Source organism: Bradyrhizobium manausense (assembly GCF_018129685.1).
GTDB lineage: Bacteria > Pseudomonadota > Alphaproteobacteria > Rhizobiales > Xanthobacteraceae > Bradyrhizobium > Bradyrhizobium manausense_D.
Genome location: NZ_JAFCLG010000005.1, coordinates 1 through 55,175, shown reverse-complemented (window position 1 = coordinate 55,175; position 55,175 = coordinate 1). Strand labels below are relative to the sequence as shown.

At 64.9% G+C, this 55,175-nt stretch carries 53 protein-coding genes, 2 tRNA genes and 1 pseudogene (1 of these 56 running past the window's edge); 31 read left to right on the top strand and 25 right to left on the bottom strand.

Annotated elements, in window-relative coordinates:
• Nucleotides 1–336: the 3' portion of a thermonuclease family protein gene (locus JQ621_RS14890; protein WP_212235471.1), read on the top strand. 255 nt of this gene lie to the left of the window's left edge; 336 of the gene's 591 nt are visible here — the last part of the coding sequence; the start codon falls outside the window, past its left edge; the stop codon is at nt 334–336.
• Between the two features lie 56 nt (nt 337–392).
• Here the strand turns inward: JQ621_RS14890 and JQ621_RS14885 are convergent, their stop codons facing one another.
• Nucleotides 393–908, bottom strand: a complete 516-nt coding sequence (locus JQ621_RS14885; RefSeq protein ID WP_212235470.1) for a L,D-transpeptidase — start codon at nt 906–908, stop codon at nt 393–395.
• 377 nt (nt 909–1,285) lie between these two features.
• Nucleotides 1,286–3,232 (bottom strand): acetate--CoA ligase, encoded by a 1,947-nt coding sequence (gene acs, locus JQ621_RS14880; protein WP_212235469.1) that lies wholly within the window; start codon nt 3,230–3,232, stop codon nt 1,286–1,288.
• Between the two features lie 398 nt (nt 3,233–3,630).
• Here acs and JQ621_RS14875 point away from each other — a divergent pair, with 398 nt between their 5' ends.
• Nucleotides 3,631–4,800, top strand: coding sequence for a DNA topoisomerase IB (locus JQ621_RS14875; RefSeq protein ID WP_212235468.1), 1,170 nt, complete (start codon nt 3,631–3,633; stop codon nt 4,798–4,800).
• A 106-nt stretch (nt 4,801–4,906) separates the two neighbouring features.
• Here the strand turns inward: JQ621_RS14875 and JQ621_RS14870 are convergent, their stop codons facing one another.
• The 3 genes from JQ621_RS14870 to tsaD are packed head-to-tail and all read right to left on the bottom strand — an operon-like array spanning nt 4,907 to nt 7,379.
• Nucleotides 4,907–5,320: an EVE domain-containing protein gene (locus tag JQ621_RS14870; RefSeq protein WP_212235467.1), complete on the bottom strand. Its 414-nt coding sequence runs from the start codon at nt 5,318–5,320 to the stop codon at nt 4,907–4,909.
• A 2-nt stretch (nt 5,321–5,322) separates the two neighbouring features.
• Nucleotides 5,323–6,303 (bottom strand): NAD(P)H-dependent glycerol-3-phosphate dehydrogenase, encoded by a 981-nt coding sequence (locus tag JQ621_RS14865; protein ID WP_212235466.1) that lies wholly within the window; start codon nt 6,301–6,303, stop codon nt 5,323–5,325.
• 2 nt (nt 6,304–6,305) lie between these two features.
• Complete coding sequence (gene tsaD / locus JQ621_RS14860) at nt 6,306–7,379, bottom strand: tRNA (adenosine(37)-N6)-threonylcarbamoyltransferase complex transferase subunit TsaD (protein ID WP_212235465.1); 1,074 nt, start codon at nt 7,377–7,379, stop codon at nt 6,306–6,308.
• 162 nt (nt 7,380–7,541) lie between these two features.
• Between tsaD and JQ621_RS14855 the strand changes: the two genes are divergently transcribed.
• Complete coding sequence (locus tag JQ621_RS14855; RefSeq protein ID WP_212235464.1) at nt 7,542–8,288, top strand: uroporphyrinogen-III synthase; 747 nt, start codon at nt 7,542–7,544, stop codon at nt 8,286–8,288.
• A gap of 1,019 nt (nt 8,289–9,307) precedes the next feature.
• Here JQ621_RS14855 and JQ621_RS36015 read toward each other — a convergent pair.
• Nucleotides 9,308–9,613 (bottom strand): annotated as a pseudogene (locus tag JQ621_RS36015) (hypothetical protein); the annotation flags it as partial.
• A gap of 38 nt (nt 9,614–9,651) precedes the next feature.
• Here JQ621_RS36015 and JQ621_RS14845 point away from each other — a divergent pair.
• The 3 genes from JQ621_RS14845 (at nt 9,652) to JQ621_RS14835 (ending at nt 12,114) form a co-directional block, all read left to right on the top strand.
• Nucleotides 9,652–11,412, top strand: coding sequence for a heme biosynthesis protein HemY (locus JQ621_RS14845; protein ID WP_212235462.1), 1,761 nt, complete (start codon nt 9,652–9,654; stop codon nt 11,410–11,412).
• A 99-nt stretch (nt 11,413–11,511) separates the two neighbouring features.
• Nucleotides 11,512–11,587: transfer RNA gene (locus tag JQ621_RS14840), tRNA-Thr, on the top strand.
• A gap of 149 nt (nt 11,588–11,736) precedes the next feature.
• Complete coding sequence (locus JQ621_RS14835; RefSeq protein ID WP_212235461.1) at nt 11,737–12,114, top strand: hypothetical protein; 378 nt, start codon at nt 11,737–11,739, stop codon at nt 12,112–12,114.
• 72 nt (nt 12,115–12,186) lie between these two features.
• Here the strand turns inward: JQ621_RS14835 and JQ621_RS14830 are convergent, their stop codons facing one another.
• Nucleotides 12,187–13,251 (bottom strand): polysaccharide deacetylase family protein, encoded by a 1,065-nt coding sequence (locus JQ621_RS14830; protein ID WP_212235460.1) that lies wholly within the window; start codon nt 13,249–13,251, stop codon nt 12,187–12,189.
• A 253-nt stretch (nt 13,252–13,504) separates the two neighbouring features.
• Here JQ621_RS14830 and JQ621_RS14825 point away from each other — a divergent pair, with 253 nt between their 5' ends.
• Both JQ621_RS14825 and JQ621_RS14820 read left to right on the top strand, forming a co-directional pair.
• Complete coding sequence (locus JQ621_RS14825) at nt 13,505–13,798, top strand: hypothetical protein (protein ID WP_212235459.1); 294 nt, start codon at nt 13,505–13,507, stop codon at nt 13,796–13,798.
• A gap of 196 nt (nt 13,799–13,994) precedes the next feature.
• Nucleotides 13,995–14,213, top strand: coding sequence for a hypothetical protein (locus tag JQ621_RS14820; RefSeq protein ID WP_212235458.1), 219 nt, complete (start codon nt 13,995–13,997; stop codon nt 14,211–14,213).
• A gap of 15 nt (nt 14,214–14,228) precedes the next feature.
• Here the strand turns inward: JQ621_RS14820 and JQ621_RS14815 are convergent, their stop codons facing one another.
• Nucleotides 14,229–15,917 carry an MFS transporter gene (locus tag JQ621_RS14815; protein WP_212235457.1) on the bottom strand — a complete coding sequence of 563 codons (1,689 nt, stop codon included), beginning with the start codon at nt 15,915–15,917 and terminating at the stop codon, nt 14,229–14,231.
• A gap of 154 nt (nt 15,918–16,071) precedes the next feature.
• Between JQ621_RS14815 and JQ621_RS14810 the strand changes: the two genes are divergently transcribed.
• The 7 genes from JQ621_RS14810 (at nt 16,072) to JQ621_RS14780 (ending at nt 24,025) form a co-directional block, all read left to right on the top strand.
• Nucleotides 16,072–17,442: a hydrolase gene (locus JQ621_RS14810; RefSeq protein ID WP_212235456.1), complete on the top strand. Its 1,371-nt coding sequence runs from the start codon at nt 16,072–16,074 to the stop codon at nt 17,440–17,442.
• 51 nt (nt 17,443–17,493) lie between these two features.
• The gene (locus JQ621_RS14805; protein ID WP_212235455.1) at nt 17,494–18,861 is read left to right on the top strand and encodes a cytochrome P450; all 1,368 of its coding nucleotides are present in this window, start codon (nt 17,494–17,496) and stop codon (nt 18,859–18,861) included.
• A 50-nt stretch (nt 18,862–18,911) separates the two neighbouring features.
• Complete coding sequence (locus JQ621_RS14800; RefSeq protein ID WP_212235454.1) at nt 18,912–20,321, top strand: adenylate/guanylate cyclase domain-containing protein; 1,410 nt, start codon at nt 18,912–18,914, stop codon at nt 20,319–20,321.
• 323 nt (nt 20,322–20,644) lie between these two features.
• A complete protein-coding gene (locus JQ621_RS14795; RefSeq protein ID WP_212235453.1) occupies nt 20,645–21,133 on the top strand; it encodes a tellurite resistance TerB family protein in 489 nt (162 codons plus the stop codon).
• A gap of 230 nt (nt 21,134–21,363) precedes the next feature.
• Nucleotides 21,364–22,143, top strand: a complete 780-nt coding sequence (locus tag JQ621_RS14790) for an SDR family NAD(P)-dependent oxidoreductase (protein WP_212235452.1) — start codon at nt 21,364–21,366, stop codon at nt 22,141–22,143.
• Nucleotides 22,144–22,282: 139 nt separating this feature from the next.
• Nucleotides 22,283–23,077, top strand: coding sequence for a glutamine amidotransferase (locus JQ621_RS14785; RefSeq protein WP_212235451.1), 795 nt, complete (start codon nt 22,283–22,285; stop codon nt 23,075–23,077).
• Between the two features lie 135 nt (nt 23,078–23,212).
• Complete coding sequence (locus JQ621_RS14780; RefSeq protein ID WP_212235450.1) at nt 23,213–24,025, top strand: enoyl-CoA hydratase; 813 nt, start codon at nt 23,213–23,215, stop codon at nt 24,023–24,025.
• 116 nt (nt 24,026–24,141) lie between these two features.
• Here the strand turns inward: JQ621_RS14780 and JQ621_RS14775 are convergent.
• Nucleotides 24,142–24,217: transfer RNA gene (locus tag JQ621_RS14775), tRNA-Ala, on the bottom strand.
• A gap of 184 nt (nt 24,218–24,401) precedes the next feature.
• Here JQ621_RS14775 and JQ621_RS14770 point away from each other — a divergent pair.
• From JQ621_RS14770 to folD, 3 genes are all read left to right on the top strand, one after another.
• Complete coding sequence (locus JQ621_RS14770) at nt 24,402–24,692, top strand: YggT family protein (RefSeq protein ID WP_194465407.1); 291 nt, start codon at nt 24,402–24,404, stop codon at nt 24,690–24,692.
• 6 nt (nt 24,693–24,698) lie between these two features.
• Complete coding sequence (locus tag JQ621_RS14765; RefSeq protein WP_212235449.1) at nt 24,699–25,022, top strand: DUF167 domain-containing protein; 324 nt, start codon at nt 24,699–24,701, stop codon at nt 25,020–25,022.
• Nucleotides 25,023–25,133: 111 nt separating this feature from the next.
• A complete protein-coding gene (folD, locus tag JQ621_RS14760; protein ID WP_212235448.1) occupies nt 25,134–26,018 on the top strand; it encodes a bifunctional methylenetetrahydrofolate dehydrogenase/methenyltetrahydrofolate cyclohydrolase FolD in 885 nt (294 codons plus the stop codon).
• 56 nt (nt 26,019–26,074) lie between these two features.
• On the opposite strand, the gene ppa is transcribed toward folD, so the two are convergent.
• A complete protein-coding gene (gene ppa / locus JQ621_RS14755) occupies nt 26,075–26,611 on the bottom strand; it encodes an inorganic diphosphatase (protein ID WP_212235447.1) in 537 nt (178 codons plus the stop codon).
• Between the two features lie 195 nt (nt 26,612–26,806).
• Complete coding sequence (locus JQ621_RS14750) at nt 26,807–27,316, bottom strand: GNAT family N-acetyltransferase (protein ID WP_212235446.1); 510 nt, start codon at nt 27,314–27,316, stop codon at nt 26,807–26,809.
• A gap of 266 nt (nt 27,317–27,582) precedes the next feature.
• Between JQ621_RS14750 and JQ621_RS14745 the strand changes: the two genes are divergently transcribed.
• Genes JQ621_RS14745 through JQ621_RS14730 form a run of 4 tightly spaced genes read left to right on the top strand, consistent with a single transcriptional unit; the run spans nt 27,583 to nt 30,672 of the window.
• Nucleotides 27,583–28,473 (top strand): dienelactone hydrolase family protein, encoded by an 891-nt coding sequence (locus JQ621_RS14745; protein WP_212235445.1) that lies wholly within the window; start codon nt 27,583–27,585, stop codon nt 28,471–28,473.
• Nucleotides 28,470–28,937, top strand: coding sequence for a DUF2269 family protein (locus tag JQ621_RS14740; RefSeq protein WP_212235444.1), 468 nt, complete (start codon nt 28,470–28,472; stop codon nt 28,935–28,937). The genes JQ621_RS14745 and JQ621_RS14740 overlap by 4 nt, the downstream gene beginning before the upstream one ends.
• An 8-nt stretch (nt 28,938–28,945) precedes the next feature.
• Complete coding sequence (locus JQ621_RS14735) at nt 28,946–30,265, top strand: SDR family oxidoreductase (protein WP_212235443.1); 1,320 nt, start codon at nt 28,946–28,948, stop codon at nt 30,263–30,265.
• Nucleotides 30,265–30,672 (top strand): thiol-disulfide oxidoreductase DCC family protein, encoded by a 408-nt coding sequence (locus tag JQ621_RS14730; RefSeq protein WP_212235442.1) that lies wholly within the window; start codon nt 30,265–30,267, stop codon nt 30,670–30,672. Before JQ621_RS14735 ends, JQ621_RS14730 begins: the two co-directional genes overlap by 1 nt.
• A gap of 173 nt (nt 30,673–30,845) precedes the next feature.
• Here the strand turns inward: JQ621_RS14730 and JQ621_RS14725 are convergent, their stop codons facing one another.
• The 3 genes from JQ621_RS14725 to JQ621_RS14715 form a co-directional block, all read right to left on the bottom strand.
• Entirely contained in the window at nt 30,846–32,087 is a 1,242-nt protein-coding gene (locus JQ621_RS14725) for a flavin monoamine oxidase family protein (RefSeq protein ID WP_212235441.1), read from the bottom strand.
• A gap of 175 nt (nt 32,088–32,262) precedes the next feature.
• A complete protein-coding gene (gene typA / locus JQ621_RS14720) occupies nt 32,263–34,089 on the bottom strand; it encodes a translational GTPase TypA (protein WP_212235440.1) in 1,827 nt (608 codons plus the stop codon).
• A 273-nt stretch (nt 34,090–34,362) separates the two neighbouring features.
• Nucleotides 34,363–35,139, bottom strand: a complete 777-nt coding sequence (locus JQ621_RS14715) for a Crp/Fnr family transcriptional regulator (protein ID WP_212235439.1) — start codon at nt 35,137–35,139, stop codon at nt 34,363–34,365.
• 188 nt (nt 35,140–35,327) lie between these two features.
• On the opposite strand from JQ621_RS14715, the gene JQ621_RS14710 reads away from it, so the two are divergent.
• Nucleotides 35,328–35,711 carry a response regulator gene (locus tag JQ621_RS14710; RefSeq protein WP_212235438.1) on the top strand — a complete coding sequence of 128 codons (384 nt, stop codon included), beginning with the start codon at nt 35,328–35,330 and terminating at the stop codon, nt 35,709–35,711.
• 13 nt (nt 35,712–35,724) lie between these two features.
• Here the strand turns inward: JQ621_RS14710 and JQ621_RS14705 are convergent, their stop codons facing one another.
• On the bottom strand, nt 35,725–37,272 hold the full coding sequence (locus JQ621_RS14705) for an alkaline phosphatase D family protein (RefSeq protein ID WP_212235437.1): 1,548 nt from the start codon (nt 37,270–37,272) through the stop codon (nt 35,725–35,727).
• 212 nt (nt 37,273–37,484) lie between these two features.
• Nucleotides 37,485–38,930, bottom strand: a complete 1,446-nt coding sequence (locus JQ621_RS14700; protein ID WP_212235436.1) for a TAXI family TRAP transporter solute-binding subunit — start codon at nt 38,928–38,930, stop codon at nt 37,485–37,487.
• 151 nt (nt 38,931–39,081) lie between these two features.
• Between JQ621_RS14700 and JQ621_RS14695 the strand changes: the two genes are divergently transcribed.
• Together JQ621_RS14695 and JQ621_RS14690 are read left to right on the top strand one after the other, a co-directional pair.
• Entirely contained in the window at nt 39,082–39,384 is a 303-nt protein-coding gene (locus tag JQ621_RS14695; RefSeq protein ID WP_212235435.1) for a 4a-hydroxytetrahydrobiopterin dehydratase, read from the top strand.
• Nucleotides 39,385–39,473: 89 nt separating this feature from the next.
• Nucleotides 39,474–39,866, top strand: coding sequence for a YkvA family protein (locus JQ621_RS14690; protein ID WP_212235434.1), 393 nt, complete (start codon nt 39,474–39,476; stop codon nt 39,864–39,866).
• Nucleotides 39,867–40,043: 177 nt separating this feature from the next.
• On the opposite strand, the gene JQ621_RS14685 is transcribed toward JQ621_RS14690, so the two are convergent.
• Nucleotides 40,044–41,018, bottom strand: coding sequence for an NADPH:quinone oxidoreductase family protein (locus tag JQ621_RS14685; protein ID WP_212235433.1), 975 nt, complete (start codon nt 41,016–41,018; stop codon nt 40,044–40,046).
• Nucleotides 41,019–41,241: 223 nt separating this feature from the next.
• On the opposite strand from JQ621_RS14685, the gene JQ621_RS14680 reads away from it, so the two are divergent.
• The 6 genes from JQ621_RS14680 to argG all read left to right on the top strand — a co-directional run bounded on the left by JQ621_RS14680 (nt 41,242) and on the right by argG (nt 47,067).
• Complete coding sequence (locus JQ621_RS14680) at nt 41,242–42,081, top strand: SDR family oxidoreductase (RefSeq protein ID WP_212235432.1); 840 nt, start codon at nt 41,242–41,244, stop codon at nt 42,079–42,081.
• Between the two features lie 114 nt (nt 42,082–42,195).
• Nucleotides 42,196–42,849: an invasion associated locus B family protein gene (locus JQ621_RS14675; RefSeq protein ID WP_212235431.1), complete on the top strand. Its 654-nt coding sequence runs from the start codon at nt 42,196–42,198 to the stop codon at nt 42,847–42,849.
• Nucleotides 42,850–43,045: 196 nt separating this feature from the next.
• Nucleotides 43,046–44,248, top strand: a complete 1,203-nt coding sequence (rlmN, locus tag JQ621_RS14670; protein ID WP_212235738.1) for a dual-specificity RNA methyltransferase RlmN — start codon at nt 43,046–43,048, stop codon at nt 44,246–44,248.
• 39 nt (nt 44,249–44,287) lie between these two features.
• On the top strand, nt 44,288–44,782 hold the full coding sequence (locus JQ621_RS14665) for a hypothetical protein (protein ID WP_212235737.1): 495 nt from the start codon (nt 44,288–44,290) through the stop codon (nt 44,780–44,782).
• Nucleotides 44,783–44,861: 79 nt separating this feature from the next.
• Nucleotides 44,862–45,638, top strand: coding sequence for a phosphatase PAP2 family protein (locus tag JQ621_RS14660; RefSeq protein ID WP_212235430.1), 777 nt, complete (start codon nt 44,862–44,864; stop codon nt 45,636–45,638).
• A 91-nt stretch (nt 45,639–45,729) separates the two neighbouring features.
• Nucleotides 45,730–47,067, top strand: coding sequence for an argininosuccinate synthase (gene argG, locus JQ621_RS14655; RefSeq protein ID WP_212235429.1), 1,338 nt, complete (start codon nt 45,730–45,732; stop codon nt 47,065–47,067).
• Between the two features lie 204 nt (nt 47,068–47,271).
• Here argG and JQ621_RS14650 read toward each other — a convergent pair whose 3' ends face one another.
• The 8 genes from JQ621_RS14650 to sdhC form a co-directional block, all read right to left on the bottom strand.
• Nucleotides 47,272–49,401, bottom strand: coding sequence for an OmpA family protein (locus tag JQ621_RS14650; protein WP_212235428.1), 2,130 nt, complete (start codon nt 49,399–49,401; stop codon nt 47,272–47,274).
• Between the two features lie 170 nt (nt 49,402–49,571).
• The gene (locus JQ621_RS14645) at nt 49,572–49,814 is read right to left on the bottom strand and encodes a hypothetical protein (protein WP_212235427.1); all 243 of its coding nucleotides are present in this window, start codon (nt 49,812–49,814) and stop codon (nt 49,572–49,574) included.
• Nucleotides 49,815–49,938: 124 nt separating this feature from the next.
• The gene (locus tag JQ621_RS14640) at nt 49,939–50,325 is read right to left on the bottom strand and encodes a VOC family protein (RefSeq protein WP_212235426.1); all 387 of its coding nucleotides are present in this window, start codon (nt 50,323–50,325) and stop codon (nt 49,939–49,941) included.
• 21 nt (nt 50,326–50,346) lie between these two features.
• The gene (locus JQ621_RS14635) at nt 50,347–51,204 is read right to left on the bottom strand and encodes an FkbM family methyltransferase (protein ID WP_212235425.1); all 858 of its coding nucleotides are present in this window, start codon (nt 51,202–51,204) and stop codon (nt 50,347–50,349) included.
• Nucleotides 51,205–51,293: 89 nt separating this feature from the next.
• Nucleotides 51,294–52,076: a succinate dehydrogenase iron-sulfur subunit gene (locus tag JQ621_RS14630; RefSeq protein ID WP_212235424.1), complete on the bottom strand. Its 783-nt coding sequence runs from the start codon at nt 52,074–52,076 to the stop codon at nt 51,294–51,296.
• Nucleotides 52,077–52,183: 107 nt separating this feature from the next.
• Nucleotides 52,184–54,019 (bottom strand): succinate dehydrogenase flavoprotein subunit, encoded by a 1,836-nt coding sequence (gene sdhA / locus JQ621_RS14625; RefSeq protein ID WP_212235423.1) that lies wholly within the window; start codon nt 54,017–54,019, stop codon nt 52,184–52,186.
• A gap of 3 nt (nt 54,020–54,022) precedes the next feature.
• On the bottom strand, nt 54,023–54,427 hold the full coding sequence (gene sdhD, locus JQ621_RS14620) for a succinate dehydrogenase, hydrophobic membrane anchor protein (RefSeq protein WP_212235422.1): 405 nt from the start codon (nt 54,425–54,427) through the stop codon (nt 54,023–54,025).
• Complete coding sequence (sdhC, locus tag JQ621_RS14615; RefSeq protein ID WP_212235421.1) at nt 54,424–54,825, bottom strand: succinate dehydrogenase, cytochrome b556 subunit; 402 nt, start codon at nt 54,823–54,825, stop codon at nt 54,424–54,426. The genes sdhD and sdhC overlap by 4 nt, the downstream gene beginning before the upstream one ends.
• Between the last annotated feature and the right edge of the window lie 350 nt (nt 54,826–55,175).

The following is a 55,175-nucleotide window of genomic DNA, read 5'->3' as shown; positions in this document are numbered from 1 at the left end:
GGCGACACGTTTCTGGCCCGCGTGCATCAGCGCGACGGACGCGATCTCGTCGCGCGGGTTCGCCTGCGCGGCATTGATGCACCCGAAATGAAGGCGTCCTGCCGGGACGAGCTGGACAAGGCGGAAGCCGCCACCGAGGCGCTGCGCAATCTGCTCAGCCAGGGCGGCGTCACGATCTACAATCTCGGCACGGAGAAATATGGTCGCGTTCTCGCCGACGTCGCAACGAAGCGAACCATCAACGTATCCGCCGCGATGCTCGCGGGCGGGTACGCGCGCAGCTACAATGGCGGTCATCGCGACGGCTGGTGCACACGCGGCTGGCGGTTCTGGTAACAAAAAAGCCGCGTCTGACGACACGGCTTTTTCAGACTTTGTCCTGACCGCGATGATCAGCGCGTCACGACCACCTTGGTGCCGACCGAGACGCGGCTGTAGAGATCGGTGATGTCGTCGTTGAGCATGCGGATGCAGCCATAGGAGACGAAGCCGCCGACCGACCCCGGCACGTTGGTGCCGTGGATGGCGTATTCGCCGCCGGCCAGCGTCATCGCCGCAACGCCCATCGGATTGCGCGGCGAGCCGCCGGGGATCACGTCGGGCAGCTGCGGCTTGTCGCGCTTCACCTCGGCGGGCGGCGACCATGCCGGGTTGCGATATTTGCCGTCGATGCGCGTAGTGCCGGCCCATTGCTTGCCTGATTTGCCGACGCCGACCGGATAGCGCACGGCGTGGCCGTCATCGAGGATCAGGTAAAGCCGGCGCTCGTTGGTTTTGACCACGATGGTGCCCGGCGAATAGTCGGCCAGGTGCGCGCCGACCATTTCCGGCCGCGCCTCGGCTGCCGTCGACATCAAGGCCCCTGCAGCGATGGTGGCGGCCAGCGCCAGTGCAATCTTCATGGACATCGATTTCCCCTTAACCCCGAACGTATCAGTCCAAATTCACGCAAAACCGGCAATGGGCTGCCTCGCCAAGTCCTTGTTAGGGGACATTCTTAACCGCGCTTGTTAACCGGACAGTTTCCACGCGCGGCCGTCAGTGGCGAGCCAGCAGGGGCAAGAAAGGAAATGTTCGAAATAAAGTAAATGACTTGAAAACAACACTCGGCGGGAAAGATACCCCTGCGGAGGCGCCCGCCCTGACAAGTGCGTGAGGGACCAGCCTCCGTCATTCCGCGGCGCGCGGAGCGCGAACCCGGAATCCATCTTGCCGCGCGTTCGGTGGTTCGATGGATTCCGGGTTCGATGCTGACGCATCGCCCCGGAATGACAAAAGTGGTGCCTTACGCCGACTTCTTGTTCTGCCGGTTCTTCACGAGGTCATCGACCACCGCGGGATCGGCCAGCGTCGAGGTGTCGCCCAGGCTGCCCGGCTCATCCTCGGCGATCTTGCGCAGGATGCGGCGCATGATCTTGCCGGAGCGGGTCTTGGGCAGGCCCGGCGAGAACTGGATCTGGTCGGGCGCGGCGATCGGGCCGATCTCCTTGCGGACCCAGGTGACGAGTTCCTTGCGCAACTCGTCGCTCGGCTCGATGCCGGCCATCAGGGTGACATAGGCGTAGATGCCCTGGCCCTTGATGTCATGCGGGTAACCGACCACGGCCGCTTCCGAGACCTTCTCGTGTGCCACCAGCGCGCTCTCGACTTCCGCCGTGCCCATGCGGTGACCTGAGACGTTGATGACGTCGTCGACGCGGCCGGTGATCCAGTAATAACCGTCGGCGTCGCGGCGGCAGCCGTCGCCTGTAAAATACTTGCCCTTGTAGGTCGAGAAATAAGTCTGCTCGAAGCGGGCATGGTCGCCATAGACCGTGCGCATCTGGCCCGGCCACGAGCGCGTCAGACAGAGATTGCCTGATGTCTCACCCTCGAGCACATTGCCGTCGGCATCGACGATCTCGGGCGCCACGCCGAAGAACGGCAGCGTCGCCGAGCCCGGCTTGAGTTTTGTCGCGCCCGGCAGCGGTGTGATCAGAATGCCGCCGGTCTCGGTCTGCCACCAGGTGTCGACGATCGGGCAGCGGTCGTCGCCGACGACGCGGTGATACCACTCCCAGGCTTCCGGATTGATGGGTTCGCCGACCGAGCCGAGCAGGCGCAGGCTTGCGCGCGAGGTCTTCTTCACGGGCTCGTCGCCCGACTGCATCAACGCGCGGATCGCGGTCGGTGCGGTGTAGAAGATGTTGACCTTGTGCTTGTCGATGACGTTCCAGAAGCGCGAATTATCCGGATAATTCGGCACGCCCTCGAACATCAGCGTGGTCGCGCCGTTAGCCAGCGGCCCGTAGAGAATGTAGCTGTGGCCGGTGACCCAGCCGACGTCGGCGGTGCACCAGTAGATGTCGCCCTCGTGATAGTCGAAGACGTATTGATGCGTCATCGAGGCGAACACGAGATAGCCGCCCGAGGTGTGCAGCACGCCCTTCGGCTGGCCTGTCGAGCCCGACGTGTAGAGGATGAACAGCGGGTCCTCGGCGTGCATGTGCTCGACCGGACACTCCGTCGTCACCATCGCCGCCGCTTCGTGATACCAGAGGTCGCGCGTCGGGTTCATGTCGATCTTGCCGCCCGTGCGCTTGACCACGACGACCCAGTCGACGCCATCGGCCTTGGCGAGCGCCGCGTCGACATTGGCCTTCAGCGGCACCTTCTTGCCGCCGCGCAGGCCTTCGTCCGCGGTGATGATGATCTTGGACTGGCAGTCGTTGATGCGCTGGGCGAGTGAATCGGGCGAGAAGCCCGCGAACACCACGGAATGGATCGCGCCGATCCGCGCGCATGCCAGCATCGCATAGGCCGCTTCCGGAATCATCGGCAGATAGATGGTGACGCGATCGCCCTTCTTGACGTTGCGGGTGCGCAGGATGTTGGCCATCCGGCAGACCTCGTCGTGCAGCTCCTTGTAGGTGATGTGCCTGGACTGCGAGGGATCGTCGCCTTCCCAGATGATCGCGGTCTGGTTGCCGCGCTTGTGCAGATGCCGGTCGATGCAGTTATGGGCGACGTTGAGGACGCCGTCCTCGAACCATTTGATCGAGATGTTGCCCGGCGCGAAGGAGACGTTCTCGATCTTGGTCGGTGCATGCATCCAGTCGATGCGCTTGGCCTGCTCGGCCCAGAACGCGTTCGGGTCCGCGATCGAGCGGGCGTACATGTCCTTGTACTTGGCCTGGTCGACCCAGGCGCGCTTGGCCCATTCCGCGGGGACGTCGTAAATCTTCTCGGACATGCTTCCCTCCACATACGGCAAGCCGAGCACGGCGGACTGGCGAGCCACTTCATCGTTGATCGATTATGCGTCGGGCTAACCGGCCCCGACAAGGAGGACAAGCTGGACCTTCGGCGAGCGGCCGGCCATGCGGAAAATCAAACCCGCAGCGACTGGCTGTCGCGAGTCTGAAACAGCCCGGCTGACGGGTTCTTGCTCTTTACCCAATCTCCAGAAGTCGCTCGTGCAGGGCGCCCATGCGTCGCAGGAGGTATTTAGAAACCGCCTCTCAGTGATTCGGGACTCGCAATGCCGTTCGGAACACCCTAAGTGGCTAACCCGGGTCCGAAGAGACCCCTTGGAACAAACATCAGAACAGCGGCATTGAACGATAGCGGACAGGGTCAAGGCGTAAGACTATGATGGATCAGCAGAATCTCGGAGCGATGCGGCCTGCTTCGGCCGATCCTGCCGCCATTGCGCTGGCCAAGGCCCTTGGACAATGGCCGAAACCGGCCAGCTCCAGCCGTCCCAGTCCGAAAAAGGTGTTCGATTCTGCGTCCCCGGCTGCGGTCGAGGCGCTGGCCAAGGAGCTGGGCCTGCGGCTCGGCGACCAGAACGAGCTGACCATCCGCCGCATCAAGCGCGGTAAAGGCTATTCCTTCGTCCGCCCGAACGGCGCCCATATCCGTGATGCCCGGACTATTCGCCGGCTGCACGCCATGGCAGTGCCGCCGGCCTATCGCGAGGTGCGCTACTCGGCCGATCCGAGCACGCACCTTCAGGCGGTCGGCCGCGATGCCGCGGGCCGGTTGCAATATCGCTATCACGCCGACTGGGAGAAGGTCCGCGAGCACCGCAAGGCGCATCGCCTGGAAAAGCTCGTCGGTGCGCTGCCGAGGATCCGGCGCAAGGTCTCGGCGTTCCTGTCGGGCGACGAGCCGACGCGTGAATTCGCACTCTCGGCCGTGATCGAGCTGATCGCGCGCACCGCGATCCGTCCCGGCAATGAATCCTACGCCCGCCTCAACGGCACCCGGGGCGCGACCACGCTGCTGAAGTCCAACGTCACCCTCGAAGACGACAGCTTCGTGCTGACCTTCAAGGCCAAGGGCGGCAAGGCGGTGCGGAAAGAATGCGACGCCGCCAAGCTGGTGCGCGCCATCGGCATTCTCAATGGCGTCCCCGGCAAACGCATGTTCCAGTATCGCGATGCCTACGGCATCGTTCGCGCGGTCAGCACCACGCAGGTGAATGCGTTCCTGCGCGAGATCGCCGGCATCAAGATATCGCTCAAGGATTTTCGTACGCTGATGGCGTCGGCCGTCGTCGTGGAATCGCTGTCACGGATCACGCCGGCAACCAGCCAGCGCGGCCGCAAGAAGCAGGTGCTCGATGCGATCCGCGCCGCCGCCGACAAGCTCTCCAACACGCCGGCGATCTGCCGCAAGAGCTACGTCCACGACACCATCGTCACCGCTTTCGAGGACGGCATCCTCGAACGTTTTGCGGCGACGATGAAGGGCCAGCGTTCGCAGGCGCGCCGCGAGCAGCTTTTGCAGCAGGTCGTGGCAACCGCGGCGGTGTGACGAGTTTCGGTTCGTAGCCTGGATGGAGCGAAGCGAAATCCGGGATCGTGCGGCGTAAAGACTTTCCCGGATTGCGCTTCGCTCCATCCGGGCTACGGCGGCGGCGCTACATCCCGCCCATCTTGCAGACGAGCTTCCACTCTTCGGCCGTTACCGGCTGCACCGACAGTCGCGAATATTTCACCAGCGCCATGTCTGCGAGCCTCTTGTCCGCCTTGATCGCGGCCATCGTGACTGGTGTCTTCAACGGCTTGTCGGCCTTGATGTCGACGCAGACGAACTTTTCGGTCTTGTCCGTCGGATCCGGATAGGCCTCCTTGATGACTTCCGCGATGCCGACGATCTCCTTGCCCTCGTTGGAATGGTAGAAGAACGCCTTGTCGCCCTTCTTCATGTTCACGAGGTTCTGCCGCGCGGTGAAGTTGCGCACGCCGGTCCAGGCCTCGCCCTTGGCGCCCTTCGCAACCTGCTGGTCCCAGGACCACACCGATGGTTCGGATTTCACCAGCCAGTACGCCATGTTCATTCCTCTGCCTTGAAGGGACGGGTCAACAAACCCGAGATCGCGGCGTCGATCGTGCTCCGGCCGCTCAGGATCGAAGCGACGGCTTCTGATACGGGCATCTCGACGTTTTGCGAAGCGGCGAGCTCGATCAGCACCGGCGCGGTGGATTCGCCTTCGGCCAGCTTGCCGGCCGGCGGCAGCTCGCCGCGTCCGAGTGCCAGCCCAAGTGCGAAATTGCGCGACTGCGGGCTTGAACAGGTCAGGATCAGATCGCCGAGACCGGACAAGCCGGTGAGCGTCTCCCTGCGCGCACCGAGCGCGCGGCCCAAACGAGCCAGTTCGGCAAAGCCGCGGGTCGTGAGCGCGGCCTGCGCGGAAGCGCCGAGCTTTCGCCCGACCGCGATGCCGACCGCAATCGCCAGCACGTTCTTGGCGGCGCCGCCGATCTCGACGCCGCGGACGTCAGTGGTGTGATAGGGCCGGAACGTTGCCGAGCCCAGTGCCTGCACCAATGCGCTCGCCAGGGCCTCGTCCTTTGTCGCCAGTGTCACGGCCGTCGGCAAGCCGCGCGCGACGTCGTCGGCAAAGCTCGGGCCCGAGAGGATCCCAGGGATCGCATGGGGCGCGGCTTCCGCGATCACGTCGGTCATGAATTTGTGGGTACCGTGCTCGATGCCCTTGGCGCAGGCGATGATCGGCACGGGCCCGATGACATGCGAGGCCAGCATGTTGACGGCGCCGCGCAGATGCTGCGCAGGTGTCACGATCAGAAGCATGTCGGCGCGTGCGGCGAGCGCCAGATCGCTCGTCACGAAGATGTCCGGCGCGAGTTGCACGCCCGCCAGCCGCGGATTGTCACGGGTCGAGGAGATCCGCGCGGCATGATCGGCATTGCGGGCCCACAATGTCACGTTCCGTCCGGCGCGCGCGGCCACCGTCGCCAGCGCCGTGCCCCAGGCGCCGGCACCGATCACCGCGACGGAGTCGAATCGGGTCATCGCTAGTATCCCGCCCGCGTCTTGCCATAGCCATCAGGCGCGGTTGCGTTGGCGTCCAGCAGCCAGCGCGCGCGGGGCTGCGCCTCCATCGTGTCGGTCAGGCCGAGCGCGAGGCGTTCGGCACCAGCCCAGGCAATCATCGCGCCATTGTCGGTGCAGAGCGCTGGTGGCGGCATGATCAATTGCGTCCCGGCTTGCCGCGCGACGGCCTCCAGCGCGCCGCGTATCGCCTGATTGGCGGCGACACCGCCGGCCGCGACCAACGCGCTGGGCGCGCCGAACCGTTCGCGGAAAAGCCTCAGGCCAACGCTCAAGCGATCGGCTGTGGAGTCCAGCACCGCAGCCTGGAAGCTTGCGCAGAGATCGCTAATGTCCTGCGATGTGATCTCGGTGAGCCTGCTCGCCTCGGTGCGGACCGCGGTCTTCAACCCCGATAGCGAGAAATTGGCGTCGGGGCGTCCCTGCATCGGACGCGGGAAGGCGAAGCGCGTGGCATCGCCGTTCGCCGCCGCGCGTTCGACCTGCGGACCGCCGGGATAGGGCAAGCCCAGCATCTTCGCGACCTTGTCGAAGGCCTCGCCGATCGCGTCGTCGACGGTGGTGCCGAGCCGGACATATTGGCCGACGCCGGTCACCGCGACGATCTGGGTGTGGCCGCCGGATGCGAGGAACAGGCAATAGGGAAATGCGATGCCGTCGGTCAGGCGCGGCGTCAGCGCATGCGCCTCGAGATGGTTGACCGCGACCAGCGGCGTATCATGCACCATCGCGATCGCCTTTGCGGTGGTCAGCCCGACGATGACGCCGCCGATCAGCCCTGGCCCCGCGGCGGCCGCCACGCCGTTGAGCTGGGCGAAGCCGACGCCAGCCTCACTCATGGCACGGTCGATGATGCCGTCGAGCAGGTCGACATGCGCGCGGGCCGCGATCTCCGGCACGACGCCGCCGAAGCGGGCGTGCTCCTCGACCTGGGATCGCACGATGTTGGAGAGGATCTTGCCGCTGCCGTCGGGCGCGCGCTCGATCACGGCCGCCGCGGTCTCGTCGCAGGTGGTCTCGATGCCCAGTACCAGCATTGGCGAATTGTTGTCCAATTTGCGCCCTTCTCACCCCCTTGCGCTCATCCGCAAAGCAGAGTTCTGGTAACGCGGTAGCATTCCGGGGTTGGCTTTTGCAATCGCCACGCGACGTCATCCCTCGCCAATGCATCACCGCCGCGTGGTCCGGGAACACAAGCGATGTCCATTCTTGTCACACGGCCGCATCCCGACAATGAGGCGACGGCGGAACATCTGCGCGCGCGAGGTCATGTAGTGCTGCTCGCGCCGGTGCTCAAGTTTGAGCCGGTCCCCTTTCACGACGAGAGCGAGGCCGGCTATAGCGCCGTGATCGTCACGTCGGCGAATGCGATCCGCGCCGGCGCGCCGCAATTGCGCGATCTCGGCCTGCTCGAGCTGCCACTGTTCGCGGTCGGCGAGCACACGGCTTCCGTGGCGCGCGAGGTCGGCTTCGCGAATGTCATTGTTGCTGGTGGCGATGCGGCATCCCTGCGCGACACGGTGATGCAGGGCGCACGTGACAAGCTGCTGAAGAAAAAGAGCACGCTGCTTTATCTTGCAGGCGCGGATCTGTCGCGCGATCTCGGTGGCGAGCTCGGCGCCGAAGGGTACAGCGTGGTCACGCAGACCACCTATCGCATGGTCCCGGTCAAGGTTTTCCCGCGAAATGTTTGCGAGGGCTTTGCCGCTCATGGCATCGAGGCGGTGCTGCATTACTCCCGCCGCAGCGCGCGCGCCTTTCTGGATGCCGCCCGCGACGAGGGCCTCGAAATATCGGCCCTCGCGATCCCGCAATGCTGCCTGTCCGAGACGGTCGCCGGCGTGCTGCGCGATGCCGGTGCGTCGCAGGTCCTGGTGGCTGCGACCCCGGACGAAAATGCCCTATTCGACGCCTTGGAGCGTGCTTTGCGGACCCGTTTGGCGTAAGAGGACGGGCCGAATCCGACGCAATCGGGCTCGTCTCTGGTATGCAAGTGTAAGGAACCGTCACGATGGCCGACGACAAGCCTGAAGACGCAGGCAAGCCTGGAGAGGATGGACCGCCCCCCGGGCCCGGCCGCGCCAAGCGCACCCCGCCCACCATCGACCTCGAGGCGACCGAAGTCTCCACCCAGCCGCAGGATGTGCCGGCCGAGCCGGAGGCGCAGCCATCGGCCGAGCGGGCGAACACCGAGCAGGCAAATTCTACACATGCAGGTGTCGACGACGCCAAGGTCGAGACGGCTAAGCCGGAGCATAGCGAGGCGCAGCCGACCGCGGCGCCAGCCGCCATTTCTCCCTGGGTCATTGCGCCATTTTCCGGCGCCGTCGCAGCTGCAATCGTGATCGCGGTCGGCTGGGCGCTCGGCTGGCCCGCGGTGCAGGCGCCGCCGGCAGCACCGCAAGTGACCAGCGCGACAGTCGACGCGCTGAGTGGTCGTGTCGCCGCAGTCGAAGCCAAAGTCGACGCAAAGGCGGGCAAGCCCACGGCCGATCCGGCAACCACAGCACGGCTCGACGCGCTCGAAAAATCCGTCGGCACGTTGCGCAGCGACATCGCCAGTTTGCGTGCGCAGTCCGACAAGACGGCGAGTGCATTGAACGACGTGAAATCCTTGCCGCGCGATGCGGCGGCTTCGCCTGGCCTCGCCGCCCTCGATGAGCGCATCTCCCAGCTTGAGCGCGCCAGCACGTCCGCGCGCGCCGAGCTGGCGCAGCAGGGCGAAAAGATTGCCGCCGATGCGAAGGTGATGGACGACAAGCCGTTGCGCTATGTCGTCGCCGCGACCCTGCTCGATGTCGCCGTTCGTCATAACGATCCCTACGGGGCGCAGCTCGCCGCGGCGCGGTCGTTCGCCGCCAAGCCGGAGATGCTGAAGCCGCTCGATGGTTTTGCCTCCTCGGGGATTCCGACGCCTGTTACGCTGACCCGCGAGCTGCTCAACATCGTGCCGAAACTGTCGCCGCCGCCGGAGGCAACCAGCAGCAATGCCGGCATCGTCGAGCGTCTTCAGGCGGGCGCGTCGAAACTCGTCCGCATCGAGCGCACCGACGGTGTCGGCAACGACCGTGGCGCTATCGTCGCGCGGGTTACGGCCGCGGCGCTGCGCAACGACTTCGCCGAGGCGCGCCGCGAGCTGAAGACGCTGTCCGATGCCGATCGTGCGCCCGCGCAGGCCTGGCTGGACAAGGCCGATGCACGCGATGCCGCGCTCGATGCCTCCCGCAAATTCGCCGAGGACGCTCTGGCTGGTCTCGCCAAGCCTGCTCAATAAGATTCGCGCAACAATCCGCGCGTATAGGGATAGTCATGCTTCGCATCGTCCTCTTCCTCGTTCTGATTGCGCTTGCAGGTGCCGGCGCGGCCTGGGTTGCCGACCAGCCCGGCAATGTCGTGCTGACCTGGGGCGGTTTCCGGGCCTCACCGAGCATTCCTGTGTTCGTGCTCTGCCTCGGCATTTTTGCGGTCCTGATCGTGTTTGTCTGGAGCATCCTGACCATGATCTGGCGCATGCCGGGCCGGATACGCCGCCGCCGTCATGAGAAGCGCCGCGCACGCGGTCGCCACGCCATCACCCATGGCCTGCTCGCGATCGGCCATGGCGACACCGGGCTTGCCCGCCGGCACGCCGAAGCAGCGCGGCGCCACGCGCCGGATGATCCGCTCGCACTGCTGCTACACGCGCAATCGGCGCAGCTCGGCGGCAATCGCGACGAGGCGCAGCGCGCCTTCCGCGCCATGGCCGAGCGCGAGGATACGCGGCTGCTCGGCCTGCGCGGCCTGTTCATCGAGGCGCAGCGCGCCGACGATGCGGTCGGCGCCGTGATGATCGCGGAGGAAGCGATCAAGCTGTCGCCGTCCTCGACCTGGGCCTCGCATGCGGTGCTCGGTTTCCGCTGTGCGCGCGGCGACTGGAGCGGTGCGCTCGCGATCCTCGATTCGAATCTGTCCTCCGGCCTGATCGACAAGCCCGCCTATCGCCGCCAGCGCGGCGTGCTGCTCACGGCGCGCGCGCTGGAACTCGAGACCATGGACCGCGACGTTGCCCGCGAAAGCGTGATGGAAGCCGTCAAGCTCGCGCCGACGCTGGTGCCGGCCGCCGTGCTCGCCGCGAAATTCGAGAGCGAGGCGCATCAGGTGCGCCGCGCCATGAAGCTGGTCGAGGCCGCCTGGCTCGCCAATCCGCATCCTGATCTCGCCGATGCCTATGCGCATGTGAAGCTCGGCGATGCAGCGCGGCAGCGCTTGCAGCGGATCGAGACGCTCGCGGCGAAAACGCCGGCGGACAAGGCCGGTCATGTCGAGGGCCAGCTCGCGATCGCGCGCGCCGCGATCGATGCCTCTGAATTCGCCCGCGCGCGCGCGGTGCTCGCACCTTTCGTCAACGATCCGACCCAGCGCGTGGCGTTGTTGATGGCCGAGCTCGAGCGCGCCGAGCATGGCGACGGCGGTCGCGCCCGCGCCTGGACCCTGCGTGCGGTGCGTGCCCGCCACGACCCGGCCTGGACCGCGGATGGCTACGTCAGCGATCGCTGGCGACCGGTGTCTCCTGTCACCGGCCGCCTCGATGCCTTCCAATGGCAGACGCCGGTGGCGAGCCTGCCCTCGGACAAGGGGACCACGATCGAATCCTCGGCCTTCGAGGAAGCCATGCTCGCAGCCCCGCCGCCGAAGCGGGTGACGATGGCCAGCGAGACGCCGGCGGAACCGGTCGTGATCGCGCCGGCTCCGACACCGGCACCACCGGCTCCGGCCGCGCAGGACAACGCACCTCCGGCGGCCAAGGAACAGCCGGTTGAAGCGCCCGCGGAGCCGGTCAAGCCGGTCCCTGAGGCGGCCGAATCATCGCCGGTGGCGGCAACCCCGGTGTTCCGCACCCGGGCCGACCTCGGCAAGCCTGCGCACGCGCCCATCGAGACTGTGATCCCGATCGTCCGCGCCCCGGATGATCCCGGCATCGATGACGACGGTCCGAGCGATGAATTTACGGAACAAATCGGCACGCCCAGGGACCATGCAAAGGCTCAGGCCGGCGGCTGGCGCGGATTCTGGTCCCGTTGGGGCGCGTGAGGCGCATTTCGCACCTCCCTTGTCCTTGCCAATTCGGGCCATGCCCGATATCACGAGCGCGCGTAGCGGGGCCGGCATCGCCGGGCTCCGGCAAGGTTCGCCGCAATAGCTCAGTCGGTAGAGCACGTCATTCGTAATGACGGGGTCGGGGGTTCGAATCCCTCTTGCGGCACCAGCGCACCCATTGTCCAGCCCGCTCATCATTCATCCTGCTGTCACAGGCCAGCTTCAAGGCCGCGCCTGCGCTTGCGTGATGCTTCTCACATAAGCACGCGCGGCTCTCCCCTAATGTCCCGGTCACGCAAACACATGGGGAGATTTCATATGCGCAAGATCATTCTGGTTGCCGCCATGGTCCTGGTCTCTGCATCGGCCCAGGCAGGCGGTTCACGCAGCCTCTCGCTGGCTGCGGCCAATGAGCAGCAGGCGCAGGCGCCGCAAGCTTCCGTCGCGCCGACTGCCACCGCCACGCAGGTCAGCGAAGTCGCGCCAGGCACGGTGGCTCCGGCCTATGTCGATCGTCCGCCGGCGGTTTCGACCACTGCTCCGGCTTCGCCGACCGCGACCACGCCGACGTCAACGCCAGTTGCGACCCAGCCTGCCCCGAAAACGGCCGCGAAGGCGGGCAGGCCCAGGCATGTCAGGACCTGGACCGAAGACCGCATCATCAGCGAACTGCACCGCCACGGTGTCTATTGGTAAGCGACGGCATTCCTCGCAAAATCGAAAAGGCCGGGCTGAGGCCGGCCTTTTGCTGGTCGAAGCCTGACGCGTCTAGCGCTGCGAGACCGTCTGCACCACGCTCGAAACCGGGCGCGCATTCGTCGCGCTGCTGGACGCCGGCACCTTCAGTTCCTTGAGCACCGCCTCGTCATATTCAGGCAGCGATTCGAACGTCGTCTTCGCCTTGATCTGAACGACCTTGTAGCCGCCGGCCTTGAGGCGCGCGAGCAGCGTCGGCAGCGCTTCGCCGGTGCGCTTCTGGAAGTCGTGCATCAGGATGATGCCTTTGCCGAGCTTGTCGAGCTTGGTCATCACGTTGCTGATGATCTTGTCCGGCGTGCTCTCCTTGCGGAAGTCGAAGGAGTCGAGGTCGGTCGAGAAGATCCCGACATTGCGGCTGCCGAGATAGCTCACCAGCGCCGGGTTCTGCGAAAGCTGCGGGAAGCGGAAGAACGGCGACGGATTGGTGCCGAGTGCCCATTTCACGGCACTGAAGCCCTTCTCGATCTCGTCCTTGGCCTGCTGCTCCGTCATCTTCTTGCCGTTCAGGTTGAAATGCGACCAGGTGTGCGCACCAACCGTATGGCCCTGCGCGAGCACCTGGCGCAGGATTTCCGGATGATAGGTTGCATGCTTGCCGACGGAAAAGAACAGGCCCTTGGTGCACTCATCCGCGAGTGCCTTCAGCACCGCCGGGGTGTTGACCGGCCACGGACCGTCGTCGAAGGTCAGCACGACTTCCTTGTCGGCGAGGAAATCAAACTGCTTGTACTGCTCGAAGCCGAAGCCGGGACCCCCGGTCGTGTCGATCTCGACGACGCGCGAGACGCCCAGTGCATTCGGATTGGCGCAGGTTGTCGTCTGCTGAACCGGAGCTGGCACGGGCACTGGTGCAGTTGCCGCGGCGGGAGCAGCGGGCTTGCCCGCGATCGCCGCAGTGGTGTCGACGTCATCCTTGGCTGCAAGCTTGGCCTGCGCCGGAAGCGGATCGGCAGCACGGGCGGCCGTTGTCTTGGGGGCGCCCTGATCGGCGCGCGAGGAATAGAAGTACCAACCTCCGGCGATCACGATCGCCGCAACCACACTGGCCAGCATCAGGCCCAACGCATTACGCATCGCTACTCTTTCCAAATACGCAACCAAACAGGCGGAATGACCCGCGTCGCCAGCCATTAATGCGAAGGAACAGTTAACGTGACACCAACACGACGGCGGTTGCGGAGGAATTTCAGGCGAGTGCGCCAAAGTGACCGAGGTCACAAAGGGGCAGCCGCCCGTGACTGGCATCACAGTGGAAACTGTTTTGCTGGAGCATTGTCGTTCCCATCAACAACGGGCCCCGCTGCGGCGGTGCCAATGGGAGCTTCAAATGACCAAGTCGTTCACTGCCAAGATCCGCGACACCAGCCTGGCTCTGGGCTTTGCCGCCATCGTGTCGATCGTCTCGACGACCTCGAGCTTCGCCTTCTCGGCCGAGGCGCAGCAGATGTGCACGGGCGACGCCTTCCGCCTGTGCTCGTCGGAAATCCCCAACATTCCGAAGATCACGGCGTGCATGATACAGCACCGCTCGGACCTGAGCGCCGGCTGCCGCGCGGTGATGGACAAGGATCTCGCCAAGGGCCCGTCACGCAAGGTTGCTGACGCCCAAGACGGTCAGTGACGGTCAGTGACGGTCAGTGACGGTCAGTAAGCGCGCGACGCATCGCGCGTTGTCTTTCAGCTCCCCTCGCGATGAGCCCCGGCGGCAAGCCGGGGCCACGCGGCGCACCGATCGGCCTGCCAACAAATCCGTTGCGGCCGAGGGGGCACCGCACTAGCTTCGCCCGCACGTCCTTCCGGGCAAGAGGCATTACGCGATGACCAGATTTCTTTTCATCATTCCCTTGGTTCTGTGCGCATCGAGCGCCTCGGCGCAGCAGCAGCAGCCCGGCCACGACGCCTGCGCGCGCGACGTCACGCGTTTCTGCCGTCCCGTGATGAACAATGGCGATAGCGCCGTGCTCGCCTGCCTGAAAGAGCACCGTACCAAGCTGAGCAGGGCTTGCGACAAAGTGCTGACCGATCACGGGCAGTAATCACCGACGCAAAGCCTACGTGCTGCTGCCTGCTGCGGTGGCAACCACGGGCAGCACTTCGCTGCCAGCACGATCCGGAGTCTCTTCTTTCCAGCGCACCGAGCCGAACGGTCGCTCCAGCATGCGGCGGATGCGCACCGGGTCGGGACCGATGTGGAAATCGATCGCCTGCTGATGCAGCGCGCGCTCCGACTGGGTCGAGCGGTTGCGCTGGCGCAAGTAATCGAACCAGGTTGGGCAGTGATAGCGCTCGGTCCACAATTCAGGGTCGGCGATGTCGCGCGCAATGGACCAGCCATAGGCGCCGTTGCGCTGCCGGGAGAGCTGCACGTCCTGCATCACGTTGTGAAAGGCGCGCGCGTTCTCCTGGGCAACGCGGTACTCGATCTCGACCACCAGCGGCCCGCTGCGCCCTGTGATCGACAGCTTCACCTCGGGATCGGCCAGCACGTCCGCGTCTTCGTTGCGGGCGCCGACGCGAGGCATCGTCAGCCAGATGCCGACCACCGGCGAGATCAGCATCAGGCCCGCGGCGGTCAGCAGCGCAATCTCGACGCCGGCATAATCGGTGAGATGCCCCCAGCCCCAGGCGCCGATCGCAATGCCGCCGGAGATCGAGGCCTGGAACGCCGCGAGCGAGCGTCCGGCGACCCATCGCGGCGCCGAAAGCTGCACGCCGATGTTGAACAGCGCCACCGAGGCCATCCAGACTGCGCCGGCCAGCACCAGGGCGGCTGCGGTCAGCACCGGTTCGGTGCTCAAGGCAACTGCGGCCATCGCAAACGCCATCGAGATCGTGCAGGCGCGGATCGCAGCCTCCCCGCTCATACGCTTGCGCAGCTCATGGATGTTGAGCGCACCGATCACCGCGCCCATGCCGAATGCACCCAGTATGATGCCGTAGGTCTGTGCGCCGCCATGCAGCAGATCGCGCGCGACCAGCGGCATCAGTGCCATCACGGCGCCGCCGATCAAGCCCATCAGCAGCGTCCGCAGCAGCACGATCTTGATCGGCGGCGAATTGGTGATGTAGCGGAAGCCGGAGACCATCGCGCGGTTGAGTTTCTCCCGCGGCAGTCGGGATGGTTCGACCACGCGGCGCCACAGCAGCAGCACCACCAGCAGCGGCAGGTAGAGGATCGCGTTGCAGACAAACGCCGCGACCGCACCGAGCGAGGCGACGATGACGCCACCCACCGCGGGGCCGAAGCTGCGCGCGATGTTGTAGCTGATGCCGTTCAGCGCCACCGCCGACGGCAGGGCGTCCGGCGGCACCTGCTCGCTGACCGAGGACTGCCAGGCCGGTCCAAACAGCGCATTGCCGCTGCCGACCACGAAGCAGAAGGCGAGCAGCGATTCCGGTGCGATGAGCTTGAGCCCGGCCAGGATCGCGAGGGCCGATGCCCCGGTCAGTGCGATCATCAGCGCCACCAGCGTCACGATACGACGGTCGTACATGTCGGCGATGGCGCCCGCCGGCATCGAGATCAGCATGATCGGCAGCATCAGCGCGGTCTGCACCAGCGCCACCTTGTCGGCGGAGGCCGTCATCTGCGTCATCGCCCAGGCCGCGCCCACGCCCTGGATCAGCAGGCCGAGATTGGAGAGCAGGCTGGCGAGCCAGATGCGCCGGAACACGGTGTACCGCAGGGGGGCGGTGATGCCGTCGGCGGAACGTCTCTGACGGTTCGTCGGTTCGGTCATATACCCTTCCAAGTCGTCGGGCAGAAATGGCTTGAATAATTCCGGCAGGCCCAGTGATGCCCGCGAAAGTCCTTCGCTGTCCAGTGGTTAGGCCGCTATAAGCGGTGCAAAGACATGGTTTTAACAAAGACTTGGTTTTACCGGGGAGGATCAGATGAAGCTGTCACGACGCACAATCCTGCAAGGTGCAGGTAGCCTGCCTTTCGCGGTTGCGAGCTTGCGGATGGGGGCACTGGCGCAAAATTCGTCCGCGGCCGGCAGTTCCGAGGTGCCGCCGATCCTGTTCGTCCACGGCAATGGCGATTACGACGCGCTCTGGATGACGACGTTGTGGCGGATGGAATCCAATGGCATCGCGCGTGACCGCATGATGGCGATCAATTTCACAAATCCCAGTGCACGCAGCGACGATACCGTCGAGCAGGCCAACCGGTCCTCGACCGAGGAACAGCGCCGCGAGCTCGCCGCGGCCATCGCCGAACTGAAGCGCAGCACCGGTGCGGCACGCGTGGCTCTGGTGGGCAATTCGCGCGGCGGCAATTCCATTCGCAATGTCATCAAGCACGGCGGTGCCGGTGACGTCAGCCACGCGGTGCTGTGTGGCACCCCCAATCATGGCGTGTTTGCGCTCGATGATCAGCTCGGCAGCGAGTTCAATGGACGCGGGACCTTCCTGCGCGGCTTGAACGAGGGCGACAGCGAGGTGACGCCGGGCACAGCCTTCCTCACTTTGCGCAGCGACGGCATGGACAAATATGCGCAGCCCGAAGGCCGCTTCATCGGCAGGCCGGGCGTGCCGACCAATGTCACCGCTGAGGGGCCGGAGCTGAAGGGCGCGACCAATCTCGTGCTCGGCACAATCGACCATCGCGAAACGGCGTATCACCCACGGGCCTTCCGCGAGATCTACAAATTCATCGCCGGGCGTGAGCCCGCGCGCATCGCGATCACGCCGGAGCGGACGGTTCGCCTCAGTGGACTGGTCACGGGCTCGGCGGATGGTGTGCCGACCAATCGCCCCGTGGCCGGCGCAACGGTGGAGATCCATCATGTCGACCCTGAGAGCGCGGAACGTCGGGGCGACGTGGTGTTTCGCTCGAAGACGGGTGCCGACGGTCGTTGGGGGGCGGCCGAGGTCGACCCCACCTCGCCGCTCGAAATCGTCCTGACCTCGCCGGATGCCCCGACGACGCACTTCTACCGCTCGCCCTTCCCGCGCTCATCCGCAGTCGTGCATCTGCGTGCGGCGCGCCCTTTCGCTCCCGCGGAAAAGGATGCCGGTGCAGTCGTGATCATGTCGCGCCCGCGCGGCTATTTCGGTCTGCCGCGGGACACGGTCCTGTTCGACGGCCGGGAGCCCGCCGACGTCCATCCGGGCGTGCCAACGGATGCGACAGCGACCCTGCGCCTTCCGGCCGGCGAAGTCGGGCGCAGCATCGTGGCCCAGTTCAACGAAGAACGAATTGTGGCGCGCGCCTGGCCGGCCTCCGAGAACAGGATTGCGGTTGCCGAGCTGACTTACTAGCTAATCGAGTGCGCAAGCCCTTGCTGCGATGAGAATCTGCGGGAGAGAGCCATGAACATCGCCAGCGTGCGTCGGCCCATCATCCCACCGACCCCGCCGCGCGCGCCTGACAATATGTCGTTCTTTGCCCGGCTAGCGGTCATCAAGCAGAACATGATCGCCACCTGGGGCCAGCGCGCCTACGAGGAAGAGGTCATCCAGGGCCGCTTCTTCCTGCACAAGAGCTTGATCCTGAACCAGCCGGACGCGATCCGGCACGTCCTGGTCAGCAACTACCAGAACTACACGCGGACGCCGGCGGGCATTCGCATGCTGCAACCGGTGCTCGGCGAAGGTCTCCTGCTCGCCGAAGGTCACGCCTGGACGTTTCAACGGCGCACGCTGTCGCCCGCGTTCACGCCGCGTGCGACCGTCAATCTCGTGCCGCACATGACGGCGGTGCTGGACGAGACCATCGCAAAGCTGGATACGCGAACCGGTGAGCCGATCGATCTGCGCGACGTCATGCAGCGCATGACACTGGAGATCGCAGGGCGCACGATGTTCTCGTTCGGGATGGATCGGCACGGCTCGACCTTGCGCAACTTCATCATGGAATATGGCGAGCGGCTCGGTCGCGCCTACTTCCTCGACATGGTGCTGCCGGTCTCGTGGCCGACGCCGGTGGATCGTGCGCGCGCCCGTTTCCGCAAGCGCTGGACCGAGTTTGTCGCGATGCTGATCGCCGAACGGCGTGCGGCGGGCAAGAAGGACGGCGCGCCGCCGCGCGATCTGTTCGATCTGATGGACGAGGCACGGGACCCCGAGACAGGCAAGGGTTTTTCCGACGAGCAGCTCGTTGACGAGGTCGCGACCATGATCCTGGCGGGTCACGAGACCACCGCAACCGCATTGTTCTGGGCGCTCTATCTCCTTGCGCTCGATCCTGCCACGCAGGAAGAGGTTGCCTCCGAGACGCGCGGCGAGCATCTCGACAGCATGGCCGACATCGACCGACAGAAATTCACCCGTGCGGTGGTCGACGAGACCATGCGGCTGTATCCGCCGGCCTTCCTCGTCGCCCGGGCCGCGCGCGACAAGGACATTGTGGCCGGAGTTGAGGTCAGCAAGGGCGACATCATCATGATCGCGCCGTGGCTGCTGCACCGTCACGAGAAATTGTGGGATCAGCCGAACGCCTTCATTCCGAAACGCTTCATGGCGAAAGAGCAGCCGGACCGCTTCGCCTATCTGCCGTTCGGGGCGGGCCCGCGCGTCTGCATCGGCGCGCCGTTCGCACAGGCCGAGTCCGTGTTGGCGCTGGCGAGACTTATCGGCGCGTTCCGCGTCGAGCTCGCGGACACGACGCCGGTCATTCCGTATGGTGTCGTCACGACCCAGCCGGACCACTCACCCATGTTCCGTATCACGCGCCGGTGACAGGCCATCGCCTGGCCGCCAGCGCGATCCACCCCAAATAGAGGCGCTCCATGAGCGACATCCAGGCCCAGTTTTCCGTTTTGAAGCAGACCGCCGACGCGAAGGTGGTCGATGCGATCGCCTCTCTGATCGAAACCGGAGAGGATCACGAACTCAATCGCGTCAATGTCCTCGACTTCGCCAAGCTGCATGGCGTCGACGAAGAGCACGCGATCTCCGCCTTCCTGCATGCGGCTCGGCTCGGGTTGTTCGATCTCGGCTGGAACGTGCTGTGTCCCGGCTGCGGCGGTGTGCTGGGGGCCCATACGACGCTAAAGGCGCTCAAGCCGGACGATTATCACTGCGCGCTCTGCGCCTGCGGCTACAAGGCTTCCGTCGACGACCAGGTCGAGGTCTCCTTCACCGTGAATTCGCGCGTCCGGCGGATCGCCGCCCACGATCCCAACACGCTTCCGGTGTGGGAATATTTCAAGCAGATATTCTGGAGTTCCGGCGTCGACTTCAACAAGGAATCGTTTGCCACGCTGGCCGATGAAGTGACACTGGATACGATGGAGCTGCCGGCGGGAGAGAAGGCAACGATGTCGCTGCAACTCCCGAGCGACTTCATCATCATCTTCGAGCCGGTGACGCACGCCGCCCACTTCATCGATGTCCAGGGCGAGCCGACCAAGGACCGCCAGCAGCTCGCCATCATGTACAACAAGGTGCAGGCGCCGACGGGAACCACGACGATGCGGCCGGGGCCGCTGCGGCTGTCGCTGGAGAACCAGGCGGGCGTGCGCGTGTTGCCGTCGGTGTTTATCGCGGCCGAGGCGCTTCATCATCTGATCGGCCGGCGCAAGCCGTTCCTCACCGCCAAGCGCATGTTGTCGAACCAGACCTTCCGCGACGTCTTCAAGGCGGACAATCTCAGCCTCGACCAGCGGCTGCAGATCACCTCGCTGACCTTCCTGTTCACGGATCTGAAGGGCTCGACCGCGCTTTATGAGCGTGTCGGCGATCTCGCGGCCTTCGATCTCGTGCGTGCACACTTTCACGCGCTGCTCGAGATCATCTCCTCGGAGAAGGGCGCGGTGGTGAAGACAATCGGCGATGCCGTGATGGCGACCTTCATCCGGCCCGAGCATGCGATCGTCGCGGGCCTGCGGATGCGCGCGGCGATGGACGCGCTCAACAGGCAGCGCGGCACCGATGATCTCATCGTCAAGATCGGCATCCATGAAGGCCCGTGCCTCGCGGTGATGCTCAACGAGCGGCAGGATTATTTCGGCCAGACCGTCAACATCGCCGCGCGCGTGCAGAGCTTGTCGACCGCGCAGGAGATCCACATCACCGGTCCGGTGCTGGACGCGCCGGCGGTGGCCGAGATTCTTCAGCAGCGCGAGATCAAGCCGATCCAGAAGCAGGCGGCGCTGCGCGGCATCGCCGACAAGATGGTGGTGTACGAGATACCGTGAGGGACGGCGACGGCCACCACACGCTCCGGCATTGCGAGGAGCTCGTGTGAAGCGCGGCCCAGGTGGCTCGCAATGACGATCTGGCGGCAGATGTGCGCCACATCCTCCATCGTCATGCCCGGGCTTTACCCGGGCATCCACGTCTTTCACTGCGGCGATGCGTGGATGGCCGGGACAAGCCCGGCCATGACGGAGTGACCAGATTGCCGAAACGTAATGCAGCGCGCGGAACTGACGCACGTTGCGCCGGTTGAGTTTCCCGCTCATATAAGGCTGGTAACGGCTGCGCTTCCCCGCGGCTTCATCGATTTCGGTAGGACCTCATGCTCGACGGGCTGCGCCAATTCATCGCCGACATTGTTGCTCCTCATGCCCAGGACCGTGCCTTCGGCGACAGCGACTACCGGCTTGCGGCAACCGCACTGCTGATCCACGTGGTTTCGCTCGACGGCCGGCCGACACAGGCCGAGCAGAGCAAGCTGCACAATCTGATCGAAAGCCATTTCAAGCTCGATCGGGGCACGGCCGACCGGCTGATTGCGGATGCGACCCAGGTCGAAGGCGAGGCGGTCGACCTCTATCACTTCACCAGCGTCATCATGCGCTCGCTGGACGAAGAGGGCCGCAAGCGCATCGTCCAGATGATGTGGGAGCTGGTCTATGCCGACGGTCAGGTCACCGAGTTCGAGGACAACGTGGTCTGGCGTGCCTCCGACCTGCTCGGGATTTCCCAGCGCGACCGGATCGACCTGAAGCATGCCGTCGCCGACCGTGCCGGCGATCAGGTCAGGGATGGCGCTGTCGGCGGCTGAGATGCGCCTTGCTCGCATTCTTTATGGTTGTGCGGGTCACATGACGAAACTTTAATGTAGCGCCGCTTCCCTCGGATTCCGAATTCCCCTGTAGTTCCAGTGGTTTCCTGCTTTCCCTGCTGCCCGCTCAGGAAGCCATGCTGCCTGCGCCGCTTGCCTGCCGCGCACGGCCTATGCTCCTGTTCCGCTGTTTCGGGGCCAAAAAAGTTCAAATTCAAGAGACTGCGATCGTGAATGAGCGGGTAACTTTGATCACCGGCGCTTCGGCGGGCATCGGCGCCGAGCTGGCGCGCGTGTTTGCCGCCAATGGGCACCGGCTCGCGCTGACGGCGCGGCGCGCGGACCGGCTCGAGGCGCTCGCGAACGAGCTCGCCGGAATCTGCGACAAGAAGCCGATCGTGATCGTCTGCGATCTGCAGCAACCGGATGCGGGCGAGCGAATCGCCGCCGCCCTCGCGGCCGAACAGGTCGAGCTCGACAATCTCGTCAACAATGCCGGCTTCGGTGTGTTCGGCGATGCGGTCGAGCGCGACCGCGGCGAACAGGTCGGCATCGTCGACGTCAATGTTCGCGCGCTGACTGATTTGTCGCTGCGTTTTGCCGACCAGCTCATCAGGAACAAGGGCGGCCTTCTGAATGTCGGCTCGGTCGCGGGCTTCCTGCCGGGGCCCGGCATGGCCGTATACTACGCGTCGAAGGCCTATGTAATTTCGCTCACCGAAGCGTTGCGGGCGGAGCTCGCGCCGCGCGGCGTGCGCGTCACGGTCCTGTGCCCGGGGCCGGTGCAAACCGAATTCCAGGGACGCGCCGGCGTTGGCGATGGGCACGATACGGCGATTCTCAACGTCCCTGCCGCCGACGTTGCGCGGCAGGCTTATCGTGGCCTGATGGCGAACAAACGGGCAGTGCTGCCGGGCCTCGGCATCAAGATTGTGCCGTTCGCGCTTCGCTTCTTCCCGCGCGGCTTCATCTTGTCCGCCACCAGCCGGTTCCAGCGGCAGCGGCACTAGAGCCGTTCCGATGAACCGTAGTGGCCCGGAGCTTGCTTCCGCATCAAGCAGGAGTATCGGCGTGTGTGCGCAAACTCACACGATGTTAACCTTCGCTTAGCTATGCTGGCGGCTTGAACCGATAGCACTCGAAAAGGCCATGTCGTTCCGGACGAACAGGTTTGGTGGCGCAGAATTGGTGCCCTTCCCCAGAAGGACGGCGAGCGCGACCGCCTCCGAAACAGGGCGCCCGGTTCTGATCGTCCTGCACCAGGAGTCGTCGACGCCCGGCCGCATCGGCAATGCGCTGCGCGCGCTCGGCCATCGCCTCGACATCCGCAGGCCGCGCTTCGGCGATCCACTGCCTGATACGCTCGACCAGCATGCCGGCGCCGTTGTGTTCGGCGGTCCGATGAGCGCCAATGATTCGGACGATTACATCCGCCGCGAGATCGACTGGATCGAAATTCCGCTGCGCGAACAGCGTCCGTTCCTCGGTATCTGCCTCGGTGCACAGATGCTGGCACGGCAGCTCGGCGCGCGTGTCGCGCCGCATCCGGAGGCGCTGACCCAGATCGGCTATTACCCGATCCGCCCGACAGCCGCGGGCCACACGCTTTGCCCGGACTGGCCGGCGCAGGTCTACCACTGGCATCGCGAAGGATTTGAGCTGCCTGATGGCGCCGAATTGCTGGCGGAAGGCGACGATTTCCCGAACCAGGCGTTCCGCACCGGCAATGCCTTCGGCGTGCAGTTTCATCCTGACGTGACCTACGCGATGATGCATTGCTGGACCACGCGCGGTTATGACGGCCTCAGCGCGCCCGGCGCGCGCGAGCGGCATCATCATTTCGCGGACCGTGCCGTCCATGATGCCGCGGAACGCGCCTGGCTGGATCATTTCATCGACGGCTGGCTGGCGCGCCGGCCGCTGCTGGCGCAAGCCGCCGAGTAGATCGCGACTTCGCGCTGCTCTTTGGCGCAGATACTTGGCCCAGGCACTTGGCGCAAGTCCTTGCTCCATCCCCGACTATGCTAGACTCGATGCCAACGAGTGCGCGCGAACGCGTGCCGGCAAAGGGAGAGCGCGATGGCCTACGAACACATTCTCTACGAGGTGAGCGACAAGATCGCGACCGTCACGCTCAATCGCCCCGATCGCATGAATGCATGGACGCCCACCATGGAGCGCGACGTGCGCCACGCGATGGAGGCCTCGAACGCCGACGACAATGTCCGCGTCATCGTGCTCACGGGCGCCGGCCGCGCCTTCTGCGCCGGCGCCGACATGGATGCGCTGAAAGGGCTCGATCCCAGCGACGTGAGGCGCGCCACGAACCTGCCGCCATTCGACATGAATCGCCGGCCCGACTGGCAGACGCGCTATGGTTTCTATCCCTCGATCGGCAAGCCTGTGATCGCGATGCTCAATGGCGCGACGGCCGGCATCGGCCTCGTGCATGCGCTCTATTGCGATCTGCGCTTTGCTGCGGACAATACCGTGTTCACGACGGCCTTCGCGCGGCGGGGCCTGATCGCCGAGCATGGCATCAGCTGGATGCTGCCGCGCATCGTCGGCCACGCCAATGCGATGGATCTGTTGCTCTCGGCGCGCCGCGTTTCGAGCAATGAGGCATTGCGGATCGGGCTGGTGAACCGTCTCTGCTCGCCGGACAGACTGCGCGAAGAGACTTACGCCTATGCCCGCGATCTCGCCGACTTCGTGTCGCCAAGCGCAATGGCCGTGATCAAGCGGCAGCTCTATGAGGTGCCGTTCCAGACGCTGGCCGAGGCTACGATCGAGGCCAACAGGGAGATGATGGTGGCGTTGAACGGAAGCGATTTCCGGGAGGGGGTTGCGAGCTTCATGGAGAAGCGGCCGCCGCGGTTTACGGGGAAGTAGGGGGAGCTGCAAACTGGGAGACAGTCCGTCTTCGCCCTTTGGGCTTCGCCGGACACCACGCTTCACCCTTCGGGCTCTTGCATGGCTGCGCCACGCGTAGCCCGAAGGGCGAAGCGTGGTGGAGCCAGGCGGGATCGAACCGCCGACCTCGTCATTGCGAACGACGCGCTCTCCCAGCTGAGCTATGGCCCCTTTGCTGGCCGCTCTGGTCAACGCGGCCGACAACCGGGCGCCATTTAAGTCCCCGCCAAGGTCAAGTCAAGGACGGGTGTAACGGGGTTTTAGCCATCCCGGCACCGACTTCCCTTGTTTGGACCGGGGGGAACCGATATCTAGCGAAAGCGACACGCAGCTCCCTCGGAGACGAGCCCACTTCATGAAGCCTATCGTCTTTGTGCTGATTCAAATCATCAGCCTTTACAGATATATACTGATCGTTGCGGCGATCTTCTCCTGGTTGATTGCGTTCAACGTCGTCAATACGCGCAACCAGTTTGTCGCGGCAGTCGCTGAATTTCTGTATCGCATAACGGAGCCAGTCCTGGCCCCGATCCGGCGACGTCTGCCCTCTTTTGGTGGTTTGGACATCTCGCCGATCATCGTCTTCTTCCTGCTGCTGCTGATCGAATTGTACTTGGAAGGATACGTCTTACCCTACGTTCCATAGGGACATATGGAACCCTGGCGTAACTCCTCCACGGGCGTCAGCATCGCGCTTCGGGTAACGCCGCGCGGAGGACGTGACGGCATCGACGGGATCGAGCAGCTTTCCGACGGGCGCAGCGTGTTGAAGGTGCGCGTGCGGGCCATCGCCGATGGTGGCGAGGCCAATCGCGCGGTTCTGGCGCTGCTGGCGAAATCGCTGGGCGTACCCAAGGCCAGCGTCAGCCTCCTGTCGGGAGCGACGTCACGGTTGAAGCAGGTCGCCGTCGACGGCGATCCGGCAGGCCTTTCTCGGGCGCTGCGCGAGATCGCATCGGTCAAATCGAAGGACTAAAGCGCAATGAAATTTGGATGAATCGTCATCGCGCTTTAGCTTGTTGTTTGCGCATGATCTTTCCGGAAAACCGCTTCGCACTTTTCCGGATCATGCTTTTGGGGAGCTGACATGACGGCCAAGATCATCGATGGAAAAGTCATCGCTGCAGACCTTCGCGCCCGCGTCGCCGACGAAGTCGCCCGCGTCAAGCGCGAGCACGATCTGGTGCCGGGTCTTGCCGTGGTCCTGGTCGGCAACGATCCCGCCAGCGAGGTCTATGTCCGCTCCAAGCATACGCAAACGCAGGCCGCAGGCATGGCCTCGTTCGAGCACAAGCTGCCTGCGGACGTCTCGCAGGCCGACCTGCTGGCAGTGGTCGCGAGGCTCAACCGCGATCCCGCCGTGCACGGCATTCTCGTGCAATTGCCGCTGCCGAAGGGCCTGAACACCGAGGCCGTCATCAACGCGATCGATCCCGCCAAGGATGTCGACGGCCTTCATCCGAACAATGCCGGCCGGCTTGCCGGCGGCTTCGAGGCGCTGTCGCCCTGTACGCCGCTCGGCTGCATCATCCTGACCAAGAGCGTGCACCCGTCGCTCGAAGGCATGAACGCCGTCGTCATCGGCCGCTCCAATCTGGTCGGCCGCCCGCTGGTGCAATTGCTGCTGAACGAGAACGCCACGGTGACCATCGCCCATTCGCGCTCGCGCGACCTGCCTGCAATCGTGAAGCAGGCCGATCTCGTCTATGCCGCGGTCGGCAGGCCCGAGATGGTGCGCGGCGATTGGCTGAAGCCGGGTGCCACCGTGATCGATGTCGGCATCAACCGCATTCCCAAGGCCGACGGCAAGACCCGCCTCGTCGGCGATGTCGCCTATCAGGAAGCGCTCGGCGTTGCCGGCGCCGTGACGCCGGTGCCCGGAGGCGTCGGCCAGATGACCGTCGCCTGCCTGCTGGTGAACACGCTGCGCGCCGCCTGCGCGATCGCGGGTCTGCCGAAGCCGGCTGTGTAGTTCACCTCGCCCCGCAAGCGGGACGAGGGAGCAGGCCGTGCCCGGGGTAGGAAAACCTACGCCTTCTTTTTCTTCTCGCGCTCGATGCCTTCGAGGATCAGCTTCTGCGCTTCCTCGGGGCCACCCCAGCGCGTGATCTTCACCCACTTGCCCTTCTCGAGATCCTTGTAGTGCTCGAAGAAGTGCTGGATCTGCTGCAACGTGATCTCGGGCAGATCGGAATACGACTTCACCTTGTCGTAGCGCTGCGTCAGCTTCGATGACGGCACCGCGAGAATTTTCTCGTCGCCGCCGGCTTCGTCTTCCATGAACAGCACGCCGACCGGGCGCACGCTCATGACGGCGCCGGGGATGATGGCGCGGGTGTTGATGATCAGCACGTCGCAGGGGTCGCCGTCATCGGACAGAGTGTGCGGGATGAAGCCGTAGTTACCGGGGTAGCGCATCGGCGTGTACAGGAAGCGATCGACCACGAGCGTGCCGGCCTCCTTGTCCATCTCGTATTTGATCGGCTCACCACCCACGGGGACTTCAATGATGACGTTGACGTCGTGGGGGACGTTTTTCCCGATCGAGACCGCATCGATACGCATGAAATAGGCTCCGTTATGGCCGACTTTAGTTTTCGACCGGCAGCGATTTTGGCGCTGTCATACGCGGGCTTGGGCCGCCGATCCATCGCGTTTTTGTGAAATAATGAATCCGGCGATCACCGGCGCAAAAAGCGAGCGGTATCGGCGGAAGGGGAGCGCTGCCGTCAGGTTTCAGCAGCTTGATTGGTCCGAACCTCAGTTGGTCCAGGCGAAGGCGACCTTGTCGAGCGACTTCGGCCCGAAACGCTCCGAGGAACGCGCCACCATGCGGCCGCCCAGGGCACGGTAGAACTCGGTCGCCGGATCGTTGTCCGAAAGCGCCCACACAACTATGCTCTTCAGATTGCTCTGCATGAGGTCGCGGCGGGCGGCGGCGAACAGCCGGCGGCCGAAGCCGAGACCCTGAAACTCGGGGCGCAGATAAAGCTCGTAGATCTCGCCGTCGAAATGCAGGCTGCGGGCACGGTTGCGGCCGTAATTGGCGTAGCCCGCGATCTTGTCGCCGAACACGAGCACGCTGACGCGGCTGCCCTTGCGGATCGCGCTGTCCCACCACTGCGGACCGCGGCGGTTGATCAGCTTCTCCAGCTCGGCGCCCGGAATGATGCCCTGATAAGCGGAGCGCCAGGCTTCGTCATGCGTGGACGCCACCGCAGTTGCATCTGCAGCTTTGGCCGGCCGGACCTCGATCAGGGTTGTGCTCATGGACGCGATCAAACCAAGTCGCCGCGCCGGCGGCAAGACCTATCGTTAATTATCGGTTAACCTGTGGACTTTCTGCATCAGTATTTTAACCATGGTGTACCGAAAAAAGACAAGACGCCATTTCAACCGGCAGCATTGTGCCGTGCGCCGGTGCAAAACTTCGCCAGCGCAACGAATGAACCCACCATGACAGCGCAAAAAGTCCGCCCAGAGTGATTCGTTCCGACTAGTCTGGCCACGCTCTCCGTGTTCGCTCTCGGCAATTCATGCGGCTCCTCAAGACCCTTGCCCTTCTCGCACCGCTGTCCGTGCTCGCGGCACAGCCTCTGTGCGCCGAGGTCACGCTTGGCGCATCGGGTGCCGAAGGCCAGCCGCTCCGCCGGCAGGAATGGCGCGTGCCGTCGCCGGATACCGATATTGCCGCGCGCGCGCTGTTGTTTCGCCCCGCTGGTGCCGGTCCGTTCCGGCTCGCCGTGATCGCGCATGCCTCGACGCAGAACGTGCTGCGTCGCGCGCAAATGCCGCAGCCGGAATATCGCGCACTCGCCGCGTTTCTCGTCGCGCGCGGCTTTGCCGTGCTGGTGCCGGAGCGGCTTGGCCATGGCGCGACCGGTGGCTACTATGTCGAGGATCAAGGCGGCTGCGACGAAGCGGACTACGCACGCGCAGGCCGCGCGACAGCGGAGGAAATTTCGCTTGCGCTGGAATATCTGCGAAAGCAGGATTTCATTCGCGCGGATGCCGCGGTCGTGATTGGTCATTCCGCCGGAGGTTGGGGCGCGCTGGCGCTAGCCAATTCCGATCCAAAGACGATCGCTACGATCATTGCGTTTGCGCCGGGGCGCGGCGGTCACGCCAATGACGAGCCGAACAAGATCTGCGCACCGCACACGCTTCTGGCGGCCGCAGCCGAGTTCGGCAAGGCAGCGCGCATTCCCGTGACATCGCTGGTTGCAGCCAATGATAGCTATTTTGCTCCGGCGTTCTCGAAAGCCCTGGCGGATGCGTTTCGCAGCGGCGGCGGCAAGGACGATTTTCGTGCGCTCCCTGCCGTCGGCAGCGAGGGGCATTGGTTGATCGAGACGGAATCCGGCGTCAGAGCCGCCGGCAGCGAGATTGATCGCGCGCTGAAGCCTGTGGCGGCGAAGAAGCCATGACGCTGTATTTCCTGGTCAAATATCTGCATGTGCTCGGCGCCATCGTGATTCTCGGCACCGGAACCGGCATCGCCTTCTTCATGCTGATGGCGCATCGCACCGACGATGCGAGGTTCATCGCGCGTACGGCGTCGGTCGTGGTGGTTGCGGATGCGATTTTCACGCTGTCGGCGGTGATCCTGCAGCCCGTCACAGGCGGCCTGCTGATGACGCTTTCGGCCACGTCGATCACGGAGCGCTGGATCCTCGCCTCACTCGCGCTCTATGCCATCGCCGGCCTGTTCTGGATTCCCGTCGTCTTCATGCAGATCGAGATGCGCGATCTCGCGCGCAACGCCGCCGAGCAGCAAGCGACGCTGCCGGAGCGTTACTTCACCCTGTTCCGTCGCTGGTTTGCATTCGGTTTCCCCGGCTTCGGCGCAACGATGCTGATCCTCTGGCTGATGATCGCAAAACCATTTTGAAGGACGCGATGACCCGGCAAACCATTCTGGTGCTCGGCGCTTCCGGCCTGATCGGCCGCTTCGTCACCGACGATCTGCGCATACGCGGCTTTCGCGTGGTCGGTCTCGCGCGCAGCCTGTCGGCTTCGCAGAAGATGAGTACGCTCGATATCGAGTTGCCGATCCTCATCCTCGATGCGGCCGCGCTGACACGCCTGCTGGACGAGCATGCGGTCGATATCGTCGTGAACTGCCTCGGCGTGCTCCAGGATGGCCCCGGCAGCGACACCAATGCGGTGCATCGCGATGTCGTGGCGCGCCTGCTTCAAGCCATCGCCGGCAGCGGCCGTGCGATCCGGCTGGTGCACATTTCGATCCCCGGAACGGCTGACGACGATCGCACCGCGTTCGCAACGACCAAGCGCGAGGCCGAGCGGCTGATCTCGGCTTCAGGCATTCCCCATGCCATCCTGCGGCCCGGCTTCGTGGTCGCGCCGTCGGCCTATGGCGGCAGCGCGATGCTGCGTGCGCTGGCTGCCTTCCCGCTGGATCTTCCTGCCAGGGAGATGGCGACGCCGTTCCAGCCTGTCGTCGTCGAGGATATCGCCGCGACCATCGCCTGGCTCGCCGCGCGCGACATCGACGATGCTTCGGTCAAGGCGGTGAGCTGGGACCTGATGCAATCCGGGACGGTCACGATGGCCGGCGTCATCAAGCAGTTTCGCCTTGCCTTCGGCACGGCCGGATGGCCGCGCATCGCGATGCCGGCTCTGATGCTTGATCTCGGTGCCAGGATCGGCGATCTCGCCAATTACCTTGGCTGGATGCCGCCGATGCGCTCCACGGCGATCGCCGAGCTGCGCCGCGGCGTCATCGGAGATCCCACCGCATGGATCGCCACCACGGGCATCGTGCCCAAGACGCTGACGGATGCGATCGGACGCCATCCCGCCACCATCCAGGACAAATGGTTCGCGCGGCTGTTCCTGGTCAAGGCGCTGGTCTTTGCCAGCCTGGTCGTGTTCTGGCTCGTCTCGGGCTGCATCGCGCTGTTCGTGTCCTACCACGCCGCCGCCGGTATCCTGAGCGCGCACAACTTCCCGCCCGCGCTGGTCGATCCCGTCACCATCGGAACCAGTCTGATGGACATGAGCATCGGCGTGCTGATCGCCTTCCGCCGCACGGCCGCGTTCGGCCTGGTTGCAGGCATCCTTGCCTCGCTCGGCTATATGTTCGGTGCGGCGATCCTGACACCCGACCTCTGGATCGAGCCGCTCGGCGCGCTGGTGAAGACAGGACCGGCGATCGTGCTGATGCTGGTGGCGTTGCTCATGTTGGATAATCGCTGATGCCCGAATGGCCCGACGATGACGTGATCCTGTACGACGGCGTCTGCATCTTCTGCTCGCGCTGGGTGCGCTTCGTCGCCAAGCGCGACATAGCGAAGCGGTTTCGCTTCACGCCGATCCAGTCGGAGTACGGGACGCGATTGGCTCGGAGATTTGGCATCGACCCTGATGATCCCGACACAAACGCAGTCGTCCACGGTCGCGAGGCATTCCTGAAGTCTGATGCTGCGTTGACCGTTCTGTCGCATTTGCCGGGCTGGACCTGGACGCGCGCGCTGTTCGCCGTGCCAAAACCGCTGCGAAATGCGGTCTACAGCCTCATCGCGCACAACCGCTATCGTATCTTCGGCAAGTATGATGCGTGCTTCGTACCGGATGCCGATTTGCGGGCGCGGGTGATTGAGTAGTTGGACAGTAGCGCCACAAAATCGGTGTCGTCCCGGCGAAGGCCGGGACCCATAACCACAGGCCGGAATTTGGCGAAGGCTAGCAGTTAAAAATCAATCCGCGGTACAGCGACCGCGGTTTTTCGAGGGATCACGCGGGTCCCGGCCTTCGCCGGGACGACACTGGAGATAGGCTAGCGCTTTGTGGCCAGCACTTCCTTCGCCGCCCGCTCGCCACTATCCCGCGCGCCATGCGCCGTCGTGAAGAAATTCGGTGACGTCGCTTCGCCTGCGAAGAACAGCCGTCCATCCACCGGCGCGGCCAGCACCGCGCGATCTCCGGAATGCCCCGGCAGCGCATGCGAATAGGACCCCCGCGCCAACGGGTCACGCGCCCAGCGCGACTCGTAGAGCGGCTTCAGCTTGCGGCGGATGTCGCTGCCGAGGAAGCCGGCGATCTCGTCGATGCTGTGCGCGGCGATGGCGCCGTCGCCGGCGTCTTCCAATTGGCGGGCAAAGCTGCCGCCGAAGAAACCTTCGATGCAGGGCTGGCCGAACGGGCGGATGTGGTAGGTGCCCATCTCGGTGCGCATCGTGGCGCCGCGGAGGTTTGCTTCCTTCGGGAAGGCTTCGGCGCCGTCGAGTGCCAGCGTCACCTTGTCGTCGACGCCGAGCGGCAGGCCGGCCGCGGCATCCACCTTGGCCGGAAGCGGCGGTGAGAAGCGGATCACCTCATCGGCGATCAGATTGGTCGGCACGGTGACGATCACCTTGTCCGCGGTCAGCGTGCCCTGTGATGTCTCGATGCGGATGCGCACATCGGAATGGTCGATCAGTGTGACGTTGCAGTTGAGCGCAACGGGACAGAGCGCGCCATAGGCCGCGATCAGCGCGCCATAGCCGCGGCGGACGCGCCAGTTGAGCTCGCTGTCCTCATAGGCATCCCAGTCGAGCGTCGACATGTCCTCGAGTTCGCAGCCGTTGATGTAGGTCGAGATCGCGTCGATCATCGCATTCCAGCGATTGCCGGGCTCGAGGCTCCGGCTTGCGGGCTCGTCCTTGCCCTTCTGCGCGGCCTGCCAGAGCCGCTCGTAGAACGTCTCCATCGCGCGCATGAAATCGTCGCGCAGCTCCTGCGGAAACGCATTGCCATAGGCGCGCTCGCGCCAGGGCGGCAGATCCTTGTTGAGCTCGAAACCGAGCGCATTTGCAATGGGAACGAAGGAGTTCCTGTCGGCGGAATGCAGCCAGCCGCAGCCGACGTCGAAGGTGATTTCGGGCGAGGCTTGCACCGTCCAGGCGCGGCCGCCGAGCCGGTTGCGCGCTTCGAGCACGATCACGGAGAGGCCGGTGCCATGCAGCGCATGCGCCGCGCCGAGGCCGGCCGCTCCGGCACCGATGATGGCGACGTCGACGGATGCGGGGAAGGAGCCCATGGCCGGGCTCTAGCACGTTCGCGGGGTGTGCTGAAGCCACCGCAAAGAAATCTGTCATCGCCCGACTTGATCGGGCGATCCAGTATTCCAGAGGCGGCCGTGATTGAACCGAAAGGCCGCGGCGTACTGGATGCCCCGGTCGAGCCGGGGCATGACAGTCGTTGAGGGCGCCGGCTTACGCCACCGCTTCCTTGGACTTTTCCGCGCGCTTGCGCTCGTTCGGGTCGAGGTGCTTCTTGCGCAGGCGGATCGACTTCGGGGTGACCTCGACGAGCTCGTCGTCCTCGATATAGGCGAGCGCCTTTTCCAGCGTCATGCGGATCGGCGGGGTCAGACGCACGGCTTCGTCCTTCGAGGTCGTGCGGATGTTGGTGAGCTGCTTGCCCTTGAGCACGTTGATCTCGAGATCGTTGTCGCGGGTGTGCTCGCCGACGATCATGCCCTTGTAGACCTTCCAGCCGGGCTCGATCATCATCGGGCCGCGGTCTTCCAGCTTGAACATGGCGTAGGCCACCGCTTCGCCCTGGTCGTTGGAGATCAGCACGCCGTTGCGCCGGCCCTGGATCTCGCCTTTGTACGGGGCATAGCCGTGGAACAGGCGGTTCATGATCGCGGTGCCGCGGGTGTCGGTGAGCAATTCGCCCTGGTAGCCGATCAGGCCGCGGGTCGGCGCGTAGAACACCAGCCGCAGGCGGTTGCCGCCTGACGGCTTCATCTCGACCAGCTCGGACTTGCGTTCGCTCATCTTCTGCACGACGACGCCGGAATGCTCCTCGTCGACGTCGATCACGACCTCCTCGATCGGCTCCATGGCGCCGCCGGTGGCTTCGTCCTTCTGGAACACGACGCGGGGGCGCGACACCGAGAGCTCGAAACCCTCGCGGCGCATGGTCTCGATCAGGATTGCGAGCTGCAATTCGCCGCGGCCGGAGACTTCCATCGCATCCTTGTCGGCGGCTTCGACGACGCGCAGCGCGACGTTGCCCTCGGCTTCACGCAGCAGACGATCGCGGATCATGCGGCTCGTCACCTTGTCGCCTTCGGTGCCGGCGAGCGGGGAGTTGTTGACGATGAACGACATCGACACGGTCGGCGGATCAATCGGCTGGGCCGGCAGCGGCACCTCGACGGACGGATCGCAGAAGGTGTCGGCGACGGTGCCCTTGGTCAGGCCCGCAATGGCGACGATGTCGCCGGCTTCGGCTTCCTCGAGCGGGGTGCGCTCGAGACCGCGGAACGCCAGGATCTTGGTGATGCGCCCGGTCTCGACCAGCTTGCCGTCGGCATGCAGCACCTTGACCTGCTGGTTCGGCTTGAGCACGCCGGACGAGATGCGGCCGGTGATGATGCGGCCGAGATAGGGATTGGCCTCGAGGATGGTGCCGATCATCCTGAACGGACCTTCCTCGACCGTCGGCGGGGCGACGTGCCGCAGGATCAGGTCGAACAGCGGCTCCATGCCCTTGTCCTGCGGACCCTCAGGGCTCTCGGCCATCCAGCCCTGCTTGGCCGATCCGTACAGGATCGGGAAGTCGAGCTGCTCCTCGCTGGCGTCGAGCGCCGCGAACAGGTCGAACACTTCGTTGATGACTTCGGTCGGGCGCGCGTCGGGGCGGTCGACCTTGTTGATGACGACGATCGGCTTGAGGCCGACCTTGAGCGCCTTGGAGACGACGAATTTGGTCTGCGGCAGCGGGCCTTCGGCGGCGTCGACCAGCACCAGCGCGCCGTCCACCATGTTGAGGATGCGCTCGACCTCACCGCCGAAATCGGCGTGGCCGGGGGTGTCGACGATGTTGATGCGGGTGTCCTTCCACTGCACCGAGGCCGCCTTGGCCAGAATGGTGATGCCGCGCTCGCGCTCCAGATCGTTGGAATCCATGGCGCGATCGGTCACCTTCTGGTTCTCGCGGAACGTGCCTGATTGCTGGAGGAGCTTGTCGACGAGGGTCGTCTTGCCATGGTCGACGTGGGCGATGATGGCGACGTTACGGAGGTTCATGAGTGAGCTTCTTTGCGGTCGGACAATGGGTTAAGCGCGATCTCGCCGGTCAAGCCGGGACCTCTTCGCGGGAACAACGCTGAAACGTGGAAAACGGGGCCTGTTACACCCAAAAAAGGAAGCCCGGCGAGATCGACCGGGCATCCTGTGCGTTTGCGCCGCAATATAGGCAAAAAACGCCAAAAAACAATGCGTTCTTTCTGGGTTGGTTGACCGAATTTTGCCCGGGAAACCCCGGGACTTGCGGGGACTCCGGGGCCAAACAGGGCCCGGCTAGCCCTGCGCGGAGCCGTGGCCGGGCTCCTCGGTCGGATAGACCCCGCGCAGCACTTCCTCGAAGTGCATCTTGACGGCGTCGTTGCAGAGGCAGGCGCGCAGCCGCAGGCCGTCATGGTTGCGGACCAGGATTGCGCCGCGCCGTGTGTCGAGCACACCTTCGGCCTTGAACGACTGCAGCACGCGGCTGGCATAGCTGCGCCCCACCCCGAGCAAGGTGGCGAGCTGCTCATGCGTCAGCGGCACGCTGCTTTCGTCGCCGGTCCGCTCCATCGCTGCAAGGATCCATTTGGCCGTGCGCTGCTCGATCGAGTGGATGGCGTTGCAGGCGGTCGACTGGAAAATCTGCGCCAGCATGCAGTCGGCGTAGCGGGCGAAGATGTTGCGCAGCGAGGCCGAGCGCGCCTTGGCCGCATCCAGCTTGCCGACGTGAATGCGCGCAAAGGGCCCGCCGAATTTCACGCAGATGCGGGTGTAGGCCGGCAGAAATCCCTCGCTGACGATGCCGCCGACCGCGCCTTCGCGGCCGACCAGAATGGTCTCGACGTCGCGGCCGTCTTCATTGGGGACGAGGAAGGTCGCGAGCGATGGTCCGCAGGGAAAGTGCACGACCTGCACATCGTCGCCGGGGCTGTAGAGCAGATGGTTCGCGCCGACCTCGTCAAACGCAAGATGCGGCGCCAGCAACGCAAAGTCCGCCGCGTTCAGTCGTCGCAACAGATTGTTGGCAGGACGGCTCTCGATTTCGCCTGTCTTGCTGATACGCGCATCCATCGCAAACTCCCCGTCCTCCTCTCGACATTAACGAGTTCCGTCCACGGGCTGTGTGCACATGTGGACAGACGTCAAAACTGTTCTGTGGTGAGTTTCGTTCCGGGAACCCTCCGATGCGCTGGGCGCAGGCGTCGGCATGAGGCTGTCCAGATCGGAAAAACATGCAGCCCTCGATAGCAGCCAGGATCATGATACCTGCCTCCCCGGACGGCTCGGCCGGCATCCCCGTCGATGTTCTGATCGTCGAGGACGATCCGATCATTGCGATCGATTTCGAGGATCGTCTGCTCGGCTTTGGCGTCAAGCGCGTGCGCACCGTGGGTTCGGTGGCGCGAGCCCTGCAAGCGATCACGGCACGCGCGCCCGACTTCGCGCTGCTCGATGTCGAATTGATCCGCGAGAAGAGCTTTGCGATCGCCGAGCGCCTTGCGGCGCTGAATATTCCGTTCGTCTTCGTCACCGGCTACGGCGCCGAGACCAGTATTCCCGCGCAATTTTCCGCACGGCCGCGGCTGCAAAAGCCGTGCTCCAGCGATGCGCTGGAGGCAGCTTTGCAGGCGCGCGGCGCGTGACGACGTATCGGCGTCAGGCGAATTTCGGATCGAGCGTGGTCGACCACAACGCGACGTCCGCGCGGTCGCGCAGCGTCACCGTCATCTGGCCCGAAGCACCGTCGATCTTGACGTGACCGAAGAACTGCATTCCCGCTGACGGCGGCAGGTTCTGCTTGTCGAGGCCCGGCGCCTTGACGAAGCGCACCTCGGGGCCAAACGTGTTGTCCATCTCGCCGGGGCCGAACGTTCCCGCATGCAGCGGACCCGACACGAATTCCCAGAACGGCTCGAACTCCTGGAATTGCGCCTTGTCGGGATTGTAATAGTTCGCTGCAGTGTAGTGCACGTCGGCGGTCAGCCACACCGTATTTCTGATCGGCGCCATCTTGATGAAGCGCAGGAGGTCGGCGATCTCGAGCTCGCGACCGCGCGGCGGGCCGTCGCCCTGCGCGAACGCTTCCGACCCCTTCTTGTTCGGCGCATCGTCGTACACGAGGATGCTGAGCGGCATGTCGGAGGCGATCACCTTCCAGGTCGCGCGCGAATTGAGCAGGCCGCGCTTCAGCCAGGCCATCTGCTCGGGCCCGAGGAAGTAGCTGGCCGGGCCGTACTCGGTCTCGAGATTGGCGCCGTTCGGGCCGCGATAACTGCGCTCGTCGAGCACGAACACGTCGAGATGCGGACCGTAGGAGATCTTGCGATAGACCCGGCCGGGTTCGACGATGCTTTCGCGCATCGGATACATCTCGTGGAAGGCGCGGCCGGCGCGGGCCGCGAGCAGCGAGATGTCACGCACCTTGTAGGCCGCCGGCAGATCCTTCGACAGCGACCAGTTGTTGGTCACCTCGTGGTCGTCCCACTGCACGAAGATCGGCACCTCGGCATTGAAGGCGCGGACATTGTCGTCGGTGAAATTGTATTTGTGCGCGGCTCGGAACTCGTCCAGCGTCTCGGCGACCTTGGCCTTCTCGGGGATGGTGACGTTCTTCCAGGTCTTGCCGTCGGCGAGCTTGACCTCGGAGGGGATCAGGCCGTCGGCATAGATGGTGTCGCCGGAATGCAGGAAGAAGTCCGGACGGTGCTTGCGCATCGCCGAGAAGGTGAACATGCCGCCGTCATCTGGGTTGATGCCCCAGCCTTGTCCTGCGACGTCGCCGCCCCAGACGAAGCTGACGTCGCGGCGGTCGGCCGGCGCGGTGCGGAAGCGGCCGACCACCGGCTCGCCTTCGACGGCGGTGTGCGAGAGATCGCGGAAGCGGACGCGGTAGAAGATGTCCTGTCCGCCGGGGAGATTGTCCACCAGCATCTTCGCGGTGAAGTCGCTCTCCGGCAGCGCCGCGATCGGCGGCAGCTTGCGGGCGTCCTTGAAGGTGTCAGTCGTTGCCACCTCGACCAGCATCTGCGCGGGCCGGTCGGTGCGCGCCCAGACCACGCCGCCGTCAACGGTGACGTCGCCGGACTGCACCCCATGGGTCACCGCGGGCCGGTCGGCCGCGCGCGACAGATGCGGCATTGCGATCGCGCCAAGCGCGCTGGCGCCGGTGGTGAGGAAACGACGGCGGGAGAATTTGATCTTCATGGCGATGGCTCGCTGGCTGGCTATCTCGTGCGCACTGGCTATCTCGTGCGCATCCTGCGCTGTCATTCCGGGATGGTCCGAAGGGATCGCGAAGCGACCCTGAGGACCAGACCCGGAATCTCGAGATTCCGGGTTCGCGCTTTGCGCGCCCCGGAATGACAATTAGACGCTATATTGAGACAATGTGACGCGGCAATTACGCGCGCAAGTGTTCAGGCGTTGCCCGCAGCCCGGAATTGCGCGCCGGTGCGTTGCAGGTTCTGGGGCAGGCTGAACAGCACCGCCTTGCGGTCGGCGATCGCGGCGTGGAATTGGTCGAGCACGATGTTGAAAGCGGTCAATGCGCCTTCCTCGATGGCGCCGTGATCGAAGCAGCGCAGCGTGTCGCGGAGGATCTCGTCGGCCTCGGCCTGCATCTGGTCGAGTTCGTCGGCTGTCTCGCTCTTGCGCGCGGCGGTGAGCATGTCGAGCAGGCGCTCGCGCAGATGGCTGTTGTTGTCGCGCTCGTCCTTTTTCAGGTAGCCCGCGAACCATGCGCCGAGCGAACCGGTGGCCGACAGCGCCATCAGGCTCCACCAGATGTAATCGCTGTATTTGTCGAGGAAGGTCTTCTCCTCGCCGTCAACGAAGGCGGCCGCGCCCGGATGCACCGGGATCACCGCGTCCTTGTCGGTGTCGGGCGTCTCGATTTTCGCCGCTTGCGGAAAATCGGTCAGCAATTGCTGCCGGACCGCGAAGAGTTGCCGGGTGAAGGCCGCAACCGTGGTCTCCGACAGCCCCTTCCGCGCCACGATGTGGTGCGAGAAGCTGATGGTCTTGACCTCATCCTCCGGGCGATCGGGCGAGCCGCCATAGGTGCCGGCGGGTATTTCCGCGGCTTCATAGATCGGGTGGTTCTGTGCGATGGCGTCCGCCGAATCGATCGCGAGGAAAGTCGGCGAGCCGCCATCCTTGGCGGAGGCAGCGATTGCATCCGCCGTGATCTTGCTGTTGACGGGGCCGGCCGCGAGATACACGTCGGCCTTCTGGGCCTTGATCGCCTCGGCGACTTCGCTTGCCGGGAATTGCACGATCTCGACCTTTGCGGGATCGACGCCGTATTGCTGCAGGATCACCTTGAGCAGATTGACGTTGGCTTGCGTACGGCCGACCACGCCGACGCGACGGCCGGCGAGTTGCGAGATCTTGGTGATCTTCGCGCCCTTCTTCTTGCCCTTGCCGGGCACAGACCACAGCACCACGACGTTCTTGCGCAGCGTCGCGACGGCTTGCGCGTTCTTGGGCACGTCGAGATCGCCGCGCACGATGGCAAGATCAGCCTTGCCTTCGGCGAGCAGGTCCGCGCTTGCGGTGGCGCCGTCGGTCGGGATCGGACGCAGCCGCACGAAGCCTTTGCTTTGCGCGAAAGCCTGCGTCAGCGTCTGCACCACTTTGACATCGTCGCTGTTGGCCGGACCGACCGCGATCTTCAGGGTCACCGGCCGCATTGCGAAATAATAGCCGCCGACCAGCGCGCCGACGATCGCGAGCACCAGCGCCAGCGACACGAGCGCCGTCTTCCGCGCCGCGGATCGCGGCGAAGGCGGAGAGGGCATCTCGGCCAGGTGGGGTTCCCCGGTCATCGATCTCCCGAACAGGCGCTTCAGGCTCAGTTTCATCTTGGCCGGCGATTTACGCCCGCAAGTGTAGCAAATTTCTTGTCCCGAGGGGTTACATCTCCGTCATGGTTAGCGGATCGGCGAAATCCCGTATGAACTCCAAGCGTGAGCACGGTGTTAGGGTAAAGTTCCCCTGAAAATGGAGGCCAAGATGGCAGAACGGCTGACGGCGGACGCACGCACGCAGGCACTGGAGGGTATCCCAGGCTGGACCGAGGTTCAGGGTCGGGACGCCATCGGGAAGACCTTTGTCTTCAAGGATTTCAACGAGGCCTTCGGTTTCATGACCCGGGCGGCGCTGGTCGCCGAGAAGATGGATCATCACCCGGAATGGCGCAATGTCTACAAGACGGTCGAGGTGGTGCTGTCGACCCATGACGCCGGCGGCGTCACCAGGCTCGACATCGAACTCGCGGCCGCGATGAACGCCATCGCAAAGTTGACGCAGGGCTGACGTCTTGCGGGGCGGAGCCGCATCCCCATCTTGTGTTCGTCGTCGGATGCGGCCATCGGCCGCGCTGCGTCGCACGGGAGTTTCGAAAGATGGCCGCCGAACACAGTGTCGGCTTCGAGCCGGCTGATCGGCTCGCGGAAGATCGCGACAGCGTGCGCCGGAGGTTCTGGCGCAAGCTGAAGCGCGTCGCCGCGCATCTGCCGTTCACCGAAGATCTGCTCGCCGCCTATTACTGCGCGTTCGACCGGCAGACGCCGCGCCATGTCCAGGCATCGCTGCTGGGAGCGATCGCCTATTTCATCCTGCCATTCGATTTCATTCCGGATGTGATGCCCGTGCTCGGCTTCACCGATGATGCCGCCGTGCTGGCGACGGCCATTCGCATGGTCGCGAGCCACATCACCTCGGAGCACCGCGAAGCGGCGCGTGCAGCGCTGAAGCGCGGGCTGGGTGAGAACGAGTCGGAAGCGGAAGCGGCCTAGCGCCCCGCTCTCAGCGTCGTCCTGGCGACGGCCAGGACCCATACCGCGGAATCTATCGAGAGCATTCGGTCGCGGTACCGAACGACGAGTCTTCGCCAAACCACTCCCTGGGGTAATGGGTCCTGGCTTTCGCCAGGACGACCCGTTGAGGGAGTCTACGATGCGACTCCTACATCCTCACGGATGCAGGATCACCTTGCCCATGGCCTGGCGTCCCGCGAGCACCTTCAGTGCGTCGGCGGTCTGTGCCAGCGGAAAGGTGCGGTCGACATGCGAGGAGATCTTTCCTTCCGCCGTCCACTTCACCAGCTTCTCGAGATTGGCGCGGTTCTTGGCCGCGTTGAGCCGGGTCCAGGCGCCCCAGAACACGCCGCGGATGTCGCAGCCCTTCAAGAGCGCGAGGTTCAGCGGCATCTTCGGAATGTCTCCCGCGGCAAAGCCGATCACCAGGAAGCGGCCCTCCCAGGCGATCGAGCGCAGCGCCTGCTCGGCATAGGCACCACCCACCGGATCGAAGATGATGTCGACGCCCTTGCCGCCCGTGAGCTTGCGCAGGCCTTCTTTCAGATCTTCCTTGGCGTAGTTCAGGGTCAGCTCGGCGCCGTGTGCCTTTGCGAATTCGAGCTTCTCCTCGGACGAGGCGCAAGCGATGACCTTCAGCCCCATCAGCTTGCCGAGCTCGCAGGCCGCAAGGCCGGTGCCGCCGGCAGCGCCGAGCACGGCGAGCGTCTCGCCCGGCTTGGGACTCGCGCGATCTTCCAGCGCATGCAGCGCGGTGCCGTAGATGATGATGATGCCGGCCGCGCGGTCGTAGTCGAGATTGTCGGGAATCTTCACGATCCCCGCCGCGGGCAGCGCGATCTTTTCGCGTGCGCCATTGTGGCCGCAGGACGCGACCACGCGATCGCCGACCTTGAGATCGGTGACGCCGGGTCCGACGCTCTCGATCACACCGGCAACTTCCGCGGCCGGCGAGAATGGGAACGGCGGCTTGATCTGGTACTTGCCCTGAATCATCAGGATGTCGAAGAAGTTCAGCGCCGCCGCCTTGATCGCGATCACGGCCTCGCCGGGACCAGCCACCGGATCAGGCACATCGGCGAGCACGAGATCGTCGGGCTGGCAATATTGCGAGCAAAGGATGGCTTTCATGGCGACACCTGAGCGTTTCGAGGCAGAATTACAGTTTGTCCGTTTCTGCCGGATTTACGTCGACCGGACAATCCGGATTCTTTGTCTGAAGCCGGCCATCGGCCTATCCTCGTCATTGCGAGCGAAGCGAAGCAATCCAGAGTCCGTCCCGCGGAAATAGTCTGGATTGCTTCGTCGCTTTGCTCCTCACAATGACGAAATCCGCGGAGAAAGGATTCAAACGATGTTTGAAACAGGTCTGCTCAAGGATAAACGCATCCTCGTCACCGGCGGCGGCTCCGGCCTCGGTGCATCAATGGGGTGCCGCTTCCTCGCACTCGGCGCCGAGCTCGTGATCTGCGGCCGCAAGCTCGACCGACTCGAAGCGACCGCAAGCGAGATGCGCAAGCAGACCGGCGGCAGAGTCACGACGATCGCCTGCGATGTTCGTGACGGCACCGCCGTCGACGCGATGATGGACGCGATCTGGCGCGAGGCGCCGCTCGACATTCTCGTCAACAACGCCGCCGCAACCTTCATCGCACAGAGCGAGCATCTGTCGTTCCGCGCCGCGGATGCCATCCTCGCACCGACCTTGCACGGCGCGATGTATTGCACGCTCGCCGCCGGCAAGCGCTGGATCGACGGCAAGCATAACGGCGTCGTGCTTTCGATCCTGTCGACCTCGACCATCACCGGCCGCGCCTTCACGGTTCCCTCGGCGATGGCGAAATCGGCGGTGCTGGCGATGACCAAAAGCCTCGCCGTCGAATGGGGTCCGAAGGGCATCCGCACCGTCGCGATCGCACCGGGACCGTTCCCGACATCAGGCGCGTCGGGACAGCTTCGTCCCGAGGGCCGCGACGAAAGTTGGACCAGCCGCAATCCGATGGGGCGGGTCGGCGAGCATGGCGAGCTTGCCGACCTCGCCAGCTTCCTGGTCTCGGACCGCGCCGGTTACATCAATGGCGAGATGGTGGTGATCGACGGCGGCGCGCACTTGCGCAGTTCCGGCGCCGAAGACCTGTTGCGATGGACCGACGCGCAATGGGCACAGCAGCGTGCTGCGCGGTCCAAAGGCTAGCCGTGATATACCGCTAACTGCCTTCCCAAATTGGACTTTCCCGGCTATCCCTGCGCCGGGACAAATCGCGGCCGGGCCATCTTCCAGTCACAATATTGAGGGAACCACTGCAGCATGTGGCGGGCGCTCTTTTTTGCTTTGATGATTGGCGTGACGGCGTGGGATTTGAGTGATTCCGCGCGGGCGCAGACGCCGCAACCGGCGCCGAAGGCTGCGGCAAAGCCAGCCGCACCGGCCGCACCAGCAGCGGCTGCCGCGAAGACGGCAGCCAAGCCCGAAAGCAAGCCGGCTTCCCCTCCCGCGGCGGTTGCGGGCGGCGCGGAGCCGACGCTGATCGGCCAGTTCGGCACCTGGGGCGCCTATTCGGCGACGCCCAACGGCAAGAAGGTCTGCTTCGCGCTGGCAAAACCCTCGTCGTCGAAGACCAACCCGCCGAACCGGCCGCGCGATCCCGCCTATGCCTTCGTCTCGACCCGGCCGGCAGAGAAGGTGAACAACGAAGTCTCGGTCATGATCGGCTACGCGCTGAAGCCGGGCTCGGAATCCTCGGTCGAGGTCGGTGGCGCTTCGTTTGCGATGTACACGCAGGGCGACGGCCTCTGGATCAAGAATGCGGCCGAGGAGGAGCGGATGGTCGAGGCCATGCGCAAATCGGCCGACCTCGTGGTCAAGGGCGTTTCGGCCAAGGGCACGGAGACGACCGACACGTTCTCGCTGAAGGGCCTCGCCCAGGCCCTGGACAAGATCGCCCAGGATTGCCGACGATAAGCTTGCCGGCGTTAAGCCTCCAGGCGAGAAGGTCGCAATCGCCGGTTCCTGTTGCTATATAGGGTCGGTTCCACGATTTCAGTCGTCATGGCCGGGCTTGTCCTGGCCATCCACGCACGAACCGCAAGCGGAAAAGAACGTGGATGCCCGGGACAAGCCCGGGCATGACGAGACAGCAGCAACCTCAGGCCCCTATATGCAACCGACGACCGAGCCGCGCGACGCAATCCTGGTGGAGAAGACTCCACTCGAAACCTATGTGCCGCCGGCCAAGCCCTCGCTGATCGGCCTGTCACGTACCGAGCTTGCCGATCGCCTCGGCGAGATCGGCGTTCAGCCTTCACAGCGCAAAATGCGGGTGCAACAGCTCTGGCATTGGCTCTACTTCCGTGGCGCCCAGAGCTTTGACGACATGACCTCGATCTCGAAGGGCATTCGCGCCGAGCTCGCGCAAGCCTTCACCGTCGACCGGCCCGAAGTCGTGGCCGAGCAGATCTCCAACGACGGCACCCGCAAATGGCTGCTGCGTCTGCCGAGCGGCGACGATGTTCAGAAGGCGCATGAAGTCGAGTGCGTCTACATTCCCGAGACCGATCGCGGCACGCTCTGCGTCTCCTCGCAGGTCGGCTGCACGCTGAACTGCTCGTTCTGCCACACCGGCACGCAGCGCCTGGTGCGCAACCTCACCGCCGGCGAGATCGTCGGCCAGATCATGGTGGCGCGCGATCGCCTCAATGATTGGGCCGACCGCGAGGATGGCACGCGCCGCGTCACCAATATCGTGATGATGGGGATGGGCGAGCCGCTCTACAATTTCGACGCGGTGCGCGATGCGCTGCTGATCGTCGGCGACAATGAAGGCATCGGCATCTCCCGCCGCCGCATCACGCTGTCGACCTCGGGCGTGGTGCCGAACATCGTGCGCGCCGGCGAGGAGATCGGCGTGATGCTGGCGATCTCGCTGCATGCCGTGCGCGACGAGCTGCGCAACGAGCTGGTGCCTCTTAACCGCAAATATCCGATCAAGGAGCTGCTGCAGGCCTGTCGCGACTATCCCGGCGCCTCCAACGCGCGCCGCATCACCTTCGAATATGTGATGCTCAAGGGCGTCAACGATTCGCTCGACGATGCAAAACTGCTGGTGAAGCTGCTCAAGGGCATTCACGCCAAGATCAACCTGATCCCGTTCAATCCCTGGCCCGGCACCGCCTATGAATGCTCGGACTGGGACCAGATCGAAAAATTCTCCGAATACATTTTCAACGCCGGCTATTCCTCGCCGGTGCGCACCCCGCGCGGCCGCGACATCCTCGCCGCCTGCGGCCAGCTCAAGTCGGAGACCGAGAAGCTCAGCGTCCGCGAGCGCCAGGCGCTGCGCGCCATGGCGATGACGGATTGAGTTGATGCGCGCTCTCGCGATGACGGTGAGGGCGGCGTGATGTCCCTGATCGGCCGCCTCGTCGTCATCTTCATCGGCTTTCTCGCCGCCTGTTTCGTCGGTGGCATGATCATCGTCGTTGCGCTGCTGTTTCCGGAGTTCTCCGATCTCGGCGCCGGCCCCGTCGATCAGGGCGCGATCGATATCCTGCTTGGCTTCGGCTTCATCTTCGTCTCGGGTTTCGCACTTGTTCCGGCGGCGGTGATCGTTGCGATCACCGAGGCGCTCTACATCCGCAGTGCGCTTGCTTATGCCGTCGGCGGTGGCCTCGTCGGGCTCGCCTGCTATCTCGGTCTCATCCCGTTCCATCCTGATACGTTTCAGTTCGAAGGCATCGTGCGGCGTCACCTCGAAATCATGACCGGCGCGGGCATCGTCGCCGGTGTCGTCTACTGGCTGATCGCCGGCCGCAACGCCGGCGCCTGGCGTATCCCGCCGCCACCGCGCCTGCCGCCTCCGCCGCTGCCGTCGAATTCACGGCCGGATGCGCGGTGATTTTACCCTCCCCTCCAGGGGAGGATGGGCACCTGGCATGGGGTTTTCATCCCCGTCCCACTCCGCTAAACCGCGCGCCATGAACCGTACCGGACTCTTCATCGCCCTGGCGCTGTGGCTCGTGATCGGCGTCGTTTTCGGCCTCTATCCCGAGCTCGATCTCAAGCTTGCCGCGCTGTTCTTCGATCCCGAGACCAAGACGTTCCCGCTCAAGCTGAACAACTGGGCCGGCATCGCGCGTGATGCTGCGATGTGGGTGTCCTGGGCCTTCGTGCTGCCGTCGCTGGTCGCGCTCGTGGTCAAGATGATCAGGCCCGATCGTCCCTTGATGGTCTCGGGGCGCGCGATCGTGTTCCTGCTGGTCACGATCATCCTGTCGGCCGGCATCCTCACCAACCTCACCTTCAAGACCTATTGGGGCCGGCCGCGCCCGGTGGTGGTGACCGAGTTCGCCGGCGACCAGCAGTTCGTGGCGTGGTGGGATCCGCGTGGCGATTGTACGCGCAACTGCTCGTTCTTCTCCGGCGAAGGTGCGACCGCGTTCTGGACGCTGGCACCGGCAGCGCTCGCGCCGCCGCAGTGGCGACCGCTCGCCTATGCCGGCGCGGTGGTGTTCGGCGCCGCGACCAGCGGGCTCCGCATGGCCTTCGGCGGGCACTTCTTCACCGATGTTGCGACCGCCGGCCTCGTCACCTTCGTCGTGATCTGGTTCGCTTTCGCGCTGATCTACCGCTGGCCGCGGACCCGGTTTTCGGACGAGGCGGTCGATGCCGCCCTGACCCGGCTGAACATGCCCGCCTACCGGCTCCGCAAGCGCCTGTTCGGCGGCAAGACCGGCCCAGCGCCGTCGATGTGAGCCATTAAATGCGTGCCGAGGCCTGCGAAATTTGATATTCGCGCGGTCAAACCACGCCCTCATCAGCCATTCAGACCCGATTGGAAGCGACATGACCACGATCCTGAAAAGCCTGCCCAAGGGTGAGAAAGTCGGCATCGCTTTTTCCGGCGGTCTCGACACCTCGGCGGCGTTGCTCTGGATGAAGCAGAAGGGCGCACGCTGCTACGCCTATACCGCCAATCTCGGCCAGCCCGATGAGGCCGACTACAACGAGATCCCGCGCAAGGCCGAAGCGTTCGGCGCCGAGAAGGCCGTGCTGGTCGATTGCCGCACGCAGCTGGTGCACGAGGGCATCGCCGCGATTCAATCAGGCGCCTTCCACATCTCGACCGGCGGCATCACCTATTTCAACACCACGCCGCTCGGGCGCGCGGTCACCGGCACGATGCTGGTTGCGGCGATGAAGGACGACGGCGTCAACATCTGGGGCGACGGTTCGACCTTCAAGGGCAACGACATCGAGCGCTTCTACCGCTACGGCCTGCTGACCAATCCATCCTTGCGCATCTACAAGCCCTGGCTCGACCAGCAGTTCATCGACGAACTCGGCGGCCGCGCCGAGATGTCGGCGTTCATGACCGCCCAGGGTTTCGCCTACAAGATGAGCGCCGAGAAGGCGTACTCGACCGACAGCAATCTGCTCGGCGCCACGCACGAGGCAAAGGATCTCGAAAGCCTCGACAGCGGCATCAAGATCGTCAACCCGATCATGGGCGTGCCGTTCTGGCGCGACGACTGCGTCGTGAAGGCCGAGAAGGTCGTGGTGCGTTTCGAGGAAGGCCAGCCAGTCGCGCTGAACGGCAAGACCTTCTCTGATCCCGTCGCGCTGTTCCTCGAAGCCAATGCCATCGGTGGTCGCCATGGCCTCGGCATGAGCGACCAGATCGAGAACCGCATCATCGAGGCCAAGAGCCGCGGCATCTACGAGGCGCCCGGCATGGCGCTGCTGCACATCGCCTATGAGCGCCTCGTCACCGGCATCCACAACGAGGATACGATCGAGCAGTACCGCATCAGCGGCATCCGCCTCGGACGTCTGCTCTATCAGGGCCGCTGGTTCGATCCGCAAGCTTTGATGCTGCGCGAGACCGCGCAGCGCTATGTCGCAAGCGCCGTCACCGGCGAAGTGACGCTGGAGCTGCGCCGCGGCAACGACTATTCGATCCTCAACACCGAGAGCCCCAACCTGACCTATGCGCCTGAAAGGCTCAGCATGGAGAAGGTCGAGGACGCCGCCTTCACGCCGGCCGATCGTATCGGCCAGCTCACCATGCGCAATCTCGACATCGCCGACACGCGCACCAAGCTCGGTCTCTATTCGAAGACCGGTTTGTTATCGGGCAGCGAAGGCTCGCAGATATTCAAGATCGAAAGCGACAAGGGCTGAGACTGTAGGTGGGTTAGCTCCGCGAATTGCGCGAAGCGCAAACCGCGGAGCGTAACCCACCACTTTGCTTTCCGCGGAGACAGAAGCGGTGGGTTACGCCGAGCGGACTGCGCTTCGCGCAATCCGCAAGGCTAACCCACCCTACAAGACAAAACAAAAATGGCCGGGATCGCTCCCGGCCATTTTGCATTGGTGGATGTCGCCTCAGCGCGGCGGCGTGATGCCGGGCGGGGGCGGCGGCAGCGAGGCCGTGCCGCCGTTGAGCAGCGGCGTGATGCGGCGGATCGTGACGCGCCGGTTGATGCGGCTCGGGCCGTCGGTCTGCTCCTTGAGGTACTGCTTGCCGTAGCCCTGCGACGTCAGGTTCTCGGCGGGCACACCGAATTGCTGGGTCAGCAATTCAGCGGCCGACTGCGCGCGGCGATCCGACAGCGACAGATTGTCGACGTCGTTGCCGACCGCGTCGGTGTGTCCCTCGATCAGGAACACCTCGCGCGGGTTGCGCTGGATCGCACGGTTGAGGCCGTCGGCGATCGTCTGCAGCCGCGCCGCCTGGTCTGGCGGAATGACCCACGATCCCGTCTCGAAGTTGATCGTGTTGACGTCGATGCTCGGCATCTGCATGCGAACGTTCGGCGAGTAGCGGATCTCGTCGAGCGAGTAGCGCCGGTCGATACGCTGCACCGGCGGTGCCTCCATGGTCTCGTAGATCACGTCAGGCGTCGCTTCCTGGGCGTCGACGATATAGCGATCGTAGGGGATGCTCACGACCGGCGGCGGCACGTCGACATAGAAGCCGCCGACCGCGCGCGGATCGCGATAGGTGTTGTCGATGATGATGATCTCGCGCCCACCGGGGTCCCTGCGGATACGACGCAGCAGCGAACCGTCAGGCCCGACCACGGTGATGACCTCGCTGCCATCGGGACGGATCACGACGGTGCGGGTTTCGCCGCCGATGGTCTCGGTGCGGATGTCGCGGGCGCCGTAGCGGAAACGATAGAGATCGTTGCCGCGGACATATTCCTGCCCGCCGGGGTCGCGGATGATGATGCGGTCCGGCTCGGTGTAGATGGTGCGGCCGCCTTCGACGACTTCCTGCCGCTGGTTGCGGTAGTCGGCGATGGTGGCGCCGATCACGGCGCCGGCAATGACGCCCGCGCCGAACGCAAGCGGCGTCAGGTCACGCTGTGGCGGACGCGGCGGCGGCGGCAGCGGCGTGGTGGTGGTCGGTGCCGCGCGGAAGGCCGAGCTGACCGTCGGCGGAGCGTTCTGCACCTTGTCGGCCGGAACCGCGGCCGCAGCCGAACCTTGGACGACGGATGGCGCTGCCGCGCCGGCGGGCGGCGCGGGCGGTCGGGGTGGGGCACCCGCCTGCGGCGATGTCGGCGGTGTGCCTGGCGGAGGTGCGCCAGCGGCAGCAGGCGCGCCAGTGGGCGGCGTTCCGCCCTGACGTCCGGGCGGCGTCGCCGTCGCGCCACCGGGCGCGGGGGTTGCAGACGGAGTTGGGGTTGGAGTCGGTGCACCCGCACCCGGCGCGACGCCAGGACGTCCGGACGGCGCGGGCGTGGCTGTCGGGGCCGGAGACGGAGACGTCGTCGGGCGAGGTGACGGCGCAACGGGCGTGGGCGTCGGCGTTGCGGACGGCGCGGGCGTGGCTGTCGGGGCCGGAGACGGAGACGTCGTCGGGCGAGGCGACGGCGCAACGGGCGTCGGTGTCGGCGTTGCGGCCGGAGCTGGCGTTGCTGTGGGCGCGGGCCGTAGCGCGGGAGCTGCGGACGGCGGGGTGGCTGCGGCAGGCGGAGCTGTCGGCGTCGGAGTCGGATGAGCCGGTGTTGCGGTCGGCGCCGGGACGGGCGCTACCGGCGCGTGCTGCTGCGGCGGCGCCGGAGGCGGCGGCGGTGCCTTGGGTGCGGCTGGCGGTGGCGGAGGAGCCTGATGAGTCGCGGGCGGCGGCGGGGGCGGCGGAGGCGCCTGATGCGTCGCGGGCGGCGGTGGTGGAGGTGGCGGCGTCGGACGCGCCGGCGCGGCAGCCGGCGGAGGCGCGGCGGGCGGATGCGGCGGTGCAGCCGCGGGGGGCGGTGCGGCCGGTGCCTTGGGCGGAGCGGGTGGCGGTGGGGGTGGCGGAGGCGGCGCGGCGGGGCGCGCGGCGGGCGGCGGCGGCGCCTTTGGCGCTTCCTTCGGCGGCTGCTTCGGTTTTCCGTCAGGGCCCAACTCTGGCTGGGCCTGTGCCATCACGAGCGGCGGGGCGCTTTGCGCATGCGAGGCAGAGCTTGCAAATTGCATGGCGGTCAGAGCCGTCGTGGCAAGCAGCACGAAACGAAGGTTTGTCATGTCGAGAGATTCCCCGGAAGGTTCTTTGACGAGTGAAGTGGGGTGATGAACAGATACGCGTTGGGCCGCATTGTGGCGGGTGAAGCGGGCGCGGCCCGATTTATTTCTGCACGGAAATTACGTCACTCTGGCAACGTTCATTGCGCATTCAGGCGTGAGTCGCAATCGCATCAGATGTAACCCTGCGACGAATTGGCATCCGTCGCCGGATTCGGTGCGAGCGGGCCGTTCGGTCCGCGCGATGGAATCTCCTGAGGCACGTGGCCTGGCAATTCGTCGGGCTGCGGCGATTCGCCGGGCTCGCGCACCGGCGGCGCGATCTCGGGCTGCGGATTGCCCGGCGGAATTCCGGGCGGCGGCTCGGTCGGGGTGCCCGGTGTCGATGGCGGTATCTCCGGCGGTTCAATCGGCATCGGTGGCACAGAGCTCAGTTGTCTGGAGAACGACAACGAGGATGCCGTGCCGATGTTCCGAGAGCATGATCCGGAAAAGTGTTTAGAGGTTCTTCCGTAACTATCATGCTCAAACGACGGGGCCCTATTCCGGCGCGTGACAGACGGCTTCGATGTTGTGGCCGTCGGGGTCGAGCACGAAGGCGCCATAATAGTTCGCGTGATAATGCGGACGGATGCCGGGCGGTCCGTTGTCGCGGCCACCTGCCGCCATTGCAGCCTGGTAGAACGCATCGACCGTCGCGCGGTCCTTGGCTGATATTGCGACATGCACCGGCTTGTTCATCGCGCCTTTTCCGTCGATCCAGAAATCCGGCTTGCCGCCCGCGCCGAAGCCGGCTGCCGCGGCGTGACCGGTCTGGTCTTCCGTCACTTCCATGATCAGGCTGTAATCGAGCGGCGCCAGCGCCTTGCTGTAGAACGCTTTCGCGGCCTCATAGTCGGAGACGGAGAGTCCCAAATGATCGATCATCGCATCCTCCGTGGATTGTCGTCAGCGCGACAGGAACGTATTGCTCCTTGTCTTGCGCGCGATCGCAAAGCCGCGCGCGACCATGTCAGCGATACAATCCTGCTGCCATTCGTTTTGTGACAGATGCTCGATGACGACGGCGCGCGGCCAAAGCGAGGGCGGTGCATCGCGGAAAAAGCCGATCAGCACCCGGTCCTCGAAACCCTCGACATCGATCTTGAGCGAATCGACCTGTGCGACGCCGGCCTCAGCGAGGATGCGCGTCAGCCGCAACGACGGCACCTTGATCGCATCGGCGCCGGCCGCACCGGTGACGACATGCGTGGCCCCGAGATTGCCGCCGCCGCTCTCGATCATCAGCTCGCCGTCGGCATCGCCCGCGGCCGCCTGCACCAGGCGCACCTGCGTCGCATTCGATGCTGCATGGTTGAACGACAGCCGCCCGAACGTGAGGGGATGCGGCTCGATCGCGATCACCTTGCCATTGCGGCCGACATGCCGCGCCATCACCAGCGCAAAGGTGCCGACATTGGCGCCGACGTCGACGAACGTGCCGCCTTCAGGCGTGTGCCGGCGCAGGAAATCGAGCTCGTCGATGTTGTAGTCGGGGTTGAACAGCGCGCCGCGCTCGGTGGCGCTGCCCTGGTGATAGAGGCGGAACGAGGCGCCCTGATATTGCACGTCGACCGGGCCGGCGCGCAGCAGGTTGACCAGCCGCGACATCCACGGCCGGAACGCGCCGCGCTTCAGGCCCGACCCCTGAACGAGGCCGATGATCGCGGCCTGCGCGGCGTTCGGTGCAAACACGCCGAACGGCGCGGTTGAAAGGTCGTTGGCGGGCTTCAAGCAGGCGGTCCTCGTTGCAGGCGGCGCATGCATAGCCGTTCCGCGCTCTCCCGGCTCTTTCATGACCGGATGACGCGAGGGAATCAGGCGGTTCCCTCGCAGTTCCCGGGCTTCGACAGGCTTTAAACCTGGCGCTCGACCATCTTGAGCTTGAGCTCGGCGATGGCTTCCGCCGGGTTCAGGCCCTTCGGGCAGGCCTTGGCGCAGTTCATGATGGTGTGGCAGCGATACAGCCGGAACGGATCCTCGAGATTGTCGAGCCGCTCGCCGGTCGCCTCGTCGCGTGAATCAGATACCCAGCGGTTGGCCTGGAGCAGCGCGGCGGGACCGAGATAGCGGTCGCTGTTCCACCAATAGCTCGGGCAGGAGGTCGAGCAGCAGGCGCACAGGATGCACTCGTAGAGGCCGTCGAGCTTCTCGCGGTCCTCGTGGCTCTGGCGCCATTCCTTCTGCGGCGTGGGCGAGGTCGTCTTCAGCCACGGCTCGACCGAGGCGTATTGCGCGTAGAAATTGGTGAGGTCCGGCACGAGGTCCTTCACGACCGGCTGGTGCGGCAGCGGATTGATCTTCACCGCGCCGTCCTTCACGTCGTGCATCGAGCGGGTGCAGGCCAGCGTGTTCTGGCCGTCGATGTTCATGGCGCAGGAGCCGCAGACGCCTTCGCGGCAGGAGCGGCGGAAGGTCAGCGACGGGTCGATGTGGTTCTTGATCCAGATCAGGCCGTCCAGCACCATCGGACCGCAATCATGGACGTCGACGTAGTAGGTGTCGACGCTCGGGTTCTTGCCGTCATCAGGATTCCAGCGATAGACGCGAAACTCGCGCGTCTCGGTCGCGCCCGCGGGCTTCGGCCAGGTCTTGCCGCCGGTGATTTTCGAGTTCTTCGGAAGTGCGAATTCAACCATTGCTCTAACCTTTCGTCATTCCGGGATGGTCCGAAGGACCAGGCCCGGAATCTCGAGATTCCGGATGTGATGCTGCGCATCGCTCCGGAATGACGGCTACTGTTCGCTCAGTACACGCGCGCCTTGGGCGGGATGTACTGCACGTCGTTGGTCATGGTGTAATCGTGAACCGGGCGATATTCGATCCTGACCTTACCCTTGTCGTCGAGCCAGGCCAGCGTGTGCTTCATCCAGTTCTTGTCGTCGCGCGCGGAGAAGTCCTCGCGGGCATGCGCGCCGCGGCTCTCGGTGCGGTTGGCGGCGGAGTCCATCGTCACCACCGCCTGCGAGATCAGATTGTCGAACTCGAGCGTCTCGATCAGGTCGGAATTCCACACCAGCGAGCGGTCGGACACGGCGATGTCGGTGATGCCGCCGTGGACCTTCTCGATCAGGTTCTGGCCTTCGCTCAGCACTTCGCCGGTGCGGAACACGGCGCAGTTGTTCTGCATCACGTGCTGCATGCCTTCGCGCAGCTTCGCGGTCGGCGTGCCGCCCGAGGCGTAGCGATAGCGGTCGAGGCGGCCGAGCGCGAGGTCGGCGGAGTTCGCCGGCAGCTCGGGCTGCTTGGCGTTCGGCGTCAGCTTCTCGGCGAGACGGAGCGCCGCGGCACGGCCGAACACGACGAGGTCGATCAGCGAGTTGGAGCCGAGGCGGTTGGCGCCGTGCACGGAGACGCAGGCAGCTTCGCCGATTGCCATCAGGCCGGGAATGATGGCGTTGTCGTCGCCGTCCCGCTTGGTCAGCACTTCGCCGTGATAGTTCGTGGGGATGCCGCCCATGTTGTAGTGCACGGTCGGCACGATCGGGATCGGCTCGCGCGTCACGTCGACATTGGCGAAGATCTTGGCGGATTCGGAGATGCCCGGCAGGCGCTCGGCGAGCACGGCCGGATCGAGATGGTCGAGATGAAGGAAGATGTGGTCCTTCTTCTTGCCGACGCCGCGGCCTTCGCGGATCTCGATGGTCATCGCGCGCGAGACGACGTCGCGCGAGGCGAGGTCCTTCGCTGACGGAGCATAGCGCTCCATGAAGCGCTCGCCTTCGGAGTTGACGAGATAGCCGCCCTCGCCGCGGGCGCCTTCGGTGACGAGACAGCCCGAGCCGTAGATGCCGGTCGGGTGGAACTGCACGAACTCCATGTCCTGCAGCGGCAGGCCGGCGCGCAGCACCATGCCGCCGCCGTCGCCGGTGCAGGTATGCGCCGAGGTACAGGAGGCGTAGGCGCGGCCGTAGCCGCCGGTCGCCAGGATCACGGTCTGGGCGCGGAAGCGGTGCAGCGTGCCGTCGTCGAGCTTGAGCGCGATGACACCGCGGCAGGTGCCCTGGTCGTCCATGATCAGGTCGATGGCGAAGAACTCGATGAAGAACTCGGCCGCGTGGCGCAGCGACTGGCCATACATCGTGTGCAGCATGGCGTGGCCGGTGCGGTCGGCGGCGGCGCAGGTGCGCTGGGCCTGGCCCTTGCCGTAGTCCATGGTCATGCCGCCGAACGGGCGCTGGTAGATCTTGCCGTCTTCGGTGCGCGAGAACGGCACGCCCCAGTGCTCGAGCTCGTAGACCGCGTCGGGCGCGTTGCGCACCATGTATTCGATCGCGTCCTGGTCTCCGAGCCAGTCCGACCCCTTCACGGTGTCGTACATGTGCCAGCGCCAGTCGTCCTTGTGCATGTTGCCGAGCGAGGCCGAGATGCCGCCTTGCGCCGCGACCGTGTGCGAGCGGGTCGGAAACACCTTGGTGATGCAGGCCGTCTTCAGGCCGGCTTCGCTGCAGCCGACCGTGGCGCGCAGGCCCGCACCGCCGGCGCCGACCACGACGACGTCATAGGTGTGGTCTTCGATCGGATAGGCCTTGCCGTTGGTGGCGGGAGCGCCGTTGCCCTTGCCATTGGTCTCTGTGGCCATGGGTTACACTCCGGATGAGATCTTGATGATCGCGTAGATCGAGGCGAGCGCCACGGCGATCGAGAAGAAGTTGTTGAGCATGATCGAGACGAGCTTCAGCTTCTCGCCATGGACGTAGTCCTCGATCACCACCTGCATGCCGATCCTCATGTGCCAGGTGCTGGCGACGATGAAGAGCATCATGATCACCGCGATCGGCAGCGAACCGAGGATCACCTTGGCGCCGGCCTGGTTGCTGCCGAGGGTCATCATGACGACGACGATCACCGGCAGCATCAGCAGGGTCATCGCGACGGCCGTGAGGCGCTGGCGCCAGAAATCGGAGGTTCCCGAATGCGCGGCGCCGAGATTGCGGACGCGGCCGAGCGGGGTGCGCATGCTGCGCTTGGGCGTATCGGCTGCGCTCATCGGACACCTCCGATCGCGTAGGCGACGATCCAGATCAGGATCGTCAACGCGATACCGCCGATCAGCGCGCCCCAGGTCAGCGCTTCGCGCTCATTGGCCTTGAAGCCGAAGCCGAGGTCCCACACGAAGTGCCGGATGCCGCTCAGCATGTGGTGCATCAGCGCCCAGGTGTATCCGAATACGATGAGCCGGCCGATGATGCTGCCGGTGAAGGCCTGCACATTGGAATAAGCCGCGGCGGAGCCTGAAGCCGCCGCGATCAGCCACCAGGCCAGCAGCAGGGTCCCGACGTAAAGCGCGATGCCGGTGGCGCGATGGACGATGGACAGCGCCATCGTCAGGGTCCAGCGGTAGGTCTGGATGTGCGGTGAAAGCGGTCGTTCGATCCGTGCGGTCATTGGCTTTTGATGTTGAAGGCGGCCCAGCAGGGCGCGCGGGGATCGCGAAAGGTCGGCTCTATTTACGGAGTCGATTTGGCCTGTGCAATCACCAAATCGCCATAAATCGAATCCGTGTTCAGCTCTACGACGTTGATGCAACAAGCCAATCGGAGGCTTGGTATACCAGAACGATGGTGCACCGATCAAAGAAAGAACATTAATTCACCCTTTGGCGTGATCGGCAAGGCGCATTGAAATTACTATTGGAACGGCTCTAAGCCGCCGACCGGCGGTCCCTGTGTCTGGAAAGTCTGTCATGATGAGAGTGGGCGGGAAGCCGTTGGGTCCTTGGCGCTTGACGCCGTGAG

Bases quoted from the DNA above. Each gene is read 5' to 3' on its own strand.
- JQ621_RS14885 (WP_212235470.1), bottom strand. From the start codon at position 908: ATGTCCATGAAGATTGCACTGGCGCTGGCCGCCACCATCGCTGCAGGG.
- acs (WP_212235469.1), bottom strand. From the start codon at position 3,232: ATGTCCGAGAAGATTTACGACGTCCCCGCGGAATGGGCCAAGCGCGCC.
- JQ621_RS14875 (WP_212235468.1), top strand. From the start codon at position 3,631: ATGATGGATCAGCAGAATCTCGGAGCGATGCGGCCTGCTTCGGCCGAT.
- JQ621_RS14870 (WP_212235467.1), bottom strand. From the start codon at position 5,320: ATGGCGTACTGGCTGGTGAAATCCGAACCATCGGTGTGGTCCTGGGAC.
- JQ621_RS14865 (WP_212235466.1), bottom strand. From the start codon at position 6,303: ATGACCCGATTCGACTCCGTCGCGGTGATCGGTGCCGGCGCCTGGGGC.
- tsaD (WP_212235465.1), bottom strand. From the start codon at position 7,379: ATGCTGGTACTGGGCATCGAGACCACCTGCGACGAGACCGCGGCGGCC.
- JQ621_RS14855 (WP_212235464.1), top strand. From the start codon at position 7,542: ATGTCCATTCTTGTCACACGGCCGCATCCCGACAATGAGGCGACGGCG.
- JQ621_RS14845 (WP_212235462.1), top strand. From the start codon at position 9,652: ATGCTTCGCATCGTCCTCTTCCTCGTTCTGATTGCGCTTGCAGGTGCC.
- JQ621_RS14835 (WP_212235461.1), top strand. From the start codon at position 11,737: ATGCGCAAGATCATTCTGGTTGCCGCCATGGTCCTGGTCTCTGCATCG.
- JQ621_RS14830 (WP_212235460.1), bottom strand. From the start codon at position 13,251: ATGCGTAATGCGTTGGGCCTGATGCTGGCCAGTGTGGTTGCGGCGATC.
- JQ621_RS14825 (WP_212235459.1), top strand. From the start codon at position 13,505: ATGACCAAGTCGTTCACTGCCAAGATCCGCGACACCAGCCTGGCTCTG.
- JQ621_RS14820 (WP_212235458.1), top strand. From the start codon at position 13,995: ATGACCAGATTTCTTTTCATCATTCCCTTGGTTCTGTGCGCATCGAGC.
- JQ621_RS14815 (WP_212235457.1), bottom strand. From the start codon at position 15,917: ATGACCGAACCGACGAACCGTCAGAGACGTTCCGCCGACGGCATCACC.
- JQ621_RS14810 (WP_212235456.1), top strand. From the start codon at position 16,072: ATGAAGCTGTCACGACGCACAATCCTGCAAGGTGCAGGTAGCCTGCCT.
- JQ621_RS14805 (WP_212235455.1), top strand. From the start codon at position 17,494: ATGAACATCGCCAGCGTGCGTCGGCCCATCATCCCACCGACCCCGCCG.
- JQ621_RS14800 (WP_212235454.1), top strand. From the start codon at position 18,912: ATGAGCGACATCCAGGCCCAGTTTTCCGTTTTGAAGCAGACCGCCGAC.
- JQ621_RS14795 (WP_212235453.1), top strand. From the start codon at position 20,645: ATGCTCGACGGGCTGCGCCAATTCATCGCCGACATTGTTGCTCCTCAT.
- JQ621_RS14785 (WP_212235451.1), top strand. From the start codon at position 22,283: ATGTCGTTCCGGACGAACAGGTTTGGTGGCGCAGAATTGGTGCCCTTC.
- JQ621_RS14780 (WP_212235450.1), top strand. From the start codon at position 23,213: ATGGCCTACGAACACATTCTCTACGAGGTGAGCGACAAGATCGCGACC.
- JQ621_RS14770 (WP_194465407.1), top strand. From the start codon at position 24,402: ATGAAGCCTATCGTCTTTGTGCTGATTCAAATCATCAGCCTTTACAGA.
- JQ621_RS14765 (WP_212235449.1), top strand. From the start codon at position 24,699: ATGGAACCCTGGCGTAACTCCTCCACGGGCGTCAGCATCGCGCTTCGG.
- folD (WP_212235448.1), top strand. From the start codon at position 25,134: ATGACGGCCAAGATCATCGATGGAAAAGTCATCGCTGCAGACCTTCGC.
- ppa (WP_212235447.1), bottom strand. From the start codon at position 26,611: ATGCGTATCGATGCGGTCTCGATCGGGAAAAACGTCCCCCACGACGTC.
- JQ621_RS14750 (WP_212235446.1), bottom strand. From the start codon at position 27,316: ATGAGCACAACCCTGATCGAGGTCCGGCCGGCCAAAGCTGCAGATGCA.
- JQ621_RS14745 (WP_212235445.1), top strand. From the start codon at position 27,583: ATGCGGCTCCTCAAGACCCTTGCCCTTCTCGCACCGCTGTCCGTGCTC.
- JQ621_RS14740 (WP_212235444.1), top strand. From the start codon at position 28,470: ATGACGCTGTATTTCCTGGTCAAATATCTGCATGTGCTCGGCGCCATC.
- JQ621_RS14735 (WP_212235443.1), top strand. From the start codon at position 28,946: ATGACCCGGCAAACCATTCTGGTGCTCGGCGCTTCCGGCCTGATCGGC.
- JQ621_RS14730 (WP_212235442.1), top strand. From the start codon at position 30,265: ATGCCCGAATGGCCCGACGATGACGTGATCCTGTACGACGGCGTCTGC.
- JQ621_RS14725 (WP_212235441.1), bottom strand. From the start codon at position 32,087: ATGGGCTCCTTCCCCGCATCCGTCGACGTCGCCATCATCGGTGCCGGA.
- typA (WP_212235440.1), bottom strand. From the start codon at position 34,089: ATGAACCTCCGTAACGTCGCCATCATCGCCCACGTCGACCATGGCAAG.
- JQ621_RS14715 (WP_212235439.1), bottom strand. From the start codon at position 35,139: ATGGATGCGCGTATCAGCAAGACAGGCGAAATCGAGAGCCGTCCTGCC.
- JQ621_RS14710 (WP_212235438.1), top strand. From the start codon at position 35,328: ATGATACCTGCCTCCCCGGACGGCTCGGCCGGCATCCCCGTCGATGTT.
- JQ621_RS14705 (WP_212235437.1), bottom strand. From the start codon at position 37,272: ATGAAGATCAAATTCTCCCGCCGTCGTTTCCTCACCACCGGCGCCAGC.
- JQ621_RS14700 (WP_212235436.1), bottom strand. From the start codon at position 38,930: ATGAAACTGAGCCTGAAGCGCCTGTTCGGGAGATCGATGACCGGGGAA.
- JQ621_RS14695 (WP_212235435.1), top strand. From the start codon at position 39,082: ATGGCAGAACGGCTGACGGCGGACGCACGCACGCAGGCACTGGAGGGT.
- JQ621_RS14690 (WP_212235434.1), top strand. From the start codon at position 39,474: ATGGCCGCCGAACACAGTGTCGGCTTCGAGCCGGCTGATCGGCTCGCG.
- JQ621_RS14685 (WP_212235433.1), bottom strand. From the start codon at position 41,018: ATGAAAGCCATCCTTTGCTCGCAATATTGCCAGCCCGACGATCTCGTG.
- JQ621_RS14680 (WP_212235432.1), top strand. From the start codon at position 41,242: ATGTTTGAAACAGGTCTGCTCAAGGATAAACGCATCCTCGTCACCGGC.
- JQ621_RS14675 (WP_212235431.1), top strand. From the start codon at position 42,196: ATGTGGCGGGCGCTCTTTTTTGCTTTGATGATTGGCGTGACGGCGTGG.
- rlmN (WP_212235738.1), top strand. From the start codon at position 43,046: ATGCAACCGACGACCGAGCCGCGCGACGCAATCCTGGTGGAGAAGACT.
- JQ621_RS14665 (WP_212235737.1), top strand. From the start codon at position 44,288: ATGTCCCTGATCGGCCGCCTCGTCGTCATCTTCATCGGCTTTCTCGCC.
- JQ621_RS14660 (WP_212235430.1), top strand. From the start codon at position 44,862: ATGAACCGTACCGGACTCTTCATCGCCCTGGCGCTGTGGCTCGTGATC.
- argG (WP_212235429.1), top strand. From the start codon at position 45,730: ATGACCACGATCCTGAAAAGCCTGCCCAAGGGTGAGAAAGTCGGCATC.
- JQ621_RS14650 (WP_212235428.1), bottom strand. From the start codon at position 49,401: ATGACAAACCTTCGTTTCGTGCTGCTTGCCACGACGGCTCTGACCGCC.
- JQ621_RS14645 (WP_212235427.1), bottom strand. From the start codon at position 49,814: ATGCCGATTGAACCGCCGGAGATACCGCCATCGACACCGGGCACCCCG.
- JQ621_RS14640 (WP_212235426.1), bottom strand. From the start codon at position 50,325: ATGATCGATCATTTGGGACTCTCCGTCTCCGACTATGAGGCCGCGAAA.
- JQ621_RS14635 (WP_212235425.1), bottom strand. From the start codon at position 51,204: ATGCATGCGCCGCCTGCAACGAGGACCGCCTGCTTGAAGCCCGCCAAC.
- JQ621_RS14630 (WP_212235424.1), bottom strand. From the start codon at position 52,076: ATGGTTGAATTCGCACTTCCGAAGAACTCGAAAATCACCGGCGGCAAG.
- sdhA (WP_212235423.1), bottom strand. From the start codon at position 54,019: ATGGCCACAGAGACCAATGGCAAGGGCAACGGCGCTCCCGCCACCAAC.
- sdhD (WP_212235422.1), bottom strand. From the start codon at position 54,427: ATGAGCGCAGCCGATACGCCCAAGCGCAGCATGCGCACCCCGCTCGGC.
- sdhC (WP_212235421.1), bottom strand. From the start codon at position 54,825: ATGACCGCACGGATCGAACGACCGCTTTCACCGCACATCCAGACCTAC.